The sequence below is a fragment of the Streptomyces sp. NPDC058457 genome (assembly GCF_042720695.1).
In the GTDB taxonomy this organism is placed as follows: domain Bacteria; phylum Actinomycetota; class Actinomycetes; order Streptomycetales; family Streptomycetaceae; genus Streptomyces.
Genome location: NZ_JBHXLU010000065.1, coordinates 24,904 through 67,024, shown reverse-complemented (window position 1 = coordinate 67,024; position 42,121 = coordinate 24,904). Strand labels below are relative to the sequence as shown.

Annotated in this window: 25 protein-coding genes and 1 pseudogene; 17 read left to right on the top strand and 9 right to left on the bottom strand. The window is 72.9% G+C overall.

What is annotated here, in order from left to right; translation table 11 throughout:
- Positions 1 to 169: 169 nt before the first annotated feature.
- Positions 170 to 11,104 (top strand): annotated as a pseudogene (locus tag ACFWPS_RS37425) (amino acid adenylation domain-containing protein); the annotation flags it as partial.
- 53 nt (positions 11,105 to 11,157) lie between these two features.
- Positions 11,158 to 11,361 carry an MbtH family protein gene (locus ACFWPS_RS37420; RefSeq protein WP_351484894.1) on the top strand — a complete coding sequence of 68 codons (204 nt, stop codon included), beginning with the start codon at positions 11,158 to 11,160 and terminating at the stop codon, positions 11,359 to 11,361.
- Between the two features lie 66 nt (positions 11,362 to 11,427).
- On the opposite strand, the gene ACFWPS_RS37415 is transcribed toward ACFWPS_RS37420, so the two are convergent.
- From ACFWPS_RS37415 to ACFWPS_RS37405, 3 genes are all read right to left on the bottom strand, one after another.
- Positions 11,428 to 12,504 carry an iron-siderophore ABC transporter substrate-binding protein gene (locus tag ACFWPS_RS37415; RefSeq protein ID WP_383713833.1) on the bottom strand — a complete coding sequence of 359 codons (1,077 nt, stop codon included), beginning with the start codon at positions 12,502 to 12,504 and terminating at the stop codon, positions 11,428 to 11,430.
- A gap of 80 nt (positions 12,505 to 12,584) precedes the next feature.
- Complete coding sequence (locus tag ACFWPS_RS37410; RefSeq protein WP_383713831.1) at positions 12,585 to 14,459, bottom strand: ABC transporter ATP-binding protein; 1,875 nt, start codon at positions 14,457 to 14,459, stop codon at positions 12,585 to 12,587.
- Positions 14,456 to 16,153 (bottom strand): ABC transporter ATP-binding protein, encoded by a 1,698-nt coding sequence (locus ACFWPS_RS37405; protein WP_383713828.1) that lies wholly within the window; start codon positions 16,151 to 16,153, stop codon positions 14,456 to 14,458. Before ACFWPS_RS37405 ends, ACFWPS_RS37410 begins: the two co-directional genes overlap by 4 nt.
- Positions 16,154 to 16,289: 136 nt before the next feature.
- Between ACFWPS_RS37405 and ACFWPS_RS37400 the strand changes: the two genes are divergently transcribed.
- A complete protein-coding gene (locus ACFWPS_RS37400; RefSeq protein WP_383713825.1) occupies positions 16,290 to 16,988 on the top strand; it encodes an RNA polymerase sigma factor in 699 nt (232 codons plus the stop codon).
- Positions 16,985 to 17,218 (top strand): hypothetical protein, encoded by a 234-nt coding sequence (locus ACFWPS_RS37395; protein WP_383713822.1) that lies wholly within the window; start codon positions 16,985 to 16,987, stop codon positions 17,216 to 17,218. The genes ACFWPS_RS37400 and ACFWPS_RS37395 overlap by 4 nt, the downstream gene beginning before the upstream one ends.
- 34 nt (positions 17,219 to 17,252) lie before the next feature.
- On the opposite strand, the gene ACFWPS_RS37390 is transcribed toward ACFWPS_RS37395, so the two are convergent.
- Together ACFWPS_RS37390 and ACFWPS_RS37385 are read right to left on the bottom strand one after the other, a co-directional pair.
- Entirely contained in the window at positions 17,253 to 18,404 is a 1,152-nt protein-coding gene (locus tag ACFWPS_RS37390) for a lactonase family protein (RefSeq protein WP_383713819.1), read from the bottom strand.
- A gap of 165 nt (positions 18,405 to 18,569) precedes the next feature.
- Complete coding sequence (locus ACFWPS_RS37385) at positions 18,570 to 20,234, bottom strand: hypothetical protein (protein WP_383713817.1); 1,665 nt, start codon at positions 20,232 to 20,234, stop codon at positions 18,570 to 18,572.
- Positions 20,235 to 20,532: 298 nt separating this feature from the next.
- Here ACFWPS_RS37385 and miaB point away from each other — a divergent pair, with 298 nt between their 5' ends.
- Genes miaB through ACFWPS_RS37370 form a run of 3 tightly spaced genes read left to right on the top strand, consistent with a single transcriptional unit; the run spans position 20,533 to position 23,115 of the window.
- The gene (gene miaB, locus ACFWPS_RS37380) at positions 20,533 to 22,068 is read left to right on the top strand and encodes a tRNA (N6-isopentenyl adenosine(37)-C2)-methylthiotransferase MiaB (protein WP_383713814.1); all 1,536 of its coding nucleotides are present in this window, start codon (positions 20,533 to 20,535) and stop codon (positions 22,066 to 22,068) included.
- A 36-nt stretch (positions 22,069 to 22,104) separates the two neighbouring features.
- Entirely contained in the window at positions 22,105 to 22,371 is a 267-nt protein-coding gene (locus ACFWPS_RS37375) for a hypothetical protein (protein WP_383713812.1), read from the top strand.
- Between the two features lie 36 nt (positions 22,372 to 22,407).
- Positions 22,408 to 23,115, top strand: a complete 708-nt coding sequence (locus tag ACFWPS_RS37370) for a class III extradiol dioxygenase subunit B-like domain-containing protein (protein ID WP_383713809.1) — start codon at positions 22,408 to 22,410, stop codon at positions 23,113 to 23,115.
- A 109-nt stretch (positions 23,116 to 23,224) separates the two neighbouring features.
- On the opposite strand, the gene ACFWPS_RS37365 is transcribed toward ACFWPS_RS37370, so the two are convergent.
- Positions 23,225 to 23,518, bottom strand: a complete 294-nt coding sequence (locus ACFWPS_RS37365) for an antitoxin (protein ID WP_383713807.1) — start codon at positions 23,516 to 23,518, stop codon at positions 23,225 to 23,227.
- A gap of 33 nt (positions 23,519 to 23,551) precedes the next feature.
- The gene (locus tag ACFWPS_RS37360) at positions 23,552 to 23,842 is read right to left on the bottom strand and encodes a hypothetical protein (protein WP_383713805.1); all 291 of its coding nucleotides are present in this window, start codon (positions 23,840 to 23,842) and stop codon (positions 23,552 to 23,554) included.
- A gap of 183 nt (positions 23,843 to 24,025) precedes the next feature.
- Here ACFWPS_RS37360 and miaA point away from each other — a divergent pair, with 183 nt between their 5' ends.
- The 6 genes from miaA (at position 24,026) to hflX (ending at position 32,429) form a co-directional block, all read left to right on the top strand.
- Complete coding sequence (gene miaA, locus ACFWPS_RS37355; protein ID WP_383713802.1) at positions 24,026 to 24,964, top strand: tRNA (adenosine(37)-N6)-dimethylallyltransferase MiaA; 939 nt, start codon at positions 24,026 to 24,028, stop codon at positions 24,962 to 24,964.
- Positions 24,965 to 25,071: 107 nt separating this feature from the next.
- On the top strand, positions 25,072 to 25,578 hold the full coding sequence (locus ACFWPS_RS37350; RefSeq protein WP_383713838.1) for a hypothetical protein: 507 nt from the start codon (positions 25,072 to 25,074) through the stop codon (positions 25,576 to 25,578).
- A 165-nt stretch (positions 25,579 to 25,743) separates the two neighbouring features.
- On the top strand, positions 25,744 to 26,607 hold the full coding sequence (gene dapF, locus ACFWPS_RS37345) for a diaminopimelate epimerase (protein WP_383713799.1): 864 nt from the start codon (positions 25,744 to 25,746) through the stop codon (positions 26,605 to 26,607).
- 296 nt (positions 26,608 to 26,903) lie between these two features.
- Complete coding sequence (locus tag ACFWPS_RS37340; RefSeq protein WP_383713796.1) at positions 26,904 to 29,099, top strand: RelA/SpoT family protein; 2,196 nt, start codon at positions 26,904 to 26,906, stop codon at positions 29,097 to 29,099.
- A 69-nt stretch (positions 29,100 to 29,168) separates the two neighbouring features.
- Positions 29,169 to 30,716: a M1 family metallopeptidase gene (locus tag ACFWPS_RS37335; RefSeq protein WP_383713794.1), complete on the top strand. Its 1,548-nt coding sequence runs from the start codon at positions 29,169 to 29,171 to the stop codon at positions 30,714 to 30,716.
- 219 nt (positions 30,717 to 30,935) lie between these two features.
- Positions 30,936 to 32,429: a GTPase HflX gene (gene hflX, locus ACFWPS_RS37330; RefSeq protein WP_383713792.1), complete on the top strand. Its 1,494-nt coding sequence runs from the start codon at positions 30,936 to 30,938 to the stop codon at positions 32,427 to 32,429.
- A gap of 150 nt (positions 32,430 to 32,579) precedes the next feature.
- Here the strand turns inward: hflX and ACFWPS_RS37325 are convergent, their stop codons facing one another.
- Together ACFWPS_RS37325 and ACFWPS_RS37320 are read right to left on the bottom strand one after the other, a co-directional pair.
- The gene (locus ACFWPS_RS37325; RefSeq protein WP_383713790.1) at positions 32,580 to 33,803 is read right to left on the bottom strand and encodes a trypsin-like serine peptidase; all 1,224 of its coding nucleotides are present in this window, start codon (positions 33,801 to 33,803) and stop codon (positions 32,580 to 32,582) included.
- Between the two features lie 98 nt (positions 33,804 to 33,901).
- A complete protein-coding gene (locus ACFWPS_RS37320; RefSeq protein ID WP_383713787.1) occupies positions 33,902 to 34,693 on the bottom strand; it encodes an enolase C-terminal domain-like protein in 792 nt (263 codons plus the stop codon).
- 206 nt (positions 34,694 to 34,899) lie between these two features.
- Between ACFWPS_RS37320 and ACFWPS_RS37315 the strand changes: the two genes are divergently transcribed.
- From ACFWPS_RS37315 to ACFWPS_RS37300, 4 genes are all read left to right on the top strand, one after another.
- A complete protein-coding gene (locus ACFWPS_RS37315) occupies positions 34,900 to 36,444 on the top strand; it encodes a diaminobutyrate--2-oxoglutarate transaminase family protein (RefSeq protein WP_383713784.1) in 1,545 nt (514 codons plus the stop codon).
- A 378-nt stretch (positions 36,445 to 36,822) separates the two neighbouring features.
- Complete coding sequence (locus tag ACFWPS_RS37310; RefSeq protein WP_383713781.1) at positions 36,823 to 38,871, top strand: IucA/IucC family protein; 2,049 nt, start codon at positions 36,823 to 36,825, stop codon at positions 38,869 to 38,871.
- A 133-nt stretch (positions 38,872 to 39,004) separates the two neighbouring features.
- Positions 39,005 to 39,838, top strand: coding sequence for a GNAT family N-acetyltransferase (locus tag ACFWPS_RS37305; protein WP_383713778.1), 834 nt, complete (start codon positions 39,005 to 39,007; stop codon positions 39,836 to 39,838).
- A gap of 201 nt (positions 39,839 to 40,039) precedes the next feature.
- Positions 40,040 to 42,040: an ATP-dependent DNA helicase gene (locus ACFWPS_RS37300; RefSeq protein ID WP_383713776.1), complete on the top strand. Its 2,001-nt coding sequence runs from the start codon at positions 40,040 to 40,042 to the stop codon at positions 42,038 to 42,040.
- Positions 42,041 to 42,121: the final 81 nt, after the last annotated feature.

The following is a 42,121-nucleotide window of genomic DNA, read 5'->3' as shown; positions in this document are numbered from 1 at the left end:
AGGACTGGCTGCGCCGGGCGGTCCGCGCCGAGTCCCGCCGCACCCGCCGTACCGCCCGCCGGGAACGCCCCTATGCCATCGACCCCGCCGACCCCCCCCCCCCCCCCCCCCCCAAAACCGGAGGCCCCACCCCCCCCCCCCCCCGCGCCACGCCCCCCCCGTCGGCCCGGCCCGCCCCGCCCGGCCGCCCGTCACCCCGGTGACCGACCGGCCCGCCCGGATCCCGCTGTCCCCGGCCCAGCGCCGGCTGCTGCTGGTGGAGCAGATCACCGGCAGCGGTGTCGCCTACAATTTCCCGCTGGTCTTCCGGTTGCGCGGCGACCTCGACACCGAGGCCCTGCGCGCCGCCCTTCGGGACGTGGCCGCCCGGCACGAGGCGCTGCGCACCGTGTTCCCGGCCCACGACGGCGAGCCGTACCAGCGGATCGTCCCCGCCGAGGGCACGCACCCGGCCCTCACCGTCGCCGAAGCCACCGAGGCCGAACTGCCCGCGCTGATCGAGGCGGCCCAGCGCCGCCCCTTCGACCTCACGACCGAACTCCCGATGCGCTGCGAGGTGTTCCGGCTTGCCGACGGCGATCACGTGGTGGCCGTCGTCCTGCACCACATCACCACCGACGAGTGGTCCGACCGGCCGTTCCTCGCCGACCTCGACACCGCCTACGCGGCCCGCCGCGCGGGTGCGGCCCCGGAGTGGGCGCCGCTGCCCGTGCAGTACGCCGACTACACCCTGTGGCAGCGGGAGCTGCTCGCGACCAGTGGTGAGACCCAACTCGCCTACTGGCGGGACGCCTTGCGCGGTCTGCCCGACGAACTGACCCTGCCCGCCGACCGGCCGCGTCCCGCCGGGCCGACCGGACGCGGCGGCAAGGTCCGCCTGGAGCTGCCCGCCGCCACCGGCCTCGCCCTGCGCGACCTCACGGCGGCCACCGGCACCAGCATGTTCATGCTGTTCCAGGCAGCCACCGCCGCCTTGCTGCAGCGGCTCGGCGCGGGCGACGACATCCCCCTCGGCGCGCCCATCGCGGGCCGCACCGACGAGGCGCTCGGCGACCTGGTGGGGTTCTTCGTCAACACCCTGGTACTGCGCACCGACCTGTCCGGCGACGGGCTGACGTTCCGTGAACTCCTCGGCCGGGTCCGGGAGTCGTCGCTGTCCGCCTTCGAGTACCAGGACCTGCCCTTCGACCGGGTGGTGGAGGCCCTCAACCCGCCCCGGGTGCCCGGCCGCAACCCGCTCTTCCAGGTCATGCTCGGCTACCACCACCGGCCCGACGGCGACCCCGACGTGCTGGGCCTGCCCACCGAGTGGTCCGACGTGGACACCGGCATGGCCAAGTTCGACCTGCACTTCACCTACGTCGACGAGTCCGACCGCGTGGTCCTGCTCCTTGAGTACGCCACCGACCTCTTCGACCACCGCACGGCCGAAGCCCTGGCCGACCGCGCCGTCCGGCTCCTCGCGCACGCCGCCGCCGAACCGGACGCCCTGCTCGGGGACCTGGCCGTCCTGCACGAGGACGAGCGGACCCGCCTCCTCTCCGCCTGGAACGACACCGCCCGACCCGTCCCGGCTCTGACGCTCCCCGAGCTGTTCCGCGCCCAGGCGGCCCGCACCCCAGACGCCACCGCCCTCGTCTTCGAGGAGCAGCGGCTCACCTACGCCGAGCTGGACGCCCGGGTCGAGCACACGGCCCGGGTCCTGGCCGGGCTCGGCGCGGGCCCGGAGCGGACCGTCGCCGTCGCCCTGCCGCGCTCGGTCGACCTCGTCGTCACCCTCCTCGCCACGCACCGCGCCGGTGCCGCCTACCTGCCGCTGGACCCGGACTACCCGGCGGACCGGCTCGCCCTCATGGTCGAGGACGCCCGCCCGGTGTGCGTGATCCGCGACGCCCTGCCCACCGGCCCGGAGGGCGAGCTGCCGACGTCGTACGACCCCCGGCACCCGGCGTACGTCATCTACACCTCGGGCTCCACGGGCCGTCCCAAGGGCGTGGTCGTCCCGCACCGGGGTATCGCCAACCGTCTGCTGTGGATGCAGGACACCTACCGGCTCGACGCCGACGACCGCGTCCTGCAGAAGACGCCGTCCAGCTTCGACGTGTCGGTGTGGGAGTTCTTCTGGCCGCTGATCACCGGCGCCACCCTGGTCGTCGCCCGGCCCGAGGGCCACCGCGACCCCGCCTACCTGGCCGCGCTGATCCGCGAACAGAACGTCACCACCGTCCACTTCGTGCCGTCCATGCTCCAGCTCTTCCTGGAGGAGCCGACGGCCGCCGACTGCACCGGTCTGCGCCAGGTGATGTGCAGCGGCGAGGCCCTGCCCGTCCCGCTGGCCGCCCGGTTCCATCACGTCCTGCCGGACGCCCGCCTGCACAACCTGTACGGCCCGACCGAGGCGTCCGTCGACGTCACCGCGACCGAGATCGGCCCCGGTGCGACGAGCGTTCCCATCGGCCGCCCCGTCTGGAACACCCGCCTGTACGTCCTCGACGCCGGTCTGCGTCCGGTGCCGCCCGGCGTCCCGGGCGAGCTGTACCTGGCGGGCGTGCAACTGGCGCGCGGCTATCTGGAGCGGCCCGGTCTGACCGCCGAGCGGTTCGTCGCCGACCCGTACGGTCCGGCGGGGGCCCGCATGTACCGCACCGGTGACCTGGCCCGCTGGACGGCGGACGGCACGGTCGAGTACCTCGGCCGCACCGACGACCAGGTCAAACTGCGCGGCTTCCGGATCGAGCTCGGCGAGATCGAGGCCGTGCTCGCCGCCCACCCGGCCGTAGCGCACGCCACGGTCATCGTGCACGGCCAGACGCTCGTCGCCTATGTCGTCCCGGCCGCGCGACCGGTGGTGGACGCGACCGCCCTGCGCGCCCACGCCGCCGCCGTACTCCCCGCCCACATGGTCCCGGCCGCCTACGTCACCCTCGACGCGCTGCCGCTCACCCCGAACGGCAAGCTCGACCGCAAGGCCCTGCCCGCCCCCGAGTTCACTGCGGGCTCGGTCGACGGCACCGCGCCGCGCACCCCGCGCGAGGAGATCCTCGCCGCTCTGTTCGCCGACGTCCTGGGCCGCGAACGGGTCGGTGCCGACGACGACTTCTTCGCACTGGGCGGCCACTCGCTGCTCGCCATGCGCCTGGTAAGCCGCGCCCGCACCGCACTCGGCGCCGACCTGACGGTCCGCTCCGTCTTCGAGGCGCCCACGGTGGCCCGGCTCGCCGCCCTCACCGCCACGCCCGGCGGCGAGGCCCGGCCCGCGCTCACCACCCCGCGCCCGCGCCCCGAACTGCTGCCGCTGTCCTCCGCGCAGCGCAGGCTGTGGCTGCTCGCGCAGGTCGACAGCGCGAGCACGGCGTACAACATCCCCTCGGCCTGGCGGCTGACCGGCCCCCTCGACCGCGACGCCCTCCAGGCCGCCCTCGACGACCTGGCCGCCCGCCACACCCCCCTGCGCACCGTCTTCCCGGCGGTCGACGGGATCCCGCACCAGCAGATCCTGGAGGACGTCCATGTCCCCCTGCAGACAGCGCCGTTCGAGGAGCTGACGGAACGGGCCGGGCACGTCTTCGACCTGGAGCGCGAACTCCCCATCCGCACCACCCTGTTCGAGACCGGCCCCGGCGAGCATGTGCTGCTCCTCCTGCTCCACCACATCGCCACCGACGAGTGGTCCGACCGCCCGCTGCTCGCCGACCTCGCCACCGCCTACGCGGCGCGCACCGCCGGACGCACCCCCGACCGGGCTCCGCTGCCCGCGAGTTACGCGGACTACACGCTCTGGCAGCGCGACCTGCTGGCCGCGACCGAGACGGAGCTGCTCGCCCACTGGACCGACACCCTCCGCGGGCTGCCCGCCGAGCTGAACCTGCCCGTCGACCGGCCGCGCCCCGCCGAGCCCACCGGGCGCGGCGGCACCACCGGCTTCACCCTCCCGCCCGCCCTGGCCGACGCCCTGCGCGGCCTGGCCCGCGCCCACGGCGTCAGCATGTTCATGGTGGCCCAGGCCGCGGTGGCCGCCCTGCTGCACCGGCTCGGCGCGGGCGACGACATCCCGCTCGGCGCCCCGGTGTCCGGGCGGACCGACGAGGCCCTCGAAGACCTGGTCGGGTTCTTCGTCAACTCCCTGGTCCTGCGCACCGACCTGACCGGCGACCCCACCTTCGCCGAGCTGCTCGCCCGGGTCCGGGACACCGACCTGGCCGCCTACGAGCACCAGGACCTGCCCTTCGAACGGCTGGTGGAGGCCCTCAATCCCGAACGCTCCCTGGCCCGGCACCCGTTGTTCCAGGTGATGGTCGTCCACCTCGCGGGGCAGGGCGAGGGACCCGTGCTGCCCGGTCTCACGGCCCGCCGCGAGACCGTCGGGCAGGACAGCGCCAAGTTCGACCTCGGCTTCGACTTCGTCGAGCAGGGCGAGCGCATCGACGGCTGGATCGAGTACAGCGCCGACCTCTTCGACGAGCGGACCGCCGAACTCCTCGCCCGCCGCCTGGAGTCCCTGCTGGCCCAGGTCGCCGCCGACCCCGGCCGCCGCGTCGGCACCCTCGACGTGCTGCACGAGGACGAGCGCGCCCGCGTCCTCACCGCCTGGAACGACACCGCCAGGACCGTCCCGGACCTCACGCTCCCCGAGCTGTTCCGCGCCCAGGCGGCCCGCACGCCCGCCGCCACGGCCGTCGTCTTCGAGGACACCTCGCTCACCTACGCCGAACTCGACCGGCGCGTCGAGCGGCTCGCCCACACCCTGGCCGCGCACGGCGCCCGCGCCGAGACGACCGTCGCCGTCGCCCTGCCGCGCTCCGTCGCCCTCGTGGTGACCCTGCTCGCCGTGCACCGCGCGGGCGCCGCCTACCTGCCCCTCGACCCCGGCTACCCGGCCGAGCGGCTGGCATACACGCTCACCGACGCCCGCCCGGCCTGCCTGGTCACGGGGGAGGGCGTGGCCGTTCCGGACACCGGCGCGCCCCGCCTCACGGTGGCCGCCGACGGCACCCCGGACCACCCGGCCGACGCCCCGCTGCCCACCTCCGACGACCCCCGCCACCCCGCGTACGTCATCTACACCTCGGGCTCCACGGGCCGTCCCAAGGGCGTGGTCGTCCCGCACCGGGGTATCGCCAACCGTCTGCTGTGGATGCAGGACACCTACCGGCTCGACGCCGACGACCGCGTGCTGCAGAAGACGCCGTCCAGCTTCGACGTGTCGGTGTGGGAGTTCTTCTGGCCGCTGATCACCGGCGCCACGCTGGTCGTCGCCCGGCCCGAGGGCCACCAGGACCCGGCCTACCTGGCCGACCTGATCCGGCGTGAGCGCATCACCACGGCCCACTTCGTGCCGTCGATGCTGCGCGCCTTCCTCGACGAGCCGGCTGCCGCCGACTGCACCGGTCTCCGTCAGGTGATGTGCAGCGGCGAGGCCCTGCCCGTCCCGCTGGCCGCCCGGTTCCATCACGTCCTGCCGGACAGCCGCCTGCACAACCTGTACGGCCCGACCGAGGCGTCCGTCGACGTCACCGCGACCGAGATCGGCCCGGATGCGACGGGCGTTCCCATCGGCCGCCCGGTGTGGAACACCCGCACCTACGTCCTCGACGCCGGTCTGTGTCCGGTGCCGCCCGGTGTCGCGGGGGAGCTGTACCTGGCGGGCGTGCAGCTGGCGCGCGGTTATCTCGGTCGCCCCGGTCTGACCGCCGAGCGGTTCGTCGCCGACCCGTACGGTCCGGCGGGGGCCCGCATGTACCGCACCGGCGACCTGGCCCGCTGGACGGCCGACGGCGAGCTGGAGTACCTCGGCCGCACCGACGACCAGGTCAAACTGCGCGGCTTCCGGATCGAGCTCGGCGAGATCGAGGCCGTGCTAGCCGCCCACCCGGCCGTCGCGCACGCCACCGTCGTGGTTCGAGACGACCGGCTCGTGGCGTACGTCGTCCCGGTCCCCGACGCTCCGGTCCCCGACGTCCCCGTCCCCGACGCCGCCGTCCCGGCCTCCGGTGTTCCAGGGCGCGCGACGGCCGACCCCGCCGTCCTGCGCGCCCACGCTGCGGCCGCCCTCCCCGACTACATGGTCCCGGCCGCAGTGGTCATCCTCGACGCCCTCCCGCTCACCCCGAACGGCAAGCTCGACCGCCGTGCCCTGCCCGCCCCGGACTTCGCCGCAGAGGTGACCGACACCCGGCCGCGGACCCCGCTGGAGGAGACCCTGGGCGCCCTCGTCGCCGAGGTGCTCGGCCTCGAACGGGTCGGTGTCGAGGACGACTTCTTCGCTCTCGGCGGGGACAGCATCGTCGCCATGCAACTGGTCGCCCGGGCCCGCGCCGCCGGGCTGGCGTTCAGCCCGCGCGACGTGTTCCGGCACAAGTCGGTGGCGGGGCTGGCCGCGGTGGCGACCACGGCCCTGGCCGAGCGGGACGACACCGCCGTCCTGCTCGACCTCACCGACGCCGAACGCGCCGAGGTCGCCGCCCTGCCCGCCGGCACCGACGTGCTGCCCCTCTCCCCGCTCCAGGCCGGACTGCTCTTCCACGCGGCCCTGGACTCCGGCGACGACGGCCCGGACGTCTACACCGTCCAGCTCTCCTACGACCTCGAAGGCCCCGTCGACGCCGACCGGCTGCGGGCCGCCGCGCAGGACCTGCTCGACGCCCACGAGAACCTGCGCAGCGGCTTCCGGTACCTGTCCTCCGGGCGCCCGGTGGCCGTCGTGCCGCGCACCGCCGTGCTGCCCTGGCGGCAGCTCGACCTCACCGGCGGGACCGCCGACTCCGGCGACGAGGCGGCCTGGACCCGGCTGCTCGGACAGGAGCGGCGCCGCTTCGACCCCGAACACCCGCCGCTGCTACGCCTGTTGCTGGCCCGCACCGGCCCGGACCGGCACCGCCTCGTGCTCTCGCACCAGCACCTGCTCCTCGACGGCTGGTCGCTGCCGCTGCTCACCGCCGAGCTGTGGGCGCGTTACGAGGGCCGTACCCCGCCCCCGCCCGCCCCTTACCGCGCCCACCTGCGGCTGCTGGCCGCCCAGGACCCGGCCGCCGCCTCCGCAGCCTGGACCGAGGCGCTCACCGGCCTCGCCGAACCCACCCGGCTCGCGCCCGCCGACCCCGACCGGGCCGCCGCCGTCCCGCACACCCACACCGTGGAGCTGGACGCCGGCCGCACCGCGGAGCTGGAGGCGTTCGCCCGGCGCTCGGGCGTCACCGTCAACACCCTGGTGCAGGCGGCCTGGGGCGTGCTCCTCGGCAGGCTCACCGGACGCGACGACGTGGTGTTCGGCGCCACCGTCGCGGGCCGCTCGCCCGAACTCGCCGGATCCGAGGCGATGATCGGCCTGTTCATCAACACGATCCCGGTCCGGGTGCGGATCCGCCCCGAGGAGAGCACGGCGGCCCTCCTTGAGCGGCTCCAGGACGAGCAGTCCCGGCTCATCGCCCACCAGCACCTCGGCCTCGCCGACATCCAGCGCGCCGCCGGACTCGGCGAACTCTTCGACACGCTCATGGTGTTCGAGTCGTACCCGGTGGCGGAGCCCGACCAGGACACGGGTGACGCGCCGCGCGCCACGGTCAGCGAGCACGCGGACTCCACCCACTACCCGCTGGCCTGGGCGGTCGAGCCCGCCGAACGGCTGCGGGTGACCGCCGAGTTCCGCCCCGACCTGTTCGAGGCGGCCACCGTACGGCGGATCACGGACGCCCTGACCGGCCTGCTGACCGGCATGGCCGCCGACCCGGAGCGTCCCGTCGGCCGACTGGACCTGCTCGGCTCCGCCGACCGGTACACCGTCCTGGAGACCTGGAACGAGACCGCCCTCCCGGCCGCCGAACGCCTCGGCACGATACCGGCGCTGTTCGCCGCCCAGGCCGCCGCCACCCCGGACGCGGTCGCCGTCACCGACGGCCGTACCACCTGGACCTTCGCCGAACTCGACGTCCGCAGCACCGAGTTGGCGCGCATCCTGGCCGGGCACGGCGCCGGGCCCGAGCGGATCCTGGCCCTCGCCCTGCCCAGGACCGCCGACCACATCGCCGCGATCCTCGCCGTCATGAAGGCGGGCGCCGCCTATCTGCCCCTCGACCCCGACCTGCCCGCGGCCCGCCTCACCGGCATGCTCGCCGACGCCCGCCCGGTGCTCGTCCTGGCCACCGCCGAGACCGCTGCGGGCCTGCCCGCCACCGACACCCCCGTCCTCCTCCTCGACGCCCCGGAAGACGGCCTCCCGGACGGCCTCCCGGAAGGCCTTCCGCAGGCCGAACCCACCGCCCCCGGCCCCGACCACCCCGCCTACGTCATCTACACCTCCGGCTCCACCGGCCGCCCCAAGGGCGTCGTCGTCACCCAGCGCGGAGTCGCCAACCTCTTCCACAGCCACCGCCACGACCTGCACGACCTCGCCAAGGAGCGCACCGGGCGGCGCCACCTGCGGGTCGGGCACGCCTGGTCGTTCTCCTTCGACGCCTCCTGGCAGCCGCAGCTCTGGCTCCTCGACGGCCACGCCCTGCACATCGCCGACGACGACACCCGCCGCGACCCCGACCTCCTCGCCGCCTTCATCCGCGACCGGGGCATCGACTTCATCGAGGTCACCCCGTCCCTGCTCGCGCGGATGGCCGACAGCGGCCTGATCGGGCCCGGCGGCGACTGCCCGCTCGCGATGGTCGGCTTCGGCGGCGAGGCCGTACCCGAGTCGCTGTGGAACCGGCTCGCCGCGCTTCCCGACACCGAGGCGGTCAACCTGTACGGCCCCACCGAGGCCACCGTCGACGCCCTCGTCGGCCGGGTGGGCGACAGCGCCCGCCCGGTCGTCGGCCGCCCCGTCCACCACTCCCGCGCCTACGTCCTCGACACCGCCCTGCGCCCGGTCCCGCCCGGCGTCACCGGCGAGCTGTACCTGTCCGGACCGGGCCTGGCCCGCGGCTACCTCGGCCGGCCCGACCTCACCGCCGAACGCTTCGTCGCCGACCCCTTCGGGCTGCCGGGTGCCCGGATGTACCGCACCGGCGACCTGGCCCGCTGGACCGAGGACGGTCTCCTGGAGTTCGCCGGACGCACCGACGACCAGGTGAAGATCCGCGGCTACCGGGTCGAACTCGCTGAGATCGAGGCCGCGTTGGACACCCACCCGGCGGTCGCGCGGAGCGTCGTCGTGACCCGCGAACACCGGCCCGGAGTACGGCAGTTGATCGCCTACGTGGTCTCGGACGGCGCTGACGGCACTGACGGCACTGACGGCGCGGAGTTGCGTGCGCACGCCGCCGCCCGACTGCCCGACTACATGGTCCCGGCCGCCGTGGTCGTCCTGGAGCGGCTGCCGCTGCTCTCCAACGGCAAGCTCGACCGGGCCGCCCTGCCCGCCCCGGACTTCACCGCGGCGGGCGGCGGCCGGGCCCCGGAGAACGACACCGAGCGCGCCCTGCGTGACCTGTTCGCGGACGCCCTCGGCCTGCCCGCCGAGGCGATCGGCACGGACGACGACTTCTTCGCCTTCGGCGGGGACAGCATCGTCGCGATGCAACTCGTCGCCCGCGCCCGCTCCGGCGGCCTGCGGGTCACCCCCCGTCAGATCCTCCAGCACCGCACGGTCGCCGCCCTGGCCGCCGTCGCCGTCCCGCTGGGTGCGGGCGACCGGCGGGCCGCGCACGACGACGGCACCGGCACCGTCCCGCTCACCCCGATCATGCGCGCCCTGCTCGACCGCGGCGGCCCCGTCGCCGCCTACCACCAGGCGGCCCTGCTGCGCACCCCGGCGGACCTCACCGAACCCGGCCTGCTGGCCGTGCTCGGGGCGCTCGCCGCACGGCACGACATGCTCCGGGCCCGGCTCGTCCGCACCCCGGAGGCCGCGCTGTCGGTGCCGGCGGCGGCCGACACCGACGTACGGACCTGGCTCGCCCGGGTCGACATACGCGAGGCCGTAACGTCCGACGCCCTCACGTCCGACGTCCTCACGTCCGAGACGGTCCCCTCCGAGGCCGCCCCGGACGAGGCCGCGCTGCGGGACGCCGTCGCCCGCCACGCGCCGACGGCCCTGGCGGAGCTCGACCCCGAGGCCGGCGCGATGGTGCGGGCGGTCTGGTTCGACGCCGGACCGGGCCACCCCGGGCGGTTGCTGCTCCTCGTCCACCACCTGGTGGTCGACGGCGTCTCCTGGCGCGTGCTGCTGCCCGACCTGGCCACCGCCTGGGCGGCCGTCCGCGACGGCCGTATCCCCGAACTGGCGCCGGTGGAGCTGTCGTTCGCCCGCTGGTCGCGGCTGCTCGGCGCCCGGTCGTGCGAACCGGCCGTCGAGGACCAGCTGCCCTGGTGGACCTCCGCCCTCGCCGCGGGCGCCGGCCTGCCCCTGGCCCGTCCGCTCGACCCGGCCCGGGACACGGTCGCCACCACCCGCTACCTGTCCCTCTCCCTGCCGGCCGCCGTCACCGGCCCCCTGCTCAGCCGGGTCCCCGCCGCCTTCGGGGCGAGCGTCAACGACGTCCTGCTCACCGCGTTCGCCCTGGCCGTCGGCGACTGGCGGGCCCGGACCCTGGGCGCGGCGAGCACCGGAGGCCCGGTCCTGGTCGACCTGGAGGGCCACGGCCGCGAGGAGGAACTCGCGGGCGACGCCGACCTGTCCCGCACGGTCGGCTGGTTCACCAGCGTCGTACCGGTACGGCTCGACCCCGGTGAGTCCGGCCCGGAGGCCCTGAGCGGCGGACCCGCCCTTGACGCGGCCGTGGCCCGGATCCGCGACCACCTCACCGCCCTGCCGGCGGCCGGCGTCGGCCACGGCCTGCTGCGCCGGCTCAACCCCGTGACCGGTCCGCTCCTTGCCGAACTCGCCGAACCGCAGATCGAGTTCAACTACATGGGCCGCTTCGACCGCCCCGCGGCCGCCGACTGGTCCTACGCCGCCGAGGAGGACGCCGCCGACCTCGACGCCGACGCCGGCATGCCGATGTCCCACGCGCTCACCCTCAACGCCCTCACCGAGGACCGCCCCGAGGGACCGGAACTCAGCGCCCACTGGGCGTACGCGGCCGGGCTCCTCACCGAGGACGCGGTACGGGAGCTGGCCGAGACCTGGTTCCGGGCGCTGGAGGCGGTGGTGCGCCGCGCCGACGAACTGACGTGACCCCACAACGCTGTGCCGACCTCATCAGACCGGAAAGGCAAGGAACCGCAGACATGAGCAACCCGTTCGAGAACCCCGAGGGTGTCTACTCCGTCCTCGTCAACGACGAGGGCCAGTACAGCCTGTGGCCCGACTTCGTGGACGTACCGGCCGGCTGGACCGTCGTCCACGGCCCGGCGGCCCGCCAGGAGTGCCTGGACCACATCGAGACGCACTGGACGGACATGCGGCCCAAGAGCCTGGTCGACGGCTCCTGACAGACGCAAAGAGAAAAGGGGGGTGGCCCGGTGCCGAACCGGACCACCCCCTCCTCCTTCGCACGCTCACGACGCCGGCTGCGCCACCTTCGTCGCCGTCCTGCCGTCCACCGCCGCCGCCAGCTGCGGCACCAGGCGGTCCAGGACGTAGGGGATGCTCAGCACGGTCGACAGGGACACCGCGTTGCCGTAGTCGCTGGTCTCCTTGATGTAGACCTCACGGCCCTGCTTCACCACGCTCAGATCGCCGTAGACCGGGTCACTGTGCAGCTTGGTGACCGACGTGGTGGTGTCCGGAGCGATCCACACGGCCACGTCCTGGTCGAGCAGGTCGTAGCGCTCCTTGCTGATCTGGGCGCCGAACTGGTCCCCGATCACCTTGTCGAGGTCCTTGGGCAGCGCGAAGCCGAGGTCGGACAGGAGCCGGGAGCGCGGGTCCTGGCTGCCGTAGACGAACACGCCCTGGTACGGGGTCGCCATGACCGCCGTGGCCTTGGCGAACGCGGGGTTGGCCTTCTCGGCCGCCGAGAACTTGTCCTCGACGCCCGCGACCAGCGTCCTGGCCTCGTCCGCCTTGCCGAGCGCCTGCCCGATCTCCTCGGTCTGCTGCTGCCACGGCACGCCGTAGTCGTTGTACTGCTTCGGCTGCGCCACGACCGGCGCGAACTTCGACAGGCTCTCGTACTGGGCCTTGGTCAGCCCCGAGTACACGGCGAGGATCAGGTCCGGCTTGAGCGCGGCGATCTTCTCCACCTGGGGGCCGGTGCCGGTGTCCTTGAGCACGGTGGGCGCGGGCGAACTACCCAGCTTGTCCTGGGCCCACGGGCCGATCGCGCCCTTGTAACCGCCCAGCCACTCGGTCGTGCCGACCGGGACCTTGCCGAGGGCCAGGACCGCGTCCTGGTCGGTGAGGCCGACCGTCACGATCCGCTCGGGTTCGGACTTGATGGTCGTACTGCCGAACTTGTGGGCGATCGTCACGGGGAACGCGCCGGCGGACGCGGACGAGGACGAGTCCTTCGCCGCGGACGAGCCGGAGCCGTCGTCGGAGTCGGTGGTGCCGCAGGCGACCGCCGTCGCCGTGAGCAGGAGTACGGAGGCGAGCAGGCCGGTGAGCCTGGACACTCTGGTGGCGCGGGGCATCGGCTGATCCTTCTGGTCTTGGCCGTTCTCGGCTGTTCTCGGCGATGGGTCCGGCGGGGGGCGGCTTGGATCGAGGGGGGTCAGCGGGGGGCGTCGGCGGTGGCGGGTTCGTCGGGGGAGCGGTGGTCCGACCAGGCCTGCCACAGGGCGGCGTACCGGCCCCGGGCGGCGAGGAGTTCGCCGTGGCTGCCCTCCTCCACCACCCGGCCGTCGCTCAGCACGACCACCCGGTCGGCCGCGGCGGCCTGGCTGAGGCGGTGCGCCACGACCAGCGCGGTACGGCCCCGCAGCGCCTGCTCGGCGGCCTCGTCGAGCAGCCGGGCACCGGAGCTGCCCGCCTCGGCGGTCGCCTCGTCGAGCACGACCACCGGCGGATCGGCCAGCAGCAGCCGGGCCAGGGCGAGTTGCTGGGCCTGGTCGGCGGTGAGCCGGTGCCCGCCGTCGCCGACGACCGTGTCCAGCGCCTCCGGCAGCGCCTCGGCCCAGCCGAGGGCGCCCACCGTGGCCAGCGCGTCCCGCAGCTCCTCGGCGCTCGCGCCCGGGCGGGCGAGGCGCAGGTCGTCGGCGAGCGGGCCGGCGAAGACGTGCACCTCCTGGGTGACGAGCCCCACCAGACGGCCGGAGCCGTCCGGTTCGGCGCCGCCGACGTCTATGCGACCGGCCCCGGGGCGATGCAGTCCCGCCACCAGCCGCGCCAGAGTCGTCTTGCCCGCGCCCGTGGTGCCGACCAGCGCGACCCGCTCCTTGGGCCGTACCTCCAGGTCGACGCCGTGCAGCACCGGACGGCCGGGCACATAGGCGTGCGAGACCCCGGTGAGCGTCACGGCCGGATCACCCGCCACACCGGTCGTACGACCGTCTGTACGACTGCCTGTACGGCCGTCCGTGCGCTCGTCGGCCGCGGGCGCCGGCTCGTCGACGACCCCGACCAGGCGGGCCAGCCCCGCCGTCGCCGACTGCGCGTCGTCGAGGAGCACCAGCGCGGTGTTGACCGGCCCGAAGAGGCTGTGGAAGTAGAGCGCGGCGGCCGTCGCCGTACCGACCGAGGCGGAGCCGGACCGGACCAGCAGGAACCCGGTGACCAGCACGGCGGCGAGGCCCACGTACTCGGCGACGTGCAGCCTGCTGTAGAAGCGCAGCACCAGCCGCACCCCGCGCATCGTCAGCTCCACCGCCGCCCGCGAGCGCTCGGTGACCCGGCGGGTGTGGTCGTCCTGCAGCCGGTACGCCCGTACCGTCCGCGCCCCGCCGATGGTGTCCAGCAACTGCTGCTGCTGGGCCCCGGTGGCGATCCGCTCCCTCGCGTACAGGGGCACGGCGTTGCGCACGTACCAGCGGGCGGTGTGCGCCTGCACGGGCACCGCGAGCAGCGCGGCCAGCAGGAACCGCCAGTCCAGCAGGGCGAGGGCGGCCAGGGTCAGCACGATCGAAAGGCCGGAGCGGGCGAGTTCGGGCAGGGCGGTGCGGACCGCGTCGGCGACCCGGGAGACGTCCCGGGTGACCCGGGCGTTGAGGTCACCGGAGCCGGCCCGCTCCAGCCGCTCCAGCGGCAGCGACAGGGCGCGTTCCACGAACAGTTCGCGCAGCCGGGCGAGCGCGGTCTCGCCGAGCCGGGACACCAGGGACATGCCCAGCGCGGTGGTGAGGCCCTGCACCACGGCGACCCCGGCGAGCGCGAGGACGGGCCAGGTGAGCGCGTCGGGGGAGCGGTGCCCGGTGACCACGTCCACGATGTGCCCGAGCAGCGGCTGGGTGAGCAGTCCGACAGCCGTGGCGACCGTCAGGGTGCCGAAGCCGGCGGCCGCCAGCTTCCGGTCGGGGCGCAGGAGTTCGCGTACGGCCGCGCGGGTGCGGGCGGGTGTGGCGGTGGGCAGCAGGTCGCTTTCGGCGCTGTCGGGGCCCGCGTTGCTGCCCGGGCTCGCTGTGCTGTCGGGCCCTGCGATGACGTCCGTCATGCCAGTACCGCCGTCCGGTAGGTCTCATGGGTCCGGGCGAGCTCCGCGTGGGTGCCCTCGGCGCCGACCCGGCCGCAGTCCAGCAGCACCACCCGGTCGGTGACGGACAGCAGCGCCGGGCTGTTGGTCACCACCACCGTCGTACGGCCCTGCCTGAACTCCCTGAGCCCCTCGGCGATCCGGGCCTCGGTGACCGCGTCCACGGCGGTCGTCGGATCGTGCACGACCAGGACGGGGGGTCCGGCCCGCAGGGCCCGCGCCAGCAGGACCCGCTGCCGCTGCCCGCCGGACAGGGAGCGCCCGCCCTCGCCCACCCCGGTGGCCGCGCCCTGCGGCAGCGAGCGGACCACCTCGTCGGCGTCGGCGGCGGCCAGCGCGCGTGCCGTCAGTGCGTCGTCGGCCGCGTCCGCGGGGACCACGTTCTCCGCGAGGGATCCGTCGAAGAGCGCGGCGTCGTGCGCGGCGACCAGCACCGCGGCCCGCAGCCGGGCCGGGTCCAGCCGGGTCAGCGGCACGCCGTCCAGCTCGACCGAGCCCGCCTCCGGGTCGGCCTCCCGGCCCAGACAGCTCAACAGGGCCTCGGCGCAGGCCGGATCCGTCACCGCGATCCCGGTCAGCCGCCCGGCCGGCACGTCGAGGTCCACACCGTCCAGGCCGCCGAGTCGTACCCCGCGCAGCCGCAACTCCCCGCGCACCGCGTCCGGAACCGGTTCGTCCCCGCCCGTCACGGCGGACCCGGCGGAGAGCACCTGGGCGATCCGGGCGGCGGAGGCACGGCCCTGCGCCAGTTCGGCGTTGACCCAGGCGAACGTCTCCAACGGCCCGAGGAGGAACAGCGCCAGGCCGACGGCGGAGACCAACTGGCCGAGCGTGAGGGAGCCGTCGAGGGCCAGCCGGCCGCCCACCCAGGCGATCAGCGCGATGAACCCGCCGGTGAGCGCCAGCACGAGCCCGGTCTGCCACGACTCGGCCCGCGCCGCCCGCAGGGTGGCCGCGAGGGAGACCTGGCTGGTACGGCGGTAACGCTCGACCGCGGCCCGCTGCGCGCCGAGCCCCTTCAGCACCCGCAGCCCGGCCACCAGATCGGCCGCGACCCCGGCGGCGCCCGCGGCCCGGTCCTGCTCGGCCTCGCTGCGCCGCTCCAGGGGCTTGCTGAGCAGATGCCCGAGCCACAGCAGCACGGGAGTGCCCAGCAGCACGATCAGACCGAGCGGCACGGAGGTCAGCAGCAGCGCCACGGCGCTCACCGTGATGCCGGCGACCGCCCAGATCCCGCTCATCAGCGCCATGTTGACCGCTCCGACGCGCTTGGCGTCCTCGGTGGCGACGTTGGCCAGCTCACCGGAGAGCCGGTCCGCCTCGGCCCCGCCCCGCGGATCGAGCACCCGGCGCACGACCGCCAGCCGGAGCTCGTGGGCGGCCTCCTCGGCGCCGCGCTCCCCGGCCCGCGCGCCCAGCCGGAAACTCCACGACAGGCACACGTACAGGACGGCCAGCACGGCCAGCCACAGCACCAGACGCCCGGCGTCCCGCCCGGCCACGGCCTGGTCGACGACGACACCGATGAGCACCGGGACCAGAGCCTCTCCGAGCTGGTGCACACAGCCGAGCGCCGCGCCGAGAGCGACCCGCCGCCTCTGTCCTTTGACCGAGCTCGCCAGGACGTCCCGCCCCGACAGTTCCCCTGATCCCACCGGCCACCCTCCGGAAGCGGTCAACTTAGGCAAGGCTACTCTAAGTAAATGTGGTGACGTCAATCCCCGTATCCCCACCACGCCTTGCCGTCACCGGCCCCCGCGGGCCTTACTCGCGGCGCCTACGATGGGGCGCATGGGGTCGGTGACCAGACATGAACAGGGCGAGCCGGCGCGGGAGACGGCCGTGTCGCCCGCCGACGCGGCGCCCTCGCTCGACCCGGTCTCGGCCTCCTGGGTGCGGGGCCTGTCGTCGAGCGGGGCCGCCTACGAGCAGACCTGCACCCGGCTGCACGGCGAGCTGGTGCGGATCGCCGGACGGGAACTGGCCAGGCGGCGTTCCCGGTACGGCTTCGAAGGACCCGAGGTCGACGACCTCGCCCACCAGGCCGCCGCGGACGCCCTCCTCGCCATCACCAGGAAGGTCGGCGACTTCCGCGGGGAGAGCCGATTCACCACCTGGGCCTACCGGTTCGTCGTCCTGGAGGTCTCGGCGAAGATCGGCCGCCACTTCTGGCGGACCGGGCGGGTGGAACTCGACGGCGAGGACTGGGACCGGCTGCCCGACCGGCTCGGCGCCGACCCCGCGGACTCGTCCGAGGCACGCGCCCTGGCCGCCGCCGTGCGCGCGGCGGCGGACCAGGTACTGACACACCATCAACGCAGGGTCTTCGTGTCCCTGGTCCTCGACGCGGTACCGCTGGACGCGCTGGTCCTGGAACTCGGGACCAGCCGGAACGCCGTCTACAAGGCGATGTTCGACGCCCGGCGCAGGCTGCGCGACCATCTGGTGGCGCAGGGCTATCTGGACGCGATCCCCGGGAGGCGGTCATGACGGAGCCGGACCGGCTCTCCGTGCGGGCGTCGCTGGAGCGGTTCCTGACCACGGACCCCAGGGACGTGGGCTGCGACGAGGCGCTGCGCGTGCTCCATGTGTACGTGGAACTCAAGGCCGCGGGAGACGATCCCGAGCGGCACTGGCCGGGGGTCTCGGCGCACCTGCTCTCCTGCGGCCCCTGCGACGAGGACTACCACGGGCTGCTCGCCGCCGTGCTCGGGACCTGAACCCGGCCCCGGCACGCCGGCGAGCGGCCTGCCGTCAGGAGGCGGCGATGCCCTCGCCGCCGACGGCGTCGGGGACGACGACCGAACCCACTCGGGTCAGCGAGCCGTCGCCGTTCACACGGAACTCGTCGACGCCGCCCTCCTTGCCGGTCTGTACGTACAGGAAGCGGCCGTCCGAGGAGACGTCGGCGTCCACCGTGCCGCCGCCGGTCGCGGTGGTGCCCGCCGCGGTGAGCGCGCCGTCCGCGCCGACCCGCAGGCCGGAGAGCGTGCCGCTGCCCGCGTTGGAGGCGTAGACGTGCGCGCCGTCCCGGGCGATCCAGCAGGTCGCCGCCTGACCGGTCGCCACCTCCGAGACCCTGGTCAGCCGCAGGTCCGCACCGATCCGGAAGGTGGCCACCGAGTTGGTGCCCGCCTCGGTCACCACCAGCCGCCCCCGGGCGTCGAAGGTGAAGCCGAAGGGGACCGCGCCGGGGGTGGCGGTGACCACGGGCTGGGCCGCGATGCCGGACCGGTGCACCGGGAACACGTCTATGGTGTTGGCGCCGGCCTTCGTGGTCACCACCAGCGCGCGGCCGTCCGGGGTGAAGGCGAGCTGCCCGGGGGTGTGCGTGAACTGGGGCGTCGCGGCCGGGTCCAGGCCGAGGGCGCGGTGCCAGGAGGCCACCTTCACCAGCGAGCCGTGCACGCTCCGGAAGCCCTGTACGGAGCCGCCGCCGAGCGCGTTGAGCACGTACACCAGGTCACCGTGGACGGCCACGCTCACCGGGAAGTCGCCCCCGGACGAGATGACCTGACGACGGATCAGCTTGTCGCCCCGGACCGAGAACACCGTGACCGTGTCGCTGCCGGCGTTCACGGCGTACAGCAGCCCCTGCGCCCTGTCGTACGTCAGCGACCCCTGCGAGGCGAGGTGGTCGACCGCCGAGCCGTCGAGGACGCCGCCCAGCCCGCCGGTCCGGTACACACCGCTCTGGTGCAGCGTGCCGTCCGCGGTACGGCTGTAGGCCACCACGGCGTTGCCCGTCACCCCGTCGGTCTGGACGAACACGGCCCGGTGGCTGCCGCCCGGGTACGCCGAGGCGGATCCGGCGCCCAGCGCGAGCGACGCCCCGGCGGCCACCAGCACGGCGACCGCCGCGGCGGCCTTCGACTTCATGCCCGTCGTCTTCGTGTCCATCGTCATGTTCCTGTGCTCCTGTCGACGCGGCGGCAACGGCCGCCGGCACTGATGCGGGACCTGCTTCGGCCTCACACCAGATCCGCGTCGCCGGCACCGCCGTCCTTTCCGCACCAGGCCCCCACGAAAGATCTCCGTAAGAACTCGGCGCCGGGACAGCGGGACGGCGGTTCAGCGGACGTCGACGTAGTCGGTGACCCTGGCGCTTCTCAGGTAGTGGTCACCGGTCTCGCGGCTGACGGCGAGGGCATAGGTGCCGTCCCGCTCGGCGCTCACCATGCCGACGAGGTGGCCGTGCTTGTCGGAGTCCAGCTCACAGACGTAGTGGTAGGTGCTGGAGCCGCGGGGCTTGAAGTAGAGGGTGGGGGAGCCGCCGTACAGCGGCTTCCACGTGGAGCCCTTCTTGTACTGGAGGGTGCCGCCGAAACTGATCGGCTGCCCCTTGCGGACCGGGTCGGGGGAGGCGTGGAAGCCGGTGATGCGGGTGGCGTAGCGGTAGAGGCGGACGGGCTTGGAGGTGCTGGTACCGAAGTCGGGGTTGCCGTCGAAGCGGGCCCGCCAGTAGGCGTCGGTGTCCGGTGCGGTGAGGGTGCGGGCGAACGTCTCCTGGAACAGGGGCTTGTTGTAGCGGATCGGGAGCGGCACGGTGGTGGCGTTCTTCCAGCCGGTCCTGCCGTCCTTGGAGTACTGGAGGGTGACGGTGGGCTTGGCGGGCCATTTCGCGCGCGGGTCTTCGTAGTAGACGTAGCCGGAGACCTTCAGGGACGAGTCGTCGTTGAGGAACGCACTCATGTCGGTGTGGGTGGTGTACGCGACGTGCAGGCTGAAGGGTTCGGTGGCGATCTGCTGGAAGGGCATGCCGTCGGCGCCTGCGAAGAGGTCGGCGCTCGGGGCGGGGCTGTTCGAGGAGACGCGCAGGGTGTAGGCGCCCCGGCTGTCGGTGGTGGTCCGGCCGGCCAGGACCGTGGAGTCCATCAGGGTGATCGCGGTGTTCGGCAGCGGCTGCCAGCCGGCGGTGGTCTGGATCTCGGCGTGGCCGGTGACGGTTCCGGTGGCCCCCTGCTTCAGGTTCAGGGCGTGCGTGCTCGCTGAGAAGCGGACCGGTGCCTGGATGGTGTGCAGGTCCTGGGGGTACGTCGGCAGGTCGATCGCCCCCGGGTGGCTGTCGGAGGCCTGGGGCATGGCGGACAGTGTGTCGAAGGGCATGGTGGGGACGAAGGCGGTGGTGAAGCGGCCGTCGGCGCCGGCGGTCGCGGTCGCGGTCGTCCGGCCGCGTACGGTGTGGACGCCGACGGGCGTGCCCGCGGCGGGAGCCGGGGTGCCGGGGTCGCGGGGATCCCGGGCGACGACGGTGCCGCTGACGGATACCTCCTGGTGGAGGTAGTCCGGCACGCTCGGGGTGGTGGTGAGACCGGAGACCGTGACGATGGTCCGGTACTGCAGGGGGTGCGGCGACAGGGCACCGGTGACGGTGGCGCCGGAGGCGTCCTGGAGATCGACGGTCACCCGGTAGTCGCCGAGCTCCGCCAGGTGGACCGGCGCCCGCCAGACTCCGGACCGGGCGTCCTCCCCCGAGTACTGGGTGAAGTCCTCGGTCGATCCGGCTTCGGCTGCCCCGTCCGGCGCGTCCGGCGGATAGAAGTGGGCCGTGATGCGGGTGAGCGGGCTGTCGGAGTGCGCCGTCACGAAGAGCAGGCCCGGCTCGTCCCAGCCGTCGGCGTCGGACAGCACCGGACCGCCGCCGGTCCCGTCCGCCCGGGCCGGGGAGAGCCCCGTGAACAGGGAGGCGGACAGCGCGGTCGCCGTGGCCGCCGCCAGGAAGGTGCTGCGTCTCATGGTGGTCCCCCCAGAGAATCCGGTCCCCTGCCACCGGGAGCGCAAGGACCCGAGAGAGGTTCCCCCCGGCGCTCCCGGGTCGGTCAAGTGATCGAGAACTCTAGCGGCGTGCTGTGACATGCCTGTGCACGGGTGTGCCGCCGCGGCCCACGACAGCCGTCACGGCCCGACGTGTCCCGCACCGTTCCCGCGACCGCGGCTTCGGGGTGCCGCACCATGATCAGAGGCCGTTCCCCTGGAACCCCGGCCCCGGGACGGGTGGGGACAGGGTTCCGGGAACACCGCCTACCCTTGACGCATGACCAGGAGCAGCGACCGGAGCCCCGTAGTGGACGTAGTGGACGTATCAGCACCCAAGACCTACGAAGTCCGTACCTACGGGTGCCAGATGAACGTCCACGACTCCGAGCGATTGTCCGGGCTGCTGGAGGAGGCCGGGTACGTGCGTGCCCCCGAGGGGTCGGACGGTGACGCGGATGTCGTCGTCTTCAACACGTGCGCGGTCCGGGAGAACGCCGACAACCGGCTGTACGGCAACCTCGGCCGGCTCGCGCCGAGGAAGGCCGAGCGGCCCGGGATGCAGATCGCGGTCGGCGGCTGCCTGGCGCAGAAGGACCGCGACACCATCGTGCGGAAGGCCCCCTGGGTCGACGTCGTCTTCGGCACGCACAACATCGGCAAGCTCCCGGTCCTGCTGGAGCGCGCCCGCGTCCAGGAAGAGGCGCAGGTCGAGATCGCCGAGTCGCTGGAGGCCTTCCCCTCCACCCTGCCGACCCGGCGCGAGAGCGCCTACGCGGCCTGGGTCTCGATCTCCGTCGGCTGCAACAACACCTGCACCTTCTGCATCGTCCCGGCCCTGCGCGGCAAGGAGAAGGACCGCCGCACCGGCGACATCCTCGCCGAGATCGAGGCCCTGGTCGCCGAGGGCGTCTCCGAGATCACGCTGCTCGGGCAGAACGTCAACGCGTACGGCTCCGACATCGGCGACCGCGAGGCCTTCAGCAAGCTGCTGCGGGCGTGCGGGAGCATCGAGGGCCTGGAGCGGGTGCGGTTCACGTCCCCGCACCCCCGTGACTTCACCGACGACGTGATCGCGGCCATGGCCGAGACCCCGAACGTGATGCCGCAGCTGCACATGCCGATGCAGTCCGGCTCGGACACCGTCCTGAAGGCGATGCGCCGCTCCTACCGGCAGGAGCGCTACCTCGGGATCATCGAGAAGGTACGGGCCGCGATCCCGCACGCCGCGATCACCACCGACATCATCGTGGGCTTCCCCGGCGAGACCGAGGAGGACTTCGAGCAGACGATGCACGCCGTGCGCGAGGCCCGCTTCACGCAGGCCTTCACCTTCCAGTACTCCAAGCGGCCCGGCACCCCCGCCGCGACCATGGAGGACCAGATCCCCAAGGAGGTCGTCCAGGCCCGCTACGAGCGTCTCGTCGCCCTCCAGGAGGAGATCTCCTGGGACGAGAACAAGAAGCAGGTCGGCCGCACCCTGGAGCTGATGGTCGCCGAGGGCGAGGGCCGCAAGGACGGCGCCACCCACCGCCTCTCCGGCCGCGCCCCCGACAACCGCCTGGTCCACTTCACCAAGCCGGACCAGGACGTCCGCCCCGGCGACGTCGTCACGGTCGAGATCACCTACGCCGCCCCGCACCACCTCCTCGCCGAGGGCCCGGTGCTCGGCGTACGGCGCACCCGCGCCGGCGACGCCTGGGAGAAGCGGAACGCGGCCGAGGCCGCCAAGCCCGCGGGGGTGCTGCTGGGGCTGCCGAAGATCGGGGTGCCGGAGCCGCTGCCGGTGGCGACCGGGGGCTGCACGGCGCACTGACGGACTGGCACAATACGGCCGGGAAAGGAGCATTACATGCCGTACAGTGTTGCGTTCACCGAACAGGCTGCCCGGGTGCGTGACAGTCTGAGCTCGGACCGTCGCGACCTGCTGGAGCGCGGCCTGGCGATACTGGTGACCGACCCGCGACACAAACTTTCCCACTCCGTCCTTGGCGACGAGTCCACGCGCGAGATCGCTCTGTCGCGCAACCTCTTCATCGAGTACGTGATCAGTGAGGGCAAGCTCGTGGTCCTTGTGCTCACGGTCATCGACCTGACGGATGTACTTCTGGAGGAGTGACGACCGGCGGCATTCCGGCGCACTACCCTGCGGATCATGCTCGTAGCCGCCGCAGTCTGCCCCTGCCCACCTCTCCTCGTCCCCGAGGTCGCCGCGGGCGCGGCCACCGAACTGGACGCCGCGCGTGCCGCCTGCGCCGACGCGCTCGGGGTGCTCGCCGCCGCCCGGCCCGACCTCCTGGTGGTGGTGGGGCCCGCCGAACAGCCGGGACGGGGTGTGTTCCCCCAGGGCAGCCCGGGCACGTTCCGGGGTTTCGGGGCGGAGGTCGACGTACGGCTGGGCAGCGGCGCGGCCGGTGAGCGGGAGCTGCCGCCCTCGCTCGCCGTCGCCGCCTGGCTGCTGGAGCGCACCGGCTGGGCCGACGCCCCCATCGAGGGGCTCGGCGTCGGCGAGCCCCTGGAGGCCGAGCGGTGCGTCCGGACCGGCCGGGAGATCGCCGGCCGGGCCGAGCGGGTGGCGATGCTGGTCATGGGCGACGCCAGCGCCTGCCGCACCCTCAAGGCGCCGGGCTACCTCGACGAGCGGGCGGCCCCCTTCGACGCCGAGGCCGCCCGGGCGCTCGGCGCGGCCGACATCGCGGCGATCAAGGCCCTCGACGCCGGCCTGGCCGCACAGCTCAAGGCCGCGGGCCGCGCCCCCTGGCAGGTCCTCGCCGGCGCGGCCGAGGACGCGGACCTCGCCGGGGCCCTGCTCTACGACGACGCACCGTACGGCGTCTGCTACCTGGTCGCGACCTGGTCCTGAGCGCCGGCCGTACCGTGCCGCCCGGTTCCGAGTGCCCGCCGAAACGGCGGACGGCCGGGAGTCGGGTGACTCTCGGCCGTCCGCCGATCCGCTCCGGGACCCGCCTGGCTCAGGAAGCCGACGGCGGCCCCTCCGGCCGGGTCGGGGTGGTGGCGTCGGGCGCCGCACCCGTACCGCCCACGGCGTCCGGGTGCACAAACCGGTCCATGGCGCCCTTGGCCCTGCCCGTACCCGTCTGGATCTTGTCGCTGTACTTGCCCTTTGTCTTCTCGTCGACGACCCGCGCGGCCTTGTCGATGCCGTGCTGGAGCTTGTCGACCTTGTCCTCGTGCTGCTGCGCGAAGTGAGAGGCCTTGTCCTTGGCCGGGGCGAGCTTGGCCTTCAAATTGTCCAAAAGACCCATGGTTACCTTCCCTATGGCTTCCTTCGCGGGCCGTTAAGTGCGGGCGCCCTCGCCGGCCTCGTTGTCGGCGGCCTCCTTGGCGGACTGCTGTTTGGGGATCTCGGTGCTCTCGGCGGCGGCAGCGACCGCGGCGCGCTCCGTCTCCGTGCTCGCGTCCGCGCTCCGGCCGTCGTCCTCGCCCGAGCCCTTCGCCGCCTCCTCGGCCGCCTCCTCCGCCGCGTTCTCCGGTCCGGGCCCATCCGGCTCGGCACCGGTCGGCACCTTGGCGTCCGGTTCTTCCGACGCCTTCGGCTTCTTCCCAAGGAACCGTGCAAAAACGCCCATATCCACTCCATACGTTACTCGTGCGAGCGAAATCCCGCGTGACCCCGGTGCGTCCGATTGCGCCGGACCGGTCGCCGCCTCTCGCCGGCGGTGGCGGGAACCTCGCAACGGGCAACGAAAGCGGACACACTCCGTCACGTAACTCGTTCGAGACCTGCCTCCGAGGTTTGCGAGACTGGTGCGGTGAGCAGCGCACCCCCCGCCCCCCGTGTCATCGCCGTCGTCGGCCCCACCGCGGCCGGAAAGTCCGACCTCGGCGTCTTCCTGGCCCAACGGCTCGGCGGGGAGGTCGTCAACGCCGACTCCATGCAGCTGTACCGGGGGATGGACATCGGCACCGCCAAGCTGACGCCCGAGGAGCGCGCCGGCGTCCCGCACCACCTGCTCGACATCTGGGACGTGACCGTCACCGCCTCCGTCGCCGAGTACCAGCGGCTCGCCCGCGCCCGTATCGACGCCCTGCTCACCGAGGGCCGCTGGCCGGTCCTGGTCGGCGGCAGCGGGCTGTACGTCCGCGGCGCCGTCGACAACCTGGAGTTCCCCGGCACCGACCCCGAGGTCCGGGCCCGCCTGGAGGACGAGCTCGCGCTGCGCGGCTCCGGCGCCCTGCACGCCCGGCTGTCCGCCGCCGACCCCGAGGCGGGCCGCGCGATCCTGCCCAGCAACGGCCGCCGTATCGTCCGCGCGCTGGAGGTGATCGAGATCACCGGGCGCCCCTTCACCGCCAACCTCCCCGGCCACGACTCGGTCTACGACACCGTCCAGATCGGCGTCGACGTGGCCCGCCCCGAGCTCGACGAGCGCATCGCGCTGCGCGTCGACCGGATGTGGGAGGCCGGCCTCGTGGACGAGGTGCGCACACTGGAGGCGCACGGGCTGCGCGAGGGACGCACGGCGTCGCGCGCGCTCGGCTACCAGCAGGTGCTGGCGGCGCTCGCCGGCGAGTGCACGGAAGCGGAAGCGCGGGCCGAGACCGTCCGTGCCACCAAGCGCTTCGCGCGCCGCCAGGATTCATGGTTCAGGCGCGATCCCCGGGTGCACTGGTTGAGTGGGGCCGCGGCGGACCGCGAGGAACTTCCGCGGCTGGCCCTGGCGTTGGTCGAACGACCGGTCACAGCCTGATCACGTCATTGCATCGGGATGCGCCACGGGTCATCGAGGCCTCCGGCGCCGTGCCATCATCGAGCTTCGATCGCAAGTGGAGTCCTAGGTTGGGAGGGCGCGTGGCGATGGAGGCCGGCCCTCGCGACACCGCACAAGACACCGAGCACGTCGCAGTCGGGGCCACTGAGGCAGTGGAGGCCGAGGACCGGCTGAGCTCCGACGGTCCGGACGACACGGTGGGCGGCGGCGTCACCGCCGACGGCCCCGAGCCGGAGGAGATGTTCGCGAGCGGCCCCGAGGTCGAGGTGGAGCTCCGCCCGCAGCGCCGCCTGCGCCTGTGGCAGCTGGCCCCCATCGTGGGCCTGGCCGCGGTCGGCTCCCTGATGTTCGCCTTCCCGCTGGCCTTCGACTTCGGCGACAGCGGCGCGGTGATCGCGATGCTGGGCCTGCTGATCTGCTCCTGCGCGGCGGGCTGGGGAATGATGGCGGCGAGGAAGGTCGGCTACACGTGGCCGGGCCTCCCGGCGAGGGGCTCGGGCCGTAGGCCCGACTGGCGCGTGGTGATCGGATACGTGGTCCTGGTCGCGATCGTGGCCGTGCTGGCGGTGTGGCGAGTAGCGCGCCTGCGCTGACGCAGGGCTGCACTGAAGTAGGGCTGCGCTGAAAACGCCCCTCACTGGAGCGCCCCGTCAGGGGCGCGGGGCTGTATTCGATATGCGGCTGTCGCCGCGTGGGCGCGACCAGCCCCCACCGGCCCGCAGCCAAAGCACCACGCACCCCTCCCTTACCCTCGAAGAATGAGCATCCCCTTCCTCAAGGGCCACGGCACCGAGAACGACTTCGTGATCGTCCCGGACCCCGACAACGTCCTGGACCTCACCCCGGCCGCCGTAGCCGCCCTCTGCGACCGCCGAGCGGGCATCGGCGCCGACGGCGTGCTGCACGTCGTACGGTCCGCCGCGCACCCCGAGGCCAAGGGGATGGCCGCCGACGCCGAGTGGTTCATGGACTACCGCAACGGCGACGGCTCGATCGCCGAGATGTGCGGCAACGGCGTCCGGGTCTTCGCCCGCTACCTCCAGCACGCCGGCCACGCCACGGAGGGCGACCTCGCCGTCGCCACCCGCGGCGGCGTGAAGACCGTGCACATCGCGAAGGACGGTGACGTCACCGTCGGCATGGGCAGCGCCCGCCTCCCCGAGGGCGACGTGACCGTGAGCGTCGGCGACCGCACCTGGCCCGCGCGGAACGTGAACATGGGCAACCCGCACGCCGTCGCCTTCGTGGCGGACCTCGCCGACGCCGGCGACCTCTACAGCCCGCCCCCCTTCAGCCCGCCGTCGGCCTACCCCGAAGGGGTCAACGTCGAGTTCGTCGTCGACCGCGGCCCCCGCCATGTGGCGATGCGCGTGCACGAGCGCGGCTCCGGCGAGACCCGCTCCTGCGGCACCGGCGCCTGCGCGGTCGCCGTGGCCGCCGCCCGCCGCGACGGCGCCGACCCCACGGTCACCGGCGCCCCGGTGACGTACACCGTGGACGTGCCCGGCGGACGGCTCGTCATCACCGAGCGGCCCGACGGCGAGATCGAGATGACCGGCCCCGCAGTGATTGTCGCCACGGGCGAGATCAGCACGGAGTGGCTGGAAAACGCCGTCCGTTGAGCTGACTGCACGTCGTAAAGCGTGGTCCGGGCGGTGGTCCAACGCCCGGATCCACGGCCCGTGTTGTCACGGTGGCGAGAAACGTCGGCCACCCCCCGAACAGGTGGCGCAAAATCGTAAACCTCGAAATCGTCGCTCGATGGGGTGATCCGTTTCACGCTGGGCGGGAGCCGGTCAATCGGGCCCGACGGGCTCGGTAGCATCAAGCACCGGCACGGACGGGGGAACGTCGCCAATCCCTGAGCCGCGTATGCCCTGGGGCCCCGTCCGCCGGTCCACGAGCCGGAGGTGTGCCCATGAGTGCGGAGGCCACGAACCCTGCGACGCCCGGTCCTGCAGCGCCCACAGCGGCGGTCCGCAGGAAGGCCCGCCCCCGGATCGACCTGCGTCGGCTCGGCCGGGCCGCGCTGCTCGGCAACGCCGCCCGCGGCAAGCTCCCCGATGCCATCGGCCATGTCGCCGAGGCGCACCGCGCCCACTACCCCGACGCCGACCTCGAACCCCTGCGCCACGCCTGGGTCCTGGCCGAGTCCTCGCACCGCGGCCAGATGCGCAAGAGCGGCGAGCCGTACATCACCCACCCCCTGGCGGTCACCCTGATCCTCGCCGAACTCGGCGCGGAGACCACGACCCTGACGGCGTCTCTGCTCCACGACACCGTCGAGGACACCGATGTGACGCTCGACCAGGTGCGGGAACAGTTCGGCGAGGAGGTCCGTTATCTGGTCGACGGAGTGACGAAGCTCGAGAAGGTCGACTACGGGGCCGCCGCCGAACCCGAGACGTTCCGCAAGATGCTCGTCGCCACCGGCAGCGACGTCCGGGTGATGTCGATCAAGCTCGCCGACCGTCTGCACAACATGCGCACCCTCGGCGTGATGCGCCGCGAGAAACAGGAACGCATCGCCAAGGTCACCCGTGACGTGCTCATCCCGCTCGCCGAGCGGCTCGGCGTGCAGGCGCTGAAGACCGAGCTGGAGGACCTGGTCTTCGCCATCCTGCACCCCGAGGAGTACGAGCACACCCGGGAGCTGATCGCCGGGAACGCGGCCCGCACCGGCGACCCGCTCGCCGAGATCGCCGACGAGGTCCGCGGAGTGCTGCGCGAGGCCGACATCCCGGCCGAAGTCCTCATCCGCCCCCGGCACTTCGTATCGGTCCACCGCGTCAGCCGCAAACGCGGCGAGCTGCGCGGCGCCGACTTCGGCCGGCTCCTCGTGCTGGTCAACGAGGACGCGGACTGTTACGCCGTCCTCGGCGAGCTGCACACCTGTCTGACCCCGGTGGTCTCGGAGTTCAAGGACTTCATCGCCGTACCGAAGTTCAACCTGTACCAGTCGCTCCACACGGCGGTCGCCCGCGCCGACGGACAGGTCGTCGAAGTCCTCATCCGCACCCACCAGATGCACAAGGTCGCCGAGGCCGGCGTGGTCGCCCTCGGCAACCCCTACGCCCCGGCCGCCGAGACCCCCGCCGCCGACGCCCCGGCCGCCGGCCCCGCGGCCACCGGTGCTCCGGCCAGCGGCACGCCCGCCGCCGACTCCCCGGAGGACGGCGAGCGCGCCGACCCCACCCGCCCCGGCTGGCTCTCCCGCCTCCTCGACTGGCAGAAGGCCGCTCCGGACACCGACACCTTCTGGTCCACCCTGCGCGAGGACCTCGCCCAGGACCGCGAGATCACCGTCTTCCGCCCCGACGGCGGCGCCCTCGGCCTCCCCGACGGCGCCACCTGCGTCGACGCCGCCTACGCCCAGTACGGCGAGGACGCCCACGCCTGCATCGGCGCCCGCGTCAACGGCCGCCTCGCGACCCTCAGCACGGTCCTCAAGGACGGCGACACCGTCCAGCTCCTGATGGGTCAGGATCCGGCCTCCGAGCCCTCCCGGGAATGGCTGGACCATGCCCACACCCCGGCGGCCCGGATCGCCATCCAGCGCTGGCTCGCCGCCCACCCGGACCGTGCCGAAGAGCCGCCGGCCCATGTCCCCAGCCGTCCCGTCGCCGACCCCCCGGCACCCGGCACCGGTGTCCCCGGCAGCGCCCCCCGGAACGCCAGCGCCGTGGTCGCCGACCGCCCCGGCGCGACCGTACGGCTCGCCGGCTGCTGCACCCCCGTACCGCCCGACGAGGTCACCGGCTTCGCCGTGCGCGGGGGAGCGGTCACCGTGCATCGCGTGGAGTGCGCCTCGGTGGCGCACATGAAGAGCTCCGGGCGCCCCGAGGTGGCCGTGAGCTGGGACGACAGCACGGCCTGCCGGGTCACCCTGGTCGCCGAATCGTTCGGGCGCCCCCATCTGCTCGCCGACCTCACCGAGGCGATGGCCCAGGAGGGCGCCGAGATCGTCTCGGCGACCGTGGAACCCCCCAGCCAGCAGCGCGTCCGCCACACGTACACCGTGGAGCTCCCCGACGCCGCCCACCTGCCCGCCCTGATGCGCGCGATGCGCAACGTGCCCGGTGTGTACGACGTCGGCCGAGCGCAACACCAGTGACCTACTCGTTCGAGTGGATCGGTCGCGCGTCGACGCCGTGAGGGTGGGGTGCGCTGGTAGCGGTGGTTCATGCCGCTCACCCTCCGCACCCGCCCGCTGCCGGAAGGCACCCGCCCGTTGCCGGAAGGCACCGGTCCGTCCCGGCGTGTCACCGGCCCGCTCCGGCACCGGCGGGCCGCCGCTCTCCTCGCCTCCGCCGTCTCCGTCGCCCTGCTCGGTGCGAGCGCCCCGCCGGTCCCGCTGGGCCTCGGCGACCGGCTCTTCCCGTACCTCGGCAACCCGGGGTACGACGTGGCGTCGTACGACCTCTCCTTCACCTATCCCGGCAGCAACGACAAGCCGCTCCAGGCCGTCACCACCGTCAACGCCGTCACCACCACCGGCCTGGACCGGCTCAACCTTGACTTCGCGCACGGCAAGGTCGAGTCCGTCGAGGTCGACGGGCGGCCCGCCGCCTTCGACAGCGCCGGTGAGGACCTGGTGGTCACGCCCGACAGGCCGCTGCGGCAGGGCGACTGGACGCGCATCACGGTGAAGCACACCAGCGACCCGGTGTCCGCCAAGGGCCAGGACGGCGGCTGGGTGCGCACCACCGACGGGCTCGCCATGGCCAACCAGGCCGACGCCGCCCACCTGGTCTTCCCGTGCAACGACCACCCGTCCGACAAGGCGATGTTCACCTTCCACGTCACCGCCCCGAACGGCTACACCGTCGTCGCCAACGGGCTGCCCACCGAGACGGCCCGGACCGGCCGCACGACCACCTGGACCTACCGCACCCGGCACCCCATGGCCACCGAGCTGGCCCAGGTCTCCATCGGCCGCTCCGCCGTACTGCACCGCGCGGGACCGCACGGACTGCCCGTCCGGGACGTCGTCCCGAGCGCCGACGCCAAGAAGCTCGAACCCTGGCTGGCCAGGACCCCGGACCAGATCGCCTGGCTGGAGAGCAAGGTCGGGACCTTCCCGTTCGAGACCTACGGCGTGCTCATGGCGCAGGCGTCCACCGGGTTCGAGCTGGAGACCCAGACGCTCTCCCTCTTCGAGAAGAACCTGTTCACCGAGCCCGCGTACCCCAAGTGGTACATCGAGTCGATCATGGTGCACGAGCTGTCCCACCAGTGGTTCGGCGACAGCGTCAGCCCGCACGTCTGGTCCGACGTCTGGCTGAACGAGGGCCACGCCACCTGGTACGAGGAGCTGTACGCGGAGGAGAAGGGCCACCAGCCCATGATCAACCGCATGAAGGCCGCGTACGGTGCCTCCGACCGCTGGCGCACCGCCGGCGGACCGCCCGCCCTGCCCAAGGCCCCCGAGCCCGGCCAGAAAATCAGCATCTTCCGCCCGAACATCTACGACGGCGCCGCCCTCGCCCTCTACGCCCTGCGCCAGGAGATCGGCAGGCCCGCCTTCGAGCGCCTGGAGCGGATCTGGGTCCAGCAGCACAAGGACGGCACGGCGACCACGGCCGACTTCGTCCACCTGGCCTCCGCGATCGCGAACCGCGACCTCACCGGCTTCTTCGACGCCTGGCTCTACGGCGAGAAGACCCCGCCGATGCCCGGCCACCCGGACTGGAAGCAGGTACCGGCCCCGAAGAAGCAGACCGGGAAGTGACGGCGCGGCGGCCCCCGGAATAACGCGGTGCCGGGACGGGGCGTACCGTGCGACCATCGTGGGGTCGGCACAGGCCGGCACAGGCCAGCACAGGCCGGCAAAAGTCGGCGCAGGTCGGCAGAGGTCGGCACGGTACGGGTCGCGGGGAATCTCCCGGGGTACTCGTACGTTGAGACATCTGAACGCCGGCTTCGGTATCCCCATCGACGTAAGGACCCAATGACCTCCTCTTCTTCCCCTTCCCAGGACACCAGGCGCCTCGCGCAGGACTACCCCGACGGTCTTCGGGCCGATGCCCTGATGGAAGAGGACGTCGCCTGGAGCCACGAGATCGACGGAGAGCGGGACGGCGACCAGTTCGACCGCTCCGAGCGCGCGGCCCTGCGCCGCGTTGCGGGCCTCTCCACCGAGCTCGAGGACGTCACCGAGGTCGAGTACCGACAGCTCCGCCTGGAGCGGGTCGTGCTGGTCGGGGTGTGGACCTCGGGCACCGTACAGGACGCGGACAACTCCCTCGCGGAGCTGGCCGCCCTCGCCGAGACGGCGGGCGCGCTCGTGCTCGACGGCGTCATCCAGCGCCGCGACAAGCCCGACGCGGCCACCTACATCGGCTCCGGCAAGGCTCTGGAGCTGCGTGACGTCGTCCTCGAGACCGGCGCCGACACCGTCATCTGCGACGGCGAGCTCAGCCCCGGCCAGCTGATCCAGCTGGAGGACGTCGTCAAGGTCAAGGTCATCGACCGGACCGCCCTGATCCTGGACATCTTCGCCCAGCACGCCAAGTCCCGGGAGGGCAAGGCGCAGGTCTCGCTCGCGCAGATGCAGTACATGCTGCCGAGGCTGCGCGGCTGGGGTCAGTCGCTGTCCCGTCAGATGGGCGGCGGCAAGGGCGGCGGCCTGGCCACCCGTGGTCCCGGTGAGACCAAGATCGAGACGGACCGGCGGCGGATCCGCGAGAAGATGGCGAAGATGCGCCGGGAGATCGCGGAGATGAAGACCGGCCGCGAGATCAAGCGCCAGGAGCGCCGCCGCAACAAGGTGCCGTCCGTCGCCATCGCGGGCTACACCAACGCCGGCAAGTCCTCCCTGCTCAACCGCCTCACGGGCGCCGGCGTCCTGGTCGAGAACGCGCTGTTCGCGACCCTGGACCCGACGGTCCGCCGCGCGGAGACCCCGAGCGGCCGCCTGTACACGCTGACCGACACCGTCGGCTTCGTCCGCCACCTGCCCCACCACCTGGTCGAGGCGTTCCGCTCCACCATGGAGGAGGTCGGCGACGCCGACCTGATCCTCCACGTGGTCGACGGCTCGCACCCGGTCCCGGAGGAGCAGCTGGCCGCCGTACGCGAGGTGATCAGGGACGTCGGCGCCACCGACGTACCCGAGATCGTCGTGATCAACAAGGCGGACGCGGCCGACCCGCTGGTCCTCCAGCGGCTGCTCCGCAACGAGAAGCGCTCCCTCGCGGTCTCGGCCCGCACCGGCCTGGGCATCGAGGAACTGCTCGCCCTGATCGACAACGAGCTGCCCCGCCCGTCGGTCGAGATCGAGGCCCTGGTCCCGTACACCCACGGCAAGCTCGTGGCCCGCGCCCACAACGAGGGCGAGGTCCTCTCGGAGGAACACACCGCCGAGGGCACCCTCCTCAAGGTCCGCGTCCACGAGGAACTGGCAGCAGATCTTGCACCGTATGTGCCGGCTCCGACTGCCTGACAGTTCGTAAGCGAATGGGCCGCCCCCTTTTTCAGGGGGCGGCCCATTCGCTTGCCTCGGGGCGCGGGGAACTGCGCGATCAACCACGACGACGGGTCAGTCGCCGACGCACCTGTTGAACCACGGTGACAAGGCGAATCCGACTTCCCCTCACTGGTCGGCGAACTCCTTGCTCACCGTCTCATACACACCCTTGGCCACATCACCGAACCGAGGCCCGGCCAGCCACCCCGAACTCACCGGCCCGATCGACGTGTTGGACACCAAGGCCGGCTTGCCGTCGGAGCCCGTCTCCACCCAGCCGCCACCCGACGCCCCACCGGTCATCGTGCACCCGATCCGGTACATCGTCGGCGCCGACGCGTCGACCGACAGCCGCCCCGGCCTGTCCGCGCACTGGTACAGCAGCGACCCGTCGTACGGCTTCGCCGCCGGATACCCGGTCGCGGTGATGCTCGACACCTTCGGCACCGCAGGCGCGTCGAAGTTCACCGGCAGCGCCGAACCGACCGTCTCCTCAAGGGACTTGCCGCCGTTGCCCTGCTCGGGCGTCACATGGATCACGGCGTAGTCGTACGACGCGCCGTCGCCCCCCGTCTCACCGCCCTGGTCGATCCACTGCTGCGAGGTCTGAGCCCCGTCACCCCACCAGACGCCGTACGGCGCGACCTCCGAACGGTTCGCCGCCGCCAGCTCCGAACCGGTCAGCCCCTTGTCGTTGTACGACGGCACGAACGCGATGTTGCGGTACCAGCCGCCGTTCTTGCCGGCGTGCACACAGTGCCCCGCCGTCCACACCAGGTTGGACTTGCCCGGGTGCGCGGGGTCCTCGACGACCGTCGCCGAGCAGACCATGGTGCCCTCGGGGGAGTCGAAGAAGACCTTCCCGGCCGTGGCCGCACTCGCGTGGTACGCCGGCCGCACCGCCTTCGCCTGAACAGCCTCCGGCGTCGGGTCGGTCACCCCCTGGTCACCGGAGAGGTCGTTGTCGTCGACGCCCTTGTCCTTGTCGGGGTCGTTGGCGTCCCGCATCCGGTTCGGGTCCCACAGGCCCTTGATGATGGGGTTGATGAAGTCGTTGGCCTCGCGCAGCCAGTCGTCCTTGTCCCAGTTCTTCCAGGCGCCGTTCTTCCACTTGTCGATGTCGATCCCGTGCTCTTTGAGCTTGTTCTTGATGTCGTCCGGGATCTTGATCTTGCCGTCACCGGTGTCGGCCGTGGCGGACGCGGACGCCGGGCCGCCCGCGTTGTCGTCGCTGGAGCCGTCGCAGGCGGTGGCGGTCAGCGCCAGCGCCGAGGCGAGGGCGACGGCCGCCAGCGCACGGGGCGCGCCCCTTCCACCTCGAAGGGCGAACGACGGCCGGATGGATCGCATGGTGGTGACTCCCCCTGTTGGCAAGGAACTTCAGCGCCACACACTATGCGCTCGCTGTGCGCCGCTTCCGATGGAAGGGCAACGGTTTCGCTACGGCCTCACCAGCGAGGCAACCCCAGTTCGTACGTGGGATCGACGCGTCGTAAGTAACCGGTGTCGTCGCGAGTGCGCATTCCCGACTGCCGGTGCTGCCGGTGCTGCCGGTGCTGCCGGTCGAGCGCCTCGTGATCGAGTTCGACGCCGAGCCGGGGGACCGGTGGGGCCCGGACCGCCCGGTCCGCCAACTCCACCCCTCCGGGCCGGATCACGTCGTCGGCGCACTTCCACAGGTAGTGGGTGTCGCAGGAGCGGTCCAGGTTCGGGATCGCCGCCGCGACCTGGGTCATGGCGGCCAGGCTGATACCCAGACGCGAGTTGGAGTGCATGGAAATGGCAAGCGCGGGGCCGAACGCCTCGCAGGCGGCTGCGAGTTCCCGTGTGCGACGCAGCCCGCCCCAGTCGTGGTGATCGGTCAGCAGTGCCCGGATCGCGTTCCGGCCGACCGTCGGCCGGAGATACTCCCAGGCGATCACGCGCATGTCGGTGGCGAGCTGGAGCCGTGACTCCTTCGCCACGGCCGCCATGCTCTCGACGGTGGCGGCCGGATCCTCCGGGCATTCGAGGACACCTTCGAGCTCCCGTGTCGCACATCCCGACGTCTCCACCGTCCAGGCCGTGTTCGGGTCGAGCCGGAGCGGAGCCGCAGCGGCTGCCCGGGGAACGCCTCCGCCAGTGCCCCGGACCCTGCCGCCGCACAGGCCGCTGACCGGGCGCCCGAGCAGCCTGCCCCGGGCGTCGGGACAGGCCACCTCCACCGCACTCGTGGTCCAGCCGCGTTCGTGTGAGGACATGGCCGAGGCGAGGTCGGCCGGTAGGCAGATCCGCGTCCGGCGGGTCGAACGACGGATGGGTCGGGAAGGGCAAGCTCCTGGCAATGATCTTGAGGCGACCCGTAACCCGCTGGACGGTCCGGGGTTGGTAGCGGTGGGGGGCCCGCTGCCTGCGCCCGGGGCCCGCCGATCAAGTCGCCTCTGGACAGCGGGGAGGACAGCGAGCCGTGGCCGTGACGGAGTCGGTGACCGGGGGGACGTTCGGGGGAGCGCGCGCGGCGCACGAGGGGATCCTGAGGCGTCAGTCGGCGCGCGAGTCGCGGGCACGTACCTACGCGCGCGCCCTGCCCATCGTGCCGGTGCGGGCCCGTGGCCTGACCATCGAGGGCGCCGACGGACGCCGTTACCTGGACTGCCTCTCCGGCGCCGGCACCCTCGCTCTCGGCCACAACCACCCCGTCGTGCTGGAAGCGATCCGCAAGGTCCTCGATTCCGGCGCCCCGCTCTCCGTCCTCGACCTGGCGACCCCCGTCAAGGACGCCTTCATCACCGAGCTGTTCCGCACCCTGCCGCCCGGCCTCGCCGACCGCGCCCGCGTCCAGTTCTGCGGGCCCGCCGGCACGGACGCCGTCGAGGCCGCCTTCAAGCTCGTCCGGGCGGCGACCGGCCGCACCGGCATCCTCGCCTTCACCGGCGCCTACCACGGGATGACCACCGGAGCCCTGGCCGCCTCCGGCGGGGCCGACGACGTCCGCGTCGCCCGGCTGCCCTACCCCCAGGACTACCGTTGCCCGTTCGGCGTCGGCGGCCCCCGCGGCGCCGAACTCGCCGCCCGCTGGACCGAGACCGTCCTCGACGACCCCAAGTCCGGCATCCCCCTCCCCGCCGGCATGATCCTCGAACCCGTCCAGGGCGAGGGCGGGGTGATCCCCGCACCGGACGACTGGCTCCGCCGGATGCGCCGGCTCACCGCCGACCGGTCCATCCCGCTGATCGCCGACGAGATCCAGACCGGGGTGGGCAGGACCGGCGCCTTCTGGGCCGTCGAGCACAGCGGCGTCGCCCCGGACGTCATGGTCCTGTCCAAGGCCATCGGCGGCAGCCTCCCTCTTGCCGTCGTCGTCTACCGCGACGACCTCGACGTCTGGGAACCCGGCGCCCACGCCGGCACCTTCCGCGGCAACCAGCTCGCCATGGCCGCCGGCACCGCCACCCTCGCCCACGTCCGCGAGAACGCCCTCGCCGAACGAGCGGGCCTCCTCGGCTCCCGGATGCTGACCCAACTGCGTGGGCTCCAGGACGACTTCGCATGCGTGGGGGATGTGCGGGGGCGGGGGCTGATGATCGGCGTGGAGCTGGTGGATCCGGAGGGGGAGGAGCTCACGGGGGGCGCGGAGGACCGTGCGAAGGAGACGAACGAGGCGAAGGGGGTCACGGGGGACGCGGAGGCCCGGGGCGCCGGCGGTGCGCTGAGAGCGCGAGGCGGTGCGCTGAGCGAGTGGGACGGTGAAGCCCGGCCCAGGCCCCGCCCTGCCGCTCCCGAACTGGCCTCGGCCGTGCAGCGCGCCTGCCTGGAACGGGGCCTGATCGTCGAACTCGGCGGCCGCCACGCCGGTGTCGTACGACTGCTGCCGCCACTGACCATCACCGACGAACAGGCGGCCGCCGTACTGGACCGCCTCGCCGACGCCGTGGCGGCCGTGGCCCGCGACCCCGCCGCCCACGGCGCCCGGCCCCGATGTCCCGAAGGCCGCAAGGAGCCGGCCGACTGACCGGCGCACCGGGAACGCCGCGACCGGTCGGTGCCCCCGACGCGAACCGGCCGACCGAACCGCCGGGAGGGAACTCGCTTCCCGGATCGTCCGGACCATCCACGCCACCCAGACCACCCACATCACCCAGGCCGCCCGGCCAGGACCCGCCCGCCGAATCGCCGACAGCAGGCCGGTCGACCGGCGCAGCCCGGACGAACCGGTCGGCCGACGATCCCCGAGCGGATCCACCGCCCCACCCACCGAAACCCACATCACCCACACCCCTCTCATCAGGACACTCACCACTCGACTCAGCACTCGACTCACCGCCCGACCAGCCCGGTTCGCCGGCACGACGCCGAGCACCGCACCGCCCGAGCCCCCGAGGAACCCTCCTTGAACGCCACCCCCACCCCCGACGACAACGGAGACCAGGGCCCACCGGGGCGCCCCGTTCCGCTCGCCGAGTCGGTCCCCCAGCAGCGAGGCCGCACCGCCCAGCCCGAGCGACCGCGCGACGACACGGGAGACCTCCTCGAACACCCCGACCCGCATATCGCCGCCCAGGCTGCTGCCGTGGAGAACCTGCTCCGCTGCTGGGTCCGCGAGACGAACCTGCCCGCGCCCGCCTCCGACACTCTCCGCATCCCGCTGCCCGCCAGCGGTACCGTGTTGATCACCCCGATCCGCCACTGGTCCCCGACCGGCTGGCACCGCTTCGACCCACCCCGCCTGGCCGGTGCTCCCGACACCGCCCCACCCGTCGACGCGGTCACCCTCGCTGCCCTGCTCACCCGCGAGACGACCGCGAGACCAGCGGGGACGGCCGACCGAGCCGAAGGCGGCTCCAGCCACGCCGGGGGCGGCGTCGGCCAAGCCGAGGGCAGCGTCGGCCACGTCAGCGGCACAGCCGCCCACGCCGGAGGCACGGTCGGCCACGCTGTCGGCGGCACCCCCAGCGCGTGGGCGACCCCCGACGGCGACGACCTCGTGACCAGGGTCGCCGACTCCCTGCGCCGCACGGCCACCTTCATCGCGGACCGGCGCGCCCACCCCGCCGACGGTCCCGACCGCTTCCTCGCCGCCGAGCAGGCACTCCTCCTCGGTCACCCGCTGCACCCGACCCCGAAGAGCCGCGAGGGCCTGACCGAGTCCGAAGCCCGGCTCTACTCACCGGAGCTGCGCGGCTCCTTCCCTCTGCACTGGATGGCGGTCGCCTCCTCCCTTCTCATCACCGACTCGGCCTGGACCGAGCGAGGCCGTCCCGTCCCCGCGCCGCACCTCATGGAACGCCTGTCCGGCACGGTCCTGCCCCTGCCCCACGGCTGCGCCGCCGCCCTGCCCCTGCACCCCTGGCAGGCCCGCGAGATCGGCCACCGCGAGGAGACCGCCGCGCTCCTGGACGCCGGACTCCTCCGCGACCTGGGCCCGCTCGGCGCCCCCTGGCACCCCACCTCCTCCGTACGAACCGTCCACCGCACCGGCGCCCCCGCCATGCTCAAGCTGTCGCTCGGCCTGCGTATCACCAACTCCCGGCGGGAGAACCTCCGTAAGGAACTCCACCGCGGCGCCGAGGTACACCGCTTGCTGCGCACCGGCCTCGCCAAGCAGTGGCAGGCCGCCCACCCTGGCTTCGACATCGTGCGCGACCCCGCCTGGCTGGCCGTCGACGGCCTGGACGGCCGACCCGTACCCGGACTCGATGTGGTGATCCGGCACAACCCGTTCGCCCCGACCGACGATGTGTCCTGCGTCGCCGGGCTGGTCACGCCCCTGCCCCTCGACATCCCGGCGGCGAAGGGCAGGCCCCGGCCGAACCGCTCCCGGCTGGCCCGGGTGGTCTCGCGGCTCGCCGAACGCACCGGCCGACCCGTCGGTGCCGTCAGCGCCGAGTGGTTCCTGCGCTACCTGGAGCAGGTCGTCCGCCCAGTGCTCTGGCTGGACAGCGAGGCCGGCATCGCCCTGGAGGCGCATCAGCAGAACACCCTGCTCCTGCTGGACGCCGACGGCTGGCCCGCCGGTGGCCGCTACCGCGACAACCAGGGCTACTACTTCCGCGAGTCCCGACGGGATGACCTCGACGCCCGGCTGCCCGGCATCGGCGAGCACAGCGACACCTTCGTCTCCGACGAGGTCACCGACGAACGCTTCGCCTACTACCTCGGCATCAACAACGTGCTCGGCCTGATCGGTGCGTTCGGCTCCCAGCGGCTCGCCGACGAGCGCCTGCTGCTCGCGGCCTTCCGCCGGTTCCTCGCCGACGTCGCTACCGGACCCAATCCGCTGCGCACCTCCCTGCCCGCCCGCCTGCTCGACTCACCCGTCCTGCGCTGCAAGGCCAACCTGCTGACCCGGCTGCACGGCCTCGACGAGCTCGTAGGCCCGGTCGACACCCAGTCCGTCTACGTCACCATCACCAACCCCCTCCACTCCGCACCCTCCTGACCCCACACCGACACGGTCACCGACTCCGTCACCGACGCTCCATCACCGCCCTTCTTCCACCGCGCTTCATTCACCGTCCTTCATTCACCGACCGAGGAACATGACCCACCTCGTCTCCTGAGAGGAGCGCACCATGCCTCCCACCGACGCGAGCGCCGACACAGGCCCCGTCCCGGTCCACCCAGGCCGTTCCGGACCCGCCGAGGACATCAGGGACTGCGAGGACACCCTGGACCTCCGCCTGCCCGACGAATTCCTCGCCCTCATCGACGGGAAGACGCCCGACGCCGACGAACGAGCCCCCGGGCTCACCCACGACCGAGTCGGCCCAGTCGATTCGCCCGGCGTCCTCGGCCCGCCCGGACCGCTCAGACTCCCAGGCCCGCCCGACGCGCTCGACCTGCTCGACCAGGTCGGCACCTGGGGCCCCATCCAGACCCCCGTCGGCGCCTTCCAGCTGCTGCCGGTCCACGTCGACCGCGACCTGCCGATCATCAGCGGCTGGATGAACGACCCCGCCGTGGCCGCGTTCTGGCAGTTGGCCGGCTCAGGAGCGCAGACGGAGGACCATCTGCGCGCCCAGCTCACGGGAGACGGACGCAGCGTGCCGTGTCTGGGCATGCTCGACGGCGTCCCGATGAGTTACTGGGAGATCTATCGAGCCGACCTGGACCCGCTCGCGCGCCACTATCCGGCCCGCCCGCACGACACCGGTCTCCACCTCCTCGTCGGCGATGTCGCCGACCGGGGACGGGGACTGGGGTCCGCCCTGCTCAGGGCCGTGGCCGATCTCGTACTCGATCAACGCCCCGCCTGTGCGCGAGTGGTCGCGGAACCTGATCTTCATAACACCCCCTCCGTGGCCGCCTTCCTCAACGCGGGCTTCCGCTACGCCGCCGAGGTCGATCTGTCGGGCAAACGGGCCGCCCTCATGATCCGGGACCGGTCCCTACGTCATCTGATGTAGCGCTGAGTGATTGTGTGTACACATGTAGTACGAAGCGGCGACCGATCAAGTTCCCGGCCGTCCGAAAGAAATCCGGGCGGCCCGGACGCCGGCCCGGCCTTCCCCCTTGGCCTGCTGTCCAGGAGCCCACGGCGTGATCCCGTCCCACGTGTCCGCCTTGATCGCCCGGTTGTCAGTGTCGGGTCGTAGGGTGGTCGCGCTATGACGAAGCCCTCACTCCCTGAACTCCTGCATGCCGCTGTCACAGCTGTCGGCGGCACGGAGCGCCCCGGCCAGGTGACCATGGCCGAATCGGTCGCCGAAGCGATCGACGACGGATCCCATCTGCTGGTCCAGGCCGGCACCGGCACCGGTAAGTCGCTCGGCTATCTGGTGCCCGCGCTCGCACACGGAGAGCGGGTCGTCGTGGCGACGGCGACCCTCGCCCTGCAGAGACAGCTCGTCGAGCGGGACCTGCCGCGCACCGTCGACGCCCTGCACCCGCTGCTGCGCCGCCGCCCGGAGTTCGCCATGCTCAAGGGCAGGTCGAACTACCTGTGCCTGCATCGGCTGCACGAGGGCATGCCGCAGGACGAGGAGGAGGGTCTCTTCGACCAGTTCGAGGCGGCCGCGCCCACCAGCAAGCTCGGCCAGGACCTGCTGCGACTGCGCGACTGGGCCGACGAGACCGAGAACGGCGACCGCGACGACCTCACGCCGGGCGTCTCCGACAAGGCGTGGGCTCAGGTCTCGGTCTCCTCCCGGGAGTGCCTCGGCGCGTCCAAGTGCGCCTACGGCGCCGAGTGCTTCGCCGAGATGGCCCGAGAGCGCGCGAAGCTCGCCGAGGTGGTCGTCACCAATCACGCCCTGCTCGCGATCGACTCCATCGAGGGTGCCCCGGTGCTCCCGCAGCACGAGGTGCTGATCGTGGACGAGGCGCATGAACTGGTCTCCCGGGTCACCGGCGTGGCCACCGGCGAACTCACCCCGGGCCAGGTCAACCGCGCGGTTCGGCGCGCCGCCAAACTGATCGACGAAAAGGCCGCTGACCAGCTCCAGACCGCCGCCGAGGGCTTCGAACGGCTGATGGAGCTGGCTCTGCCGGGGCGTCTCGAGGAGATTCCGGAGGATCTCGGGTACGCCTTGGCTGCGCTCAGGGACGCCTCCCGGACCGTGATCTCCGCGATCGGTACGACCCGCGACAAGTCGGTCCAGGACGAGGACGCGGTCCGCAAGCAGGCGCTGGCCTCGGTGGAGACCGTGCACGACGTGGCGGAGCGGATCGTGAGCGGCTCCGAGTGGGACGTCGTCTGGTACGAACGCCACGAGCCCCGCGGCGGAGCCGCATATCGGCACAGCGGCGCCTCCCTCCGCGTCGCCCCGATGTCGGTGTCGGGCCTGCTCAGGGAGAAGCTCTTCGCGGACCGCTCGGTCGTCCTCACCTCGGCGACCCTCAAGCTCGGCGGCGACTTCAACGGTGTCGGCGCATCCCTGGGCCTCGCCCCGGAGGGCACCGAGGGCGAAGACCTCCCGCAGTGGAAGGGTGTCGACGTCGGCTCGCCCTTCGACTACCCGAAACAGGGCATTCTCTACGTTGCCAAGCATCTGTCGCGGCCCGCACGGGACGGCGACCGCGCCGACATGCTCGACGAACTGACCGAGCTGATCCAGGCCGCCGGCGGCCGGACCCTCGGCCTCTTCTCCTCGATGCGGGCCGCCCAGCAGGCCGCCGAGGAACTGCGGGTCCGGATTCCCGAGTTCCCGATACTCCTGCAGGGCGAGGAGACCCTCGGCGAACTGATCAAGAACTTCGCGGCGGACCCCAGGACCTGTCTCTTCGGCACGTTGTCGCTGTGGCAGGGCGTCGACGTCCCCGGCCCCAGCTGCCAGCTGGTCGTCATGGACAAGATCCCGTTCCCGCGCCCGGACGACCCCTTGATGAGCGCCCGGCAGAAGGCCGTCGAGGACGCCGGCGGCAACGGCTTCATGGCGGTCGCCGCCACTCATGCCGCGCTCCTGATGGCTCAGGGCGCCGGCCGGCTCGTACGCGCATCGGGGGACCGCGGTGTGGTGGCCGTACTCGACCAGCGGCTGGCCACCGCGCGGTACGGCGGCTATCTCAAGTCGTCACTGCCCGACTTCTGGTACACCACGGACCGTAACCAGGCGAGGAAGTCGCTGGCGGCGATCGACGCGGCGGCGCGTCAGGCGGAGGCAGAATGATCGTGGGTACGCGGTGGACCAAGAGGGGGAAGGCACCCCACCGCTGCCCGAGCGCGTTACCATAAGTTTGGGCACAATCAG

Bases quoted from the DNA above. Each gene is read 5' to 3' on its own strand.
- ACFWPS_RS37420 (WP_351484894.1), top strand. From the start codon at position 11,158: ATGAGCAACCCGTTCGAGAACCCCGAGGGTGTCTACTCCGTCCTCGTC.
- ACFWPS_RS37415 (WP_383713833.1), bottom strand. From the start codon at position 12,504: ATGCCCCGCGCCACCAGAGTGTCCAGGCTCACCGGCCTGCTCGCCTCC.
- ACFWPS_RS37410 (WP_383713831.1), bottom strand. From the start codon at position 14,459: ATGACGGACGTCATCGCAGGGCCCGACAGCACAGCGAGCCCGGGCAGC.
- ACFWPS_RS37400 (WP_383713825.1), top strand. From the start codon at position 16,290: ATGGGGTCGGTGACCAGACATGAACAGGGCGAGCCGGCGCGGGAGACG.
- ACFWPS_RS37395 (WP_383713822.1), top strand. From the start codon at position 16,985: ATGACGGAGCCGGACCGGCTCTCCGTGCGGGCGTCGCTGGAGCGGTTC.
- ACFWPS_RS37390 (WP_383713819.1), bottom strand. From the start codon at position 18,404: ATGACGATGGACACGAAGACGACGGGCATGAAGTCGAAGGCCGCCGCG.
- ACFWPS_RS37385 (WP_383713817.1), bottom strand. From the start codon at position 20,234: ATGAGACGCAGCACCTTCCTGGCGGCGGCCACGGCGACCGCGCTGTCC.
- miaB (WP_383713814.1), top strand. From the start codon at position 20,533: ATGACCAGGAGCAGCGACCGGAGCCCCGTAGTGGACGTAGTGGACGTA.
- ACFWPS_RS37375 (WP_383713812.1), top strand. From the start codon at position 22,105: ATGCCGTACAGTGTTGCGTTCACCGAACAGGCTGCCCGGGTGCGTGAC.
- ACFWPS_RS37370 (WP_383713809.1), top strand. From the start codon at position 22,408: ATGCTCGTAGCCGCCGCAGTCTGCCCCTGCCCACCTCTCCTCGTCCCC.
- ACFWPS_RS37365 (WP_383713807.1), bottom strand. From the start codon at position 23,518: ATGGGTCTTTTGGACAATTTGAAGGCCAAGCTCGCCCCGGCCAAGGAC.
- ACFWPS_RS37360 (WP_383713805.1), bottom strand. From the start codon at position 23,842: ATGGGCGTTTTTGCACGGTTCCTTGGGAAGAAGCCGAAGGCGTCGGAA.
- ACFWPS_RS37350 (WP_383713838.1), top strand. From the start codon at position 25,072: ATGGAGGCCGGCCCTCGCGACACCGCACAAGACACCGAGCACGTCGCA.
- dapF (WP_383713799.1), top strand. From the start codon at position 25,744: ATGAGCATCCCCTTCCTCAAGGGCCACGGCACCGAGAACGACTTCGTG.
- ACFWPS_RS37340 (WP_383713796.1), top strand. From the start codon at position 26,904: ATGAGTGCGGAGGCCACGAACCCTGCGACGCCCGGTCCTGCAGCGCCC.
- ACFWPS_RS37335 (WP_383713794.1), top strand. From the start codon at position 29,169: ATGCCGCTCACCCTCCGCACCCGCCCGCTGCCGGAAGGCACCCGCCCG.
- hflX (WP_383713792.1), top strand. From the start codon at position 30,936: ATGACCTCCTCTTCTTCCCCTTCCCAGGACACCAGGCGCCTCGCGCAG.
- ACFWPS_RS37325 (WP_383713790.1), bottom strand. From the start codon at position 33,803: ATGCGATCCATCCGGCCGTCGTTCGCCCTTCGAGGTGGAAGGGGCGCG.
- ACFWPS_RS37320 (WP_383713787.1), bottom strand. From the start codon at position 34,693: ATGTCCTCACACGAACGCGGCTGGACCACGAGTGCGGTGGAGGTGGCC.
- ACFWPS_RS37305 (WP_383713778.1), top strand. From the start codon at position 39,005: ATGCCTCCCACCGACGCGAGCGCCGACACAGGCCCCGTCCCGGTCCAC.
- ACFWPS_RS37300 (WP_383713776.1), top strand. From the start codon at position 40,040: ATGACGAAGCCCTCACTCCCTGAACTCCTGCATGCCGCTGTCACAGCT.